We start from the raw sequence: 57,341 nt of genomic DNA on the forward strand, positions 1-57,341 counted from the left end.
ACCAGATCGGTCCGACGAGCCGGGTCGCCGTGAACCTCCGCGGTGTGGATGCTGACCGGGTGGGACGCGGCGACGCACTGCTCACCCCGGGCGCGTTCCACCGCAGCGATCTGCTGGATGTGCGGGCCATGACCGGCGCTGATTTCGCCGACGCCCCCGAGGAGATCGTCGTGCATGTCGGAACCGCGGCGGTGCCGGCGCGGGTGCGTCCGCTCGGTGCCGCGCATGCCCGGCTCAGCCTCGCCCGACCGCTGCCGCTCATGGTGGGGGACCGGGTCGTGCTGCGCGGCAGCGGCGAGCATCCGGTGCGCACGGGGGCGCTCGTGCTCGATGTGGATCCGCCGCGGCTGGACCGTCGCGGTGACGGGGCACGTCGCGCGGAGACGCTCACGCAGATGGGGCCGACGGGCGATGTCACCCTCGAGGTCGCCCGACGCCGCGCCGTGCGCGCCGCCGACCTGGCACGTTTCGGGATCGTGATCCCTGAGCCGCCGCCGGCACAGGTGCGCCGTGTCGGGGAGTGGCTCGTTGATGGGGCGGCGCTCGACGGCTGGACATCGGCTCTGCGCGACACGGTCGCAGCGCATGCGCGGCAACATCCGCTCGCCCCGGGCCTCCCCGCGAAGGCAGCCCAGGATGCGCTCGCCCTGCCCGATCCGATCCTGCTCGATGCGGTCGTGCGCGCGAGCGGTCTGGAGCAGCGGGATGGCCGGATCCGGGATCCGAAGACCGTGCAGGGCATGGGCGCCGCGGAGAGCGCTATCGCGACGCTCGAGAAGCGGCTGCGCGCCGAGCCGTTCGCCGCCCCGGAAGCGGATGATCTCGCCGCGCTGAAGCTCGGGCCGAAGGAGATCGCGGCCGCTGCGCGGCAGGGGCGCCTGCTGCGCCTCGACGACGGGGTCGTGCTCCTCCCGACCGCCCCGGCGCTCGCGATGCGGGAGCTCGCGGCGCTGCCCCAGCCGTTCACGACCAGCCAGGCGCGTCAGGCGCTCGGCACGACGCGACGCGTCGCGATCCCGCTGCTCGAGCATCTCGATGGACGGGGCTGGACCCGCCGGCTCGACGGGACGACGCGCGAAGTCGTGCGCTGAGCGTGGCCGCTGCTGCCGGACGCCGGGCACGTCCGCGAGGTCCACTGAAGGACACGCGCGGTAACGGCGGCGCGTGCGCGTGGTCAGGCGCGCTGGCCGAGAACCTGCTGGTGCGCCTGCACGAGCGTCGCGTACGCGCGACTGTGATCCGACATGCCGAGCACCGCGGACACTGACGTCGGCGATTCCCAGAGCGCCCGGACCTCGCGGACGGAACCGTCGGCGAGAACCGCGATCGCCGCGATCCGCGAGTCGCTCCCGGCAGGCGCCGGAAGAATGCGCTGCACCTGCGACCAGATGAGCTGCTGCGGCGCGCTGAGGAGGCCGCACCAGGCGAACCCCCTGCTCAGCGATCTCCAGGCGAGCGCGCCGCGCCATCCACAGGATGAAAAGGCCACCGCCGAGCGCGACCAGCGTCGGGACCAGCCCACACTATGCGAGGCGCCGACCGGCCCGTACCGCTGTGGGGCGGGATCGACGTGCGGCGGGATGGAGCGGCCGCGTGGCGCTCCGACACAGCCGTCACCCGGATCGCGTGCACATCCCGCGTCGGGCATGGGGAGTAGTCCCCATGGAGCGCATGCAGGGATCTCCGTAGCGTCTATGTCATTGATGGCAGGTCATGAAACGGGGGATGCGCGATGTCGGGGTTCTTGGGCGGCGATACAGATCAGATGCGTCAGCACGGTGCCGCCTGCGCCCAGGGGGCGCAGTGCATCGTCGACACGACCGAGGCCGTGTCCGCCTTCGTCGACTCGGTGCCGTGGCTCGGACCTGACGCGATCGCCTTCCGCGCCCTGTGGCACGGCACGATCAAGCCGGGGATGCTCGCGAAGGCCGACGACATCCGCGCCAAGGGCGACGAGATCACGCAGCACGCCGACGAGCAGGACCAGACCTCGAGCTCGTCGGACGGCTCCGTCCTCGACCAGATCCGCGACTTCATCGACCGGTACTTCGGCCCCGGACTGTCGCCGTTCCCACCCGGCGGTGTCGGTTCGCCGCTGACCCCGGGCGTCATCGATGCGCTCCGGCAGGGGCTGGGCGACTGGTTCACCGGTGGGGGTGAGAAGGGGCCGCAAGAGTTCTACGGCGATTCGGGCTTCGGGTCGAAGGGCCAGATGTACGGGCAGGATCGGCCAGTTGGCGATCAGCTGCATGGCCGCGGTGACCTGCTCCCCGGGCGCGAGATCGATGAGGACTTCGGCTTCCTGGACGTCCACGCGGGAGCGAACGGCAGCGCTGGCGCCTCCGCCACCACCGACCCCTACGGCAATATGACGGGAACGGTGGGCGCGCGCGGCAGCGTCGAAGTCGGCCTCGATGAGCGCTTGAACGGGCCCTTCGGGATGGGCGTGGACGCGAGCGGACGCCTTGGCGCCGAAGGGTACGCCGAGGCGGGAGGCACCATCGGGCCCGACGGGTTCAGCGCGGGGGGACGAGCAGGCATCGGCGCGTACGGAGAGACCAGCGTAAAAGGGGACGGCCTGCTCGGCTCGTCCAGTGCCGTGACGGTTACCGGTTACGCCGGCGCGGAAGCGCATGCCAATGGGTACAGTCACGCCACGCGCAACGACGACGGCCAGATCAACGGCTGGAGCACGGGCTTCGACGCCGGTGCGTTCGCCGGCGCCCAGGTCACGGAGAAGTTCGAAGCGACCAGCCCGGGCGGCTGGTTCTCCGGATCCACGTCGATCAGCGAGAAGGCGGGCGCCGGGGCGAGCATCGCTGCGGGCCAGACCATCTCGACCGACGAGATCTCCATCTCCGTGGGCGGCAGCCTGGCTGCGGAGCTCGGTCTCGGCGGTTCGACGGAGATCGCGCTCCACCCGAACGCCATCGTCGACACGTTCACGCCGGGCGACTACAACCTGGACGATGCGATCTGCGACGGCGGCTCGGCGCTGCACAGCGCAGGTGATTGGGTGAACGACCGGATGCCCTGGAACTGGTGAGCTGACGTCGACAGCGGGTCGGCTTCCCCCGGACTGCGGCGGGGGACCAGCCCGCTGCTTGCTATCCGCGCGGGTTCGCCGCCCACCACGCGGCATGCGCCTCCTGGAGAGCACGCATCGCCCGGTTCAGCGACGGATCGTGGACGGTGCCCTCGTCAGGGGCGCGGCGCAGCGCTGTCAGTGCGACCACGTTCCCGTCGCGCAGATGGAGCAGCGCAGTCGCGGGGCCGCGACCATGGATATCCGGCGGCTGGATCGCCTGGATCGCCACGAACGAGACCGACTGCTCCGGCCCGAACATGCCGCGCCACGCGACTCCGTCGGGACGCAGCACCATCCGGGACCGCAGACCGAGCAGCAGCATCCCCAGGCCGGTAAGGCCGAACACCGGCAGCCCTACCAGGAAAGCGAACAGCGTGCTGTCGCCCGTGACGAGCGGTGCGATCACGCCGACCACGCTGAACAGCAGTCCCACGGCCAGCAGCAAGGGCCCGATGATCATGAACAGCATCGCCGGACCGGCGCGGAACGTGCGGGTCATGCTGTCAGTCCTCCTGGGATCGCTCGAAAGGCGGAATCTTGCGCCCGTGCCTCAGTTCCGTGCGGGCTTCGGCGGCGCCTCGCCGAGCTCGACGTCGCTCACCGTGATCTCCTCGCCGCCGCACGCGAGCGTCATCGACTCGATCCGGCCGAGCGCCTCGAGATCACCGCGGGCCGCCTCGATGTGGTCGACCGCGCCCTGCGGCAGCGTGAGCGTGAACGACAGGATCGGGGTCTTCTGCGACACCTTCGCATCCGACTTGATGCGCCGCACCGCGATCGCCGCCTGCGACACCGCACCCAGCAGCGCCGCATCCGCGCCCTCCGCGGCCGCGCGCAGCGGGGCCGCTTCCGGCCAGGGCTGCGTGTGCACGCTGCCGTCCCGCCACCAGGACCACACCTCTTCAGTGGCGAACACGATCACCGGGGCGAACAGCCGCAGCAGCACGTCCAGCACGATCGCGAGGGCCGCCCGTGCGGAGGCGGTTGCCGGATCGTCGGCGTCCCCGTGTGCACGAGCCTTCACGAGCTCGATGTAGTCATCGCAGAACGTCCAGAAGAACGGCTCGACCACCTCGAGGGCTCGCGCATAGTCCAGATCCTCCAGTGCGGCGGTGGCCTGGTCGACCACCTGCGCGAGCGCCGCCAGCAGCGATCGGTCCAGCGGCGCGGTGACAGCCGACGGGTCTGCCGCGAGCTGCCCGGAAGGATCCGTCGGCGCCTCACCGAAGCCGAGCGCGAACTTCGAGGCATTGAGGATCTTGATCGCGAGGCGCCGGCCGATCTTCATCTGGCCTTCGTCGAAAGCGGTGTCCACGCCCTGCCGGGCGCGACCAGCCCAATACCGCACCCCGTCAGAACCGTGCTGGTGCAGCAGACCGATGGGGGTGACCACGTTGCCCTTGGACTTCGACATCTTCTTGCGGTCCGGATCTAGGATCCAGCCGTTGATCGACGCGTGCTTCCACGGCAGTTCATCCAGTTGCAGGTGTGAACGCACGATTGTGGAGAACAACCAGGTGCGGATGATGTCGTGGCCCTGCGGGCGTAGATCCATCGGGTACACGAGCTCGAACAGCTCCGGGTCGTGCAGCCAGCCGCCGGCAAGCTGCGGGGTGAGCGAGCTCGTCGCCCACGTGTCGAGGATGTCAGGGTCGGCGACGAAGCCACCCGGTTCACCGCGCTGCGACTCCTCGAAGCCTTCCGGGACGTCGATCGTCGGGTCGATCGGCAGCTGATCGTGCGAGGGGGTGAGCACGCGGTCGTAGTCGACGTTTCCGTCGGCGTCCACGCGGTACCAGATCGGGAACGGCACGCCGAAGAAACGCTGCCGGGAGATCAGCCAGTCACCGCTGAGCCCCTCCACCCAGTTGCGGTAGCGCGCCTCCATATGGGCGGGATGCCACGTGAGCTCCTGACCGCGAGCGATGAGCTGGGAGCGCAGGCCATCCTCGCCGTGATCGCGGCCACCGTTGGTGAGGTACCACTGGCGGCTGGTCACGTATTCCAGTGGCTTGTCGCCGTTCTCGTAGAACTTCACCGGGTGAGTGATTCGGCGCGGCTCGCCCACCAGGTCGCCGGTCTCCGTGACCATCTCGACCACACGCTTCTGAGCGCTGAACACCGTCAGACCAACGAGCTCGGCGTAGCGAGTCTGCCCCTGCTCGGAGGTGATCCACGGGGCGTCGGCGATGAAGCGGCCATCGCGTCCGATCACGCAGCGCGTGGGCAGCTCCAGTTCGCGCCACCAGATCACGTCAGTGGCGTCGCCGAACGTGCAGATCATGGCGATGCCGGCGCCCTTGTCTGCCTGCGCGAGGCGGTGCGGATGCACCGGAACCTCAACGTCGAACAGGGGAGAGCGCACGGTGGTGCCGAACAGGTCCTGGTAGCGCTCGTCATCGGGGTGCGCCACGAGGGCTACGCAGGCCGGCAACAGCTCGGGGCGGGTGGTCTCGATGAAGACCTTCTCGCCGGAGCCGTCAGTCTTCGTGAAGCCGATGCGGTGATAGGCACCGTCCCGCTCGCGATCCTCCTGCTCGGCCTGTGCCACAGCCGTGCGGTAGGTGACGTCCCACATGGTGGGTGCCTCGGACTGGTACGCCTGCCCTGCTGCGAGATTCTCGAGGAATGCCTTCTGCGACACGGCACGCGAGCGGGCGTCGATCGTCTGGTAGCTGTGGTTCCAGTCCACGGACAGGCCGAGCGTACGGAAGACCTCCTCGAAGGACTTCTCATCGATGCGGGTGAGTCGCTCGCACAGCTCAATAAAGTTACGCCGTGATATCGGCAGCTGGTTTGCCGCCTTGGAGGACTTGTTATCCCCGCCCTCCTGCGGCGGCGTGAAGTCCGGGTCGTACGGCAACGATGGGTCGCAGCGCACGCCGTAGTAGTTCTGCACGCGGCGTTCCGTGGGCAGGCCGTTGTCGTCCCAGCCCAGCGGGTAGAACACGTTCTTGCCGCGCATCCGCTGATAACGGGCGATCATGTCGGCCTGCGAGTAGCCGAACACGTGGCCGATGTGCAGGGAGCCGGAGGCAGTGGGTGGCGGAGTGTCGATGCTGAACACCTGCTCGCGCGTGGTCTCGCGATCGAAGGCATGGATCTGCGAGTCGCTCCATACCCTGTCCCACTTCTCCTCGAGCCCATCCAGGCTCGGGCGGTCAGGAACGGTGCGGGTCGGGCGCGATGCGGTGTCGGTCATGGGTGCCATTGTTCCAGGTGCCGCGGTGTGCGCAACGCACCTGTTCCGGGTGGCGTGTGTGCCACGAACCAACCGGTGCCCTGCGGCAGGGGAGGTACGCAGGGAACGGCGAGCAGACAGAGAAGCCACGCCGGTGCCGCGCGGGTGGGGAGGTTCGGCGCGGTGGAGCGCACGGGATCCATGTCGTTGTCGTGCTCCGCCGCGCGGGATGCGCTGATCTGCATCGGCCGCAGCGACCCGGTGAGGGCTCTCTGGCCGCAGCTCCCCGGTGGTGACTCGAGAGTCACGAGGGCGCGAGGCGCACTGGGACAAAAGTGCCAGAGAGGAACCTCGCCTGAGCGGCTTCTTGTCTGACTAACGTGGCGCTCGAATCAGGGGTAGATGAACAAAAGGCCAGGCTATCGACCAGAAGGATGAAATTGAATGTCGAACGTACTGACTTTCGCGAGGCGGCTGGCGGCGGCGAATAGCAGAGGCTTACTGTCCGGTAGCAGAGGGGCTCATTTGACGCTCCGATCATCGACAGGAGGAGAACCATGTCCCTGACTGGACGACTCACCGCGGCACTCGGCGGAGCGGCCCTCGCGGCAGCACTGATGACCGTGCCGGCATTCGCCGAGACCAGCGAGGAGACTGGCCCGGAGACTCCGGAGAACAACGCCGAGCTGCCGATCGTGCAGACCAGCCGCGGATCCGCCCACCTCAAGGCCAACACGCTGAACCCCCGCCCCGTATGCAACGCCTGGGAAGACACCCGTACCGTCATCTACGAGGTCCGCGACAACTTCACTCCCGTCGGCACCGTCTCAGCCACCAACAGGACCGACCACACGATCCCGCTGACCCAGGAGACCTCCAAGTCACAGACGATCTCCGTGACGGTCAACGGATCGCGCACTGAACAGACCGACGTCAACATCGGTGGCGGCGCCGATAAGAAGGGCGAGAACTCGAGCGCCTCAGGCCAGTGGGGCATTGCCTACTCCCTGACCCAACAGCTCGGGGCTGAGGCCTCCTACCAGCTGTCCTGGACGGTCGGGCAGACCGTCGGCCCATACGACGTGCCTGCAGGGCACACCGGTGAAGCCACCTACGGCTTCCGCACCATCGCGATGACCGGCACCCAGCAGTACTGCACGCTCGACGGCACTTGGTCCACGCCCACCGCATGGCGCGCCAATGTGCCGATCAAGAACGAAGTCCAGGTCAAGCTCTACGACAACCCCGTCGGCTCCCGCCCGTGACAGCACAGGAGAACACCCCCATGAACACTCATCACATCTCCCGCCGCGGCTTCGCCACTGCCATCGCCGCCACCGCCCTGGGTGGGGCCGGCGTGCTAGCCGCCGTACCGGCGCAGGCTGCCACGCCGCGCTCCCAGGCCACAGCCGCACTCGACCTCGAGCCGTTCCTCACCGTGTCCGGCGCGAAGGCCACAGGCTTTGCTGGCGTTGTCGCCCTGCATCTGCGTAACGCAGGCCGCGATCGCTACTGGGGCGAGTTCCCCGCCGTCACCTTCACCGTCGAGGTGCACACCGAGGACGGGCCGCAGGGTGTGGACCGCCTGATCACCGCTGGCGGCTTCAACGGCGCCTACGTGCGCGACCTCGGATTCGACGCCGCAGAGTCCGTGCGCACCTTCTCCGTCACCCTGTCCAATCCGGTTCCGGCGGGAGAGGAGCAGCTCGTGGCCAGCCTTCGCTTCGGCGATGGGAACACGAAGGAGGGACGACTGATCAACCGCATCGTGATCACCCAGACGGCGCGGCTTTCGGGCGATGAATCCACCGGGAATGACCAGAGCGTCGACTCCCGCACCGCCACGGTCCTCGATACCGGCGGTGAACACAGCGGGCTGTTCTGACGCCACGCACCCGGTGATGCCGCACGGGATCAGGCGGCCTCCCGGAACGCCGTGACGCGCCCATCACACAGCGGGCTCGGCAGCGCATCTGCTGTCGGGCCCGCTGTTCGCCACGCGCAGCCATGGATGCAGGCTCCCTGTGACTGCCGTGGCCATGGGCCCCGTGGCAGGGCGCACTGTTCGGGGCGGCAGGGGAACCCAGCGACAACATCAGCCCAGCGACAATGTCAGCCCAGCGACGACGCCACAGGCTGACGCGCCGTATCTGCTCACGGCACGCGGCGGGTCCACTCCTCGGTGTCGAACTTCGTGCACACCAGCTCCGTGGCAGTCGCCAGCTCTTCTGGCGTGTACGCCGAATCCCGGCAGTCGTAGCGCGAACGGAAAGCGTCCAGGAACCCCGCAATGATCTGGTCCCGCGGCAGGCCTGTCTGCGAACGCATCGGGTCCACGCGCTTGTTCGCGCTCCGAGTGCCTTTATCCGAGATCTTCTCCCGGCCGATCCGCAGCACCTGCATCATCGTGTCCGCGTCAATGTCGTACGCCATCGTCACGTGATGCAGCAGCACGCCATCCGCGAAGCGGCGCTGCGCAGCGCCACCGATCTTCCCCTGCTCCGAGGCGATGTCATTGAGTGGCACATAGTGGGCTCTCACCCCGATCTCGGCGAGCGCACCCATCACCCAATCGTCAAGGTATGCGTAGGCCTGCTCGAAGCTGAGCCCTTCCACCAGCGAGGTCGGCACCACCAGGGAATAGGTGATGCAGTTGCCAGGCTCCATGAACATCGCACCGCCGCCGGTGATGCGGCGCACCACTCCGATGCCATGGCGCGCAGCCCCGTCGGCGTCGATCTCATTGCGCAACGACTGGTAGGAACCGATCACCACGAGCGGCGAGTCCCAGTCCCAGATGCGGAAGACCGGATTGCGCCTGCCCGCAGCCACCTCATGAGGCAGCACCTCATCAAGCGCCACATGCATCACCGGTGGCAGCACCTCCGGGCCGATCACGTCGAACGTGATGTCTTCCCACGAGCTCGCATGTCCCAGGGCGCGACGCACCGCGATCGCCACGGCGTCCTCGTCGAAGCCGATCATCTGCACCGGCGTCGGCTGGTCGGCGAGCCGGGCTCGGATCGCGTCAGCGAGCATCGCGGCTGTGGCGTCAGTGGGCAGGCCGACGAGGGCAGCGCCGATCTCCTCGAGCGCCTCATCCGGTTCGAGAAAGAAGTCGCCGAACACGTGCACGCTGCTGATACGGCCGTCTGACGTGGTGACGTCGGCGCTGACCAGTTTGCCTCCGCGCACTTTGTACTGACCGCTGGTGGTCGATGCCCCGGCGCTGGTGGTCTCGGACTGAGCAGTGGAATCCATGGGGTCATTCTCCCGTGCGGCTCTGGGTATGTCCCTGGTCGGTTGTTCGTGCGGCTGCACGCTCGGCTCGGTGAAGGCGCCGCACGGGCACCGTGAGTGAGTACAGCGCGCGATGGACCTCCCAGACGAACTCGGAGGAGGACCAGCCGCGACGCGGTGCCACCGCATACTCCTCCGCAGGCAGCAGCGCGCTCGCCTCTCGCTGTACGCGCGGCACCAATGAGCTCCACTCCCGCTGTCCGCCGACGGTGATGGTGTATGTGATGCCGTCGGGATCCTCGGGTCGTTCGAGCCGAAGGGCAAGAGTGCTGGCGGTGAGCAGCGGCTGGTGCTTCGCGGGGGCGAGCACGAAGCCGTGCTCGGCGAGGAGCACCGGATTCATCACCGACCACAGCAGGCGACGCACCGGTTCGATCTCCGGGTTCGCCGGCACACCGATCATCGGCCGATGCTTGGGCGGCGTCCCCGTGCGGTTTCCGCGCTGAGCTCGCAGGTCAGCGCGCACCTTCTCCCACGCCGCATGATCCTGCGCATCGTCGGGCAGGGCGACCCCCAGCGGATGCAGCACGCGCCCGTTGCGCACCACGATCGTCGGGGAGCCGTTGAACACTTCGGCGAAACGCAGCCCCCAGCGGCCGCGTGAGTCGCCAGCCTGCAGCAGTGGGTACGGCTGGTCGGCACGAGTGGAGAAGCGGGGTGTCACCCCGAGCGCAGCCCGGCAGGCGGCGTGGAAGACGTCCAGGTGCGCCCGGAACTCCATGGCGATCTCTGGGGAGTTCAAGAGCGTGAACGGGTGCACGGGCAGCTGCACCACCGGCAGCCCGGCCGTCAGTCCGATATCACCGATGGTTCGCCACAGATCCGCATGCGCGGAGTCTTCCTTCGCGAGCTTCCCGCGCACCTTCTCCCAGGTGGAGGAGCTCACGCGGCGGTCGGCCACAGCGTCGGAGTCGTCGCGTGCAGGCGAATCGACCTTGCGCTGGATCAGCAGCAGACGCGAGCGAGACGAGTCACCCAGGCGCTGCACGAGTCGTTCGACCCGAGCGGTGGGGACCGGTCCGCCGATTCCAAGAGCGATGAGCAGGCGTGCACCGTCGTCGTCGGCGCCGTCGGGCGGGAGGATGCGTGCCGACAGATCTGGCCGACGTTCGCTCGCGGATGCCGAGGCCACCACATTGCCCAGATCCAGTGACCCGCCGAGGAGCACCTGCACGAACGCGTCGCGGCTGCGAGGCGACATCATCATGTATTCCACCAGGGAACCCGTCAGTGCACGGAATCTCCGGTTCTGCGGCACGGTCGCCCCGGTCGCTCGTGACCGGGCCACCTGCTCATAGGCGTACGTGATCATCTGACCGACAGTGGCGTATGAACGAGCCACGAGTCCTCCTTCGGCGCTGGCGGTTCTCCACGATCTGACCGGGCGGGATCCATTGTCGCGCAGCGGCCGGGGCGGTGCCGGGAAATGCTCCGCTGCAGACCGGGTGGTTCCTCTGGATCCCTGTGACGGCACGGCATCGGGCTCGACGCCGTAGGCTCCGTCCATGACCACCGCCGCGCCGCTCACCGCCGTCGTCACCGGTGCCTCCTCGGGCATCGGCCGCGCCACCGCCGCTCGCCTCGCCGCCGACGGGTGGCGGGTCCTCGCTGTCGCCCGTCGCGGCGACCGCCTCGCCCATCTCGCCTCCCAGACCGGCTGCGAGGTGCTCGAGGTCGACGTCACCAGTGACGAGTCTGTCGCCGCGCTTCGTGCGAGGGTCGATGACCTTTTCGGCGGCCGCCTCAATGCGCTGGTGAACATCGCTGGCGGGGCGCTGGGCGTGGAGACCGTGGCCGAGGCCGATCTGGACAAATGGCAGGGCATGTACGACACGAACGTGCTCGGTGCCGTCCGCGTCACCCGCGAACTGCTGCCTGCCCTGCGGGCGAGCGAGCGCGGCGACATCGTGCTGCTCACCTCGACCGCGGCTCAGGCCGCCTACGAGGGCGGCGCCGGATACAACGCCGCCAAGGCCGGCGAGCACATGCTCGCCGACGCTCTGCGCCTGGAGCTCAACGGCGAGCCGATCCGGGTCATCGAAGTGGCCCCCGGCATGGTCCGCACCGAGGAGTTCTCCCTGGTGCGGCTCGGCGGGGACCGTGCCGCCGCCGACGCCGTCTACGACGGAGTGGACCGTCCTCTGACCGCTGAGGACTGCGCCGATGTCATCGCGTACGCCGTGAACGCTCCGCATCACGTGGTGCTGGACCTCGTGACCATCCGACCACTCGCCCAGGCTGCGAACCATAAGGTCGCGCGCCACCGCGGGCTGTGACGTCAGGCGGACTGCGGCGCGCTCGCGGTCGTGGGCAGCAGCTCAGCTCTCGGGAAGGGGCCGCAGACCGGTGCGTGCCGGGACGGCCCGGCATCGGCCCGTCGGACGACCCGGATGGTCGTGACCCCGACGAAAGTCAGGGATCCCTCCGTACCCGAGCCTGATGCCTGATCCGTGCCGCGTGCAGGAAAGTGGGCCTCGTCGATGCGGCCCAGCCGCATCGCACCGAGGGTTCGATGACGGGCCCGCAGCGCACGATGACGGCAGGAGGCCCGATGACCACCGGAGAGATCCCCCTCACCTCGCGCGGGCACCGCGTGGCGCGCGTAGCCACCGTGCCGACCTCCCGCACCGGCCGCACGGCCGAGGAGCGCGGGTACCGCGCATCGCGTACGAGCCCGTCGGCCGTCACCGGCCGCGACATGCTGTTCCCGGTGCTGCTGGTTCTCGCGACGATTCTGCTGCTGGTGCTGCTCGTCCTGGGGCCGTCGCTGCCCTGGCCGGTCACGCTCGGGGTCGGCATGCTGAACGTCCTCATCCTCGGGGTCGCCTGGGCCTTCACCGGGCCTGCTCTCGGAAGTGGTGAGCGGTGACGTTCCTGATCGACCTGCTGTTCGAGGTGCTGTGGTTCCTGCTGCCCGACCGGTTCCAGCGCCGTCGGCGACGGCGGGAGCGCTGACATGCACAGCGAGCTCGGAATGGCTGTGCCTGGCTCGCTGCTGAGCTGATAGGGCCGGCTCAGATATCGATCTCGATCTCGCCGACGCCGCGCGAGACGCACGTGGTCATCTGCGTGTCGTGCTCGTCCTCCATGAGGAACTCATCCATGTGCTCCACCTCGCCAGAGACCAGCGGCACAACGCACGTCCCGCACACGCCGCCCTCGCAGGAGTAATCCATCGAGATACCGGCATCGAGCAGTGCCTGCAGGAGCGACTGGCCTTCCGCCACCTCGACGGTGATCCCGGACTTCAGACACTTCGCGGTGAACGGCTCGCCGAACAGCGACATGATGACTCCTCCTGCAATGCGCGTCGGAACGGGGAACAGCATCGCACGACGGGCCCGCGTTCCAACAGGACCTGTGGGGGAGAGGACACCGGCTTCCCCTCGATCGGTGGGCAGGGGCTAGACTCGGCGCATCGGCATCGACCCGGCCATCACCGGTGAGCCGCGGGAAGAACAGCTCGAGGCGTGCGCGAGCGCGATCAAGGCCCAGTAGAACCCGCCGGGACCAGCCCGTCACAGCTGAGGAACAAGGGGACCCCTCCCCGTCGGCCCAGAGCCGACGACGGGGGAGTCAACCGAGGTGGTACCGCGCGCCAGCGCCGCCGATCGGCAGCGACCGCGTCCTCGGGCACGCAGCGCCCGCCCACCCTCGCCGGAGGTTCCCCGCTCATGGTCTACCCCGTCACTGGAGACCCGCTCGTCCCGTCCCCGAACCTGCCCCAGGTCGAAGAGAAGATCCTCGCCTTCTGGGAGAAGGACGACACCTTCCGCGCATCCATCGCCCAGCGCGAGGGCGCCGAAGAGTTCGTCTTCTATGACGGCCCTCCCTTCGCCAATGGCCTGCCGCACTACGGGCACCTGCTGACCGGGTACGTCAAGGATGTGGTCCCGCGCTTCCAGACCATGGACGGCAAGAAGGTCGACCGCCGCTTCGGCTGGGACACCCACGGCCTGCCGGCTGAGCTGGAGGCCATGCGCGAGCTCGGCATGAACGAGAAGTCCGAGATCGAGGCGATGGGCATCGGTGCCTTCAACGCCGCGGCGCAGAAGTCCGTGCTGAAGTACACGAAGGAGTGGGAGGATTACGTCACGCGCCAGGCTCGCTGGGTCGACTTCGAGAACGACTACAAGACTCTGGATCTGCCGTTCATGGAGTCTGTCCTGTGGGCATTCAAGACTCTGTACGACAAGGACCGTGCCTATGAGGGCCACTCGGTGCTGCCGTACTGCTGGAAGGATCAGACCCCGCTGAGCTCCCATGAGCTGCGCATGGATGACGACGTCTACCAGCAGCGCCAGGACCAGTCCGTCACCGTCACCTTCCCCTTCGTCGGCGAGAAAGCCCGCCAGCTCGGGCTCGAGGGTGTGAAGGCCCTGGCCTGGACCACCACCCCGTGGACTCTGCCGACGAACTTCTCGCTCGCCGTCGGCCCCGAGATCACCTACGTGACGCTGCCGGCCGGCCCTGCAGGTGCCGCCGACGGCACCGCGTCCGGGCAGGGCACCTACCTGCTCGCCGCCGAGCTCGTCGGCGCCTACGCCAAGGAGCTCGGCTACGAGGACGGTGAGCAGGCGCTCGCCGCGGCGGGGGAGCGCACCTACGCCGGCGCCGAGCTCGAGCATATGGAGTACACGCCGCTGTGGGACGTCTACTCCGCCGATCGGGAGAAGTGGGGCACCCAGAACGCCTGGATCGTCACCGTCGCCGACTACGTCTCCACCGAGGACGGCTCCGGCGTGGTCCACCAGGCCACCGCCTACGGTGAGGAGGACCAGAAGGTCAACGCCAGCTATGGCATCCCCGTCATCGTCTCCGTCGATGAGGGCGCCCAGTTCCTGGACTACTTCGCGGACACGGCTCTCGCCGACATCGCCGGGATGCAGGTCTTCGAGGCGAACCGGCCGATCATCAACCACCTCAAGGCCGACGGCCGCCTCATGAAGGAGGCCTCCTACGAGCATTCCTACCCGCACTGCTGGCGCTGCCGTACGCCCCTGATCTATAAGGCCGTCGGCTCCTGGTTCGTGAAGGTCGCCGACCAGCGCGAGCGGATGCTCGAGCTCAACGAGCAGATCACCTGGGTGCCGGAGAACGTCAAGCACGGCCAGTTCGGCAAATGGCTGGAGGGCGCTCGTGACTGGGCGATCTCGCGAAACCGCTACTGGGGCACCCCGATCCCGGTGTGGAAGAGCGATGACCCGAACCATCCGCGCATCGAGGTGTACGGCTCCCTCGCGGAACTCGAGGAAGCCTTCGGCACCCTGCCGCGCGACGAGAAGGGCGAGGTGAACCTGCACCGCCCCTACATCGACGAGCTGACCCGCCCGAACCCGGACGACCCGTCCGGGCAGTCCACCATGCGCCGCGTCACCGACGTCATGGACTGCTGGTTCGAGTCCGGCTCGATGCCGTACGCCCAGGTGCACTACCCGTTCGAGAACGTCGAGTGGTTCGAATCGCACTACCCTTCGGACTTCATCGTCGAGTACATCGGGCAGACCCGTGGCTGGTTCTACACCATGCATGTGCTGGCCACCGCACTGTTCGACCGTCCCGCGTTCTCGAACGTGATCTGCCACGGCATCGTGCTGGGTGAGGACGGCAACAAGATGAGCAAGTCGCTGCGCAACTACCCGGATGTGCGTGACATGTTCCGCGCTTACGGCGCTGATGCCATGCGCTGGTTCCTGATGAGCTCGCCGATCCTGCGCGGCGGCAACCTCATCGTGGACGAGCCGAAGATCCGCGACGCCGTGCGCACCACTGTGCTGCCGCTGTGGAACGTGTGGAGCTTCCTGGCGATGTACGCCAACGCCGCCGGCGAGAAGGACGCTGAGAGGCGCCCGCTCGGCTACCAGGGGCAGACCCGCTACGAGGCCGACGACGTGATGGACCGGTACCTGCTGGCCCGCACCCGCATGCTCATCGAGGAGGCGCACGCCGCCTACACCGAGCTGCGGATCGCCGACGCCGCCCAGACCATCCAGGTGCATCTGGAGATGCTCACCAACTGGTACGTGCGGCGTTCCCGCGACCGCTTCTGGGCCGGCGACGAGCAGGCGATCGACACGCTCGCCACGGCGCTCGAGGCGCTGCTGCGGGTGGCGGCCCCGCTGCTGCCGATGGTGACCGAGGAGATCTGGAAGCAGCTGACCGGCGGACGCTCCGTGCATCTGACCGATTGGCCCGATGCTGCGCAGTTCCCAGCCGACGAGCAGCTCGTCGCTGCGATGGAACAGGTCCGGATGGTGGCCTCGGCCGGCAACGCGTTGCGCAAGAAGGAGGGTCTGCGCGCCCGACTGCCGCTCGCGGAGCTGACCGTGGTCCACCACGAGCCGGCGTTGCTGGAGCCCTTCGCAGCGATCATCGCCGATGAGCTGAATGTGAAGGCCGTGCGTCTGCTGGATGTGGCCGGGGAGGAGGCTCAGCACATGGGTGTCGAGCAGCGACTGGTGGTCAACGCCCGTGCCGCCGGGCCCCGTCTGGGCAAGCAGGTGCAGCAGGTCATCAAGGGCTCGAAGACCGGCGACTGGTCAGTGGCTGAGGACGGCACCGTCACCGCCGGCGGGATTGAGCTCGTGGAGGGCGAGTACACGCTCGACCTGGTGGCCGGCTCCGGTGCCGACACCGAGGGACGTGCCATCGGTGTGCTGCGCGGCGGCGACTTCATCGTGCTCGACACGCAGGTGACGCCCGAGCTGGAGGCTGAGGGCACCGCCCGCGATGTGGTCCGCGCGATCCAGTCGGCCCGTCGTGATGCTGGCCTGGATGTCTCCGACCGCATCCGCCTGACCGTGGACGGCGACGAGTCCGTTGTCGCTGCGGTCGCCGCTCACCAGGAGCTGGTGGCTGGCGAGGTGCTTGCCGTGGACGTCCAGGTGCCCGCGGCACCGGCGGATGGTGCACATGCGGCGACCGAGAAGGTCACGGGCGGTGCGGTGACGGTGTCGGTCGCCAAGGCCTGACGCTCGACGGCGTTCGGTCGGGATCAGCCGACACCGTCGTGCCATTGTCGGCCCCTGTCGTGTCACCCTCTGTACGAGGGTAGGCGATCCGGAACCGCGCGGATGCGACAGCGCAGCCACGTGTTCTGTGGACAGAGCCACCGTGGGTGTGACGTGTGACATGCTGAGCTCGCGTGAGCGGCAGAGCCGCCAGCACGAGCAAGCGAGGTGGCGTATGGCGCAGAGCAGACGCAGCAGGGACGGCGGGTGACGATGATCGGCAGATCCGGGACCTGTGAGACGGCGACCGCGCGACGAACAACTCTGAGGTGGACAGCAGTGGGGATTCTTGGGTTTCTCGCCGGGTGCAGCCGCGGAGACGGACGTCAGCAGATGATCAAGGACGTTGAAGCGATCGATGGCGTGACCTCATGCGATGTATCCCTCGGGGGCGGCGGGGGGCTGCGCCGCACCCTTGGGGGCTCGATCTCATGTGACGTGGGTCGTGACGAGCTTGAGAAGACGTTCGACGAGGCGTTCCGCATCGTCATCACCTATGTGCATGATCTTGATGAGGGGGACGGCGCCCGCGAGGTCACGGGCATGTCAGCGAAGGGCGAGGACGGCTCCACCTTCACGCCGCGCGAGTGGATCGGTGCGGATCAGAACACCCCGATCTCCGTGGGCATGTTCTACGACCGATACGGCCTGAACTGACAATCCCTGCTCACTGTGGATGCCCGTTACTTTCGCCAGGCATCCACCACGACATCGTCGACGATCTGGACCCCGGGCCCGATGTAGCGTCCGTCGACCCGGTCGTGCTGGGCACGCAGCGCGGGGTGGTCGCCGTTGTTCGCCACCGTGCCGTAGTAGCCGGAATGGGGATCGATCGTGGCAAGGTTGTTCGGGTCGCGCTGAACGGATTCGTGCGCAGCATGCATATCCGAATCCACCGGATACGCGGGCGTCGGGGTGCCGAACTCGATGTCGTGAACATTCGGCCGCGGATGTCCGCCGGGATTCGCAAATGAACGACCGCCCCCATCGAGGGCCGGGACGAAGTCACCTCCGTGCTCGGCCCCCTTCGTGTGCGAGATGTTGAGGACCTGGGTCGAGTCCTGCGCAGGTCGATTCGTCTGCACAGGCGAGCCCACGGAGAAGGAATCGGTCACGTTGTACGAACCTGGCTCCCCGGAGCTGTTGTTGAATGAGGGGTCGCCAGCGAGCTGCGAGGCCACCAGACCACCCTGCGAATGACCGACGAACATGACGTCCGCCCCGGCCGGGACCCCGGCTGCCTCCATCGCTTCCTTGACTGCGTTGGCCCCCGAGTTCTCCCGACCCGCCATCGCGTAGATGTTGTTGGGCCAGCCGAAGGGCTGCCCCTGGGAGTCGTACTGCTGCAGCCTGTCCCAGGCATCGCCTGGACCGCTCGGGAGATCGGCGCCTTGGGTAGGCGGTACGTGCACGATGTACCGCTCCACGCCGTCCTCACCACGGATCGTCTGGACCCGCACCTGAGCCTCAGCAGAGTCGTTGTATTCGTGCGGCGGTTCGGTGGCGATGGTTCGGCGAGTCTCGTCATTGTTGAGAATCAGATCCTCAAGGGACTGCGGTGCCTGCTGGTCAGTGACCTGCCGGGGATCACCGACCTCGACCTCGGGCTGCTGACTGATGATCGCCCAATCCTGGCCGAACAGATCCCCTGCACCGCGCACTACGGCATCGGCGCCTTCGAGGACGGGGAGCGCAATCTCATCGGTGAGGATCTCCATCCACGGCCGGTCCAGATTCAGCGGGTCACTGGCCCACCAATCCTTCGCCTCGCCGATACGATCCGATGCCCAGTCGATCGCATCGTCGATGCGGTCCGACGCCCAGCCGATGCCGTCGCTGATCAGTCCGCCGACGAAATCTGTCGCTGCGTCCCACGCATCGCGAACGCCGTTGCCGATCTGGTCGATTGCCTCGGTCAGACGCTCACGCCACCGGTCCAGAGCCTCTGCAACCGCTTCGACGAGCTGGTTGAACCAGCCGCCTCCCTCTGCCGAAACGTCGTCCTGTTCATCGGCTTCGATACGCAGGCGGTCTGCCCTGGCCTGTAGATCTGTAACGGCAGCCGCAAGGATGCCGGTAGAGATCTCGTCCCATCGGGCAACGAACTCATCGTGGTCCGGTCCCGTCCAGGAGACAGAACGCACGATCCCCTCGAGCGTGCCGCGCATCGTGTCGAGCCGGTCAATCCCGTATGTGCAGGTATCAGCGTGCTCGCGGACCTGCTCCGGGTTCATTCCCCAGAACGCACTCATGCCGCTGCCCTCCCCGCGCCGATTCGAGTCGCTTCTGCAGCGATCGGAATGAGCGTGCCGAGCACGTCGCCGTCAGGAACGGGATGCACACCGTCCACGAGGCGGGCGCTATCACTGCGGTACAGGCTCAGATTCCCTGCGTTCCAGCGCCGCACCATCGCCATGCGCGCCGCGTCTCCAGGGCTCGGCGTCGTGTTGATCATGCTCACGGCAAGAATCGCGCGGTCTGCGGTGCTGAGCATCGCGTCCCTCAGACGGGGATCGACCTCGTCCAGTGCATCCAGCGCATCAGTGACGGTGGCGCCGGCACGCAGGCTGCGTGCGATCGACTGTTGCTGGGCAGCAGTGAAAGCGAGCGCTTGGTCGTCAGCGACGGTCGTCATCTCGGCCGCAGCCGCCAATCGTCCGCCGCTGGGCAGCAGCGCCGACAGGCACGCCATCACCTCCTGCGCAGGGATGAGCTCCCAGCGCGCACCAGCATTGGGTGGACCTGCGATGCTCACGGCTGCGTCTTCGCTGCACGCGATCCGGATCTCCTGCGTGCTTCCCGCACTGGTCACGCTGAATGCGAGCACGGCCGGGGCGGTCAGTGCCTGGATCACGAGGTGAACGTCCGCGAAGGTGGCTGCCGGGGGAGCGGGGGTTGGATGAGCCCGCTCGGGAAGATACGGGCCCCATATGGGGTTCAGGTCAGCGGGATCCGCACCCGCGTCGCGCGCGAGTAGCACGGCATCGCGCAGAGACAGATGATTGATCATCGAGAGGTTCCCCCAGATCTCAGGTCGGCCGATCGCAGCGCTGCGACCGTGTCGGCGGATGACAACGAGCGTAGTGACATTGATGCTGATCACCCATGGGCAGTACTCCCCATGCTGATGTGCTTGAGACAGCCGGATGCCGCGGCAGCATCCCGATCAGATCGACGCGAATGCGCCTGCACCGAGCGCGCTGTCTTTGCCCCCATCGGGCGACTGTGTGAGGCATGTCGTCCGTCCGTTCTCCCACCGTCTGTTCGTTGCGACGACGCTATACAGGCCTCAGGGCGCGTGCAGCGACTGCCCGATGGGCGTGGACGAGTCGCATTGGGGAGGAAGACGACGGTAGGTGCACGATGACGGGGCGGACGCGCGCGTGCCCACACGAGGATCCGGCATCCTGTGCAGGCTTCATGATCGCTACCATCGTTGTGTCCCATCACTGTGACCAGGAGTGTCGATGCCTCGATCTGCACCGTCGATGTCCCCGCGGATGCGCGAGGTCTACGCTGCGCTGCTGGAGCGCGCCCCGGAGAACCGGATCGAGCCGGACCTCTCCCGAATCCGGCGGGTCATGGAGCTGATGGGCGACCCGCAACACTCCTACCGCTCCATCCGCATCGCGGGAACCAACGGCAAAACCACCGTCGCCCGCATGATTGAGCGCATCCTGCGGGAAGCCGGACTGCGCACCGGCCGCACCACGAGCCCGCACCTGCATTCGCCCGTCGAACGAATCGCTGTGGATGGCGTGCCCGTGGACGAGGACGCCTTCATTCAGGCCTACGAGGACGTCAAACCCTTCGCCGAGGTTGTTGATCGTGAGCAGCTCGAGCGCGGCGGTGTTCGCCTGACCTTCTTCGAGTACCTCACCGCCATGGCCTTCCAGGCCTTCGCCAGCGCACCGGTCGATGTCGCCGTGATCGAGACCGGCCTGGGCGGCACCTGGGATGCCACCGGCGTGGCTGATCCCGACGTCGCCGTCATCACCCCGATCGGAATGGACCATCAGGACTTCCTGGGCGACACGATCGCGCAGATCGCCGGGGAGAAAGCCGGGATCCTCACCGAGCGGGCGATCGCTGTCCTCGCTGCGCAGCCTTTCGCTGACGCCGATGACGTGCTGTATGAGCGCGTTCGCGCACTCGGCTGTGAGGTTGCGCAGGAGGATGAGCAGATCGGCGTGCTCTCGCGCACCCCGGGCGTCGGCGGGCAGATGCTCACTGTGCAGGGGATCGCCGGCCGCTACGAGAACGTGTTCCTCTCGCTGCTGGGCGAGCATCAGGCGCACAACGCACTTCTGGCCATCGCCGCCTGCGAAGCGTTCCTTGGCGGCGGGCAGGACCCGCTCGATGGCGACATGCTCGGCGCAGCCCTCGCATCTGTCACGTCGCCGGGGCGCGCCGAGGTTGTGCGCCAGGCCCCCACCATCCTTGTGGACGCCGCCCACAACCCCGCCGGAGCCGAGTCGCTTGTGGCCACCGTGCGGGAGAACTTCCGCTTCACCCGCACCATCGGCCTTATCGGTGTGCTGCAGGAGAAGGATGCCGAGCAGATCCTCGCGATTCTCGAACCGCTCCTGGACCGCGTCGTGATCACGAACTCCTCCTCACCGCGTGCGATCCCCGCCGATGAGCTTGCGGACCTCGCCCGCGACGTCTTCGGCGACGAGGACCGGGTCACAGAGACAGCGAGCCTGCCCGACGCGATCCAGGCCGCCGTGGATCTGGCTGAGGCGGATGGTGACCAGTTCGGCGGCGTGGTCGCCGCCGGATCTGTGACCCTCGCCGCCGACGTGCGTGACCTGCTGGGCCTGGAGGTTGACGGATGAGCGCCCGACGCACCACCCCCACGCAGCCCCGCCCGCACGGCATCGGGCGGATCCTGCACCCCTCCTCACGCAAAGCCGCCGCGCAACGAATGTTCTCTGCGACCACGCTCGTGGTCGAAGCCTTCGTGGTGTTCTTCGCCGTTCTGGTCGCCCACCAGCTCAGCGCGGACAGCCGCGCGACCACGTGGGTTATCGGCATGGGGATCGCGATCGCCCTGGTGGGGGCTGCGAGCATGCTGCGGCGCACCCCCTGGGCGTACATCGCGGGGATGGTGCTGCAGATCCCGCTGGTCCTCATGGGGCTGATCGTGCCGATGATGTGGTGGCTTGGCCTCGCTTTCGCTGCCCTGTACATCTACGGGGTGTACAAGGGGCACACGCTCGACGCGGAAAAGGACGCGATCGACGCACGCTGGTACGCCGAGCACGGCGAGGGGAGCTGAACGAGCAGCCCGCGCGCTTTCGAGCCGCTGCGGGCTCTCGCCCTGGTTCGCTGAGAACGAACGCAGACCGTTCCTCCGCTTCCGTCTACCCTGGCTCCATGACGACTGAACGCACTCTGGTCCTGCTCAAGCCCGACGCCGTCGAGCGTGCCCTGCGCGGCGAGATCATCCGCCGCATCGAAGCCAAGGGGTACAGCATCATCGCCCTGTCCCAGCGCACCGCCACCGCCGACGAGCTCGCTGCACACTACGCCGAGCATGAGGGCAAGCCTTTCTACCCCGGTCTGGTCGAGTACATGGGCTCGGGTCCGCTGGTGTCCCTGGTCCTTGAGGGCCAGAGCGTGATCGCGGGCTTCCGCTCCCTGGCCGGCGCCACGAATCCGACGCAGGCGGCTCCGGGAACGATCCGTGGTGACCTGGCTCGCGAGTGGGATCTGCCGGTGATCCAGAACCTCGTGCACGGCTCGGACTCGCAGGAGTCGGCCGCCCGCGAGATCGGCATCTGGTTCCCCGAACTCGGCTGAGGCCACTCGCCCGCACAGGACCGTTCACCGCACCTGCCCCTGGGCGACATCCCGCCCTTCGCCTCTTACTCCCTCATGTGTGCCCGGACGCGCCGTCGCCTGGGCGGCACCTGACAGTGGATGACGGGATGCGGTGCACAATGGAGTCATGGGGACAGGCATCTTCGTGATCACAGGGCTCTTCCTGGTGCTCGCACTCGCCGTGGCACTGGGGCTGCTCCTGCTGGTCGCCCTGCCTCATCTGCGGCGGGCGCGCGAGGAAGACGACGCCCACCTCCGTCCCGACTCGCGCCACAGCTCGCGCACCAGGAACTGAACCGCACCGCCCGTCGGCCCGTCCTGCGGCCGTTACTGCCCGGCGGTGACCGCCCTGGCCTGTCTGCCTAGACTGGCCTGTGGCCCTGCCGCATCGTCGGCTCCTGCGACCCCGGAGGTGACCCGTGGATCCGAATGAACTCCTTGCCCTGATCGCCGGAGCCGGAGGCGGCGTCGCGATCCTGGGCGCGGGCGCCTGGGCCTATGTGCGCGGGCGCTCCAAGCGGTCCGATGGTGACCGCAGCTCCACGACTTCGCAGACCACCGAACAGACCGGCCAGGCCAGCACATCCGGGCAGCAGCGCTCGACCGGGACAGCGGTTGCTGAGCGGCCAGCCGCCCCGACCTGGTCCGACACCCTGTCGGCGCCCTCGCGCCCCACGGCGCAGCCCGACGCCGATGCGGCCCTCACCGCGCCCGAGACGTCCGCGTCGTCGGCTCCGTCGGCGGAATCGACGGTGCGGGAGCAACCGGACGACCAGGCGCAGACCGGTGACGCCGCGGCGCCTGTGCCCGCGCAGACGGGGACAGATGCGCAGACGGCCACCCCTGAGGCCCCGTCGGCGCAGGAACCGGCGGCCCGCGAGGCAACGACGACGGAACCGACAGCCGCAGAACAAGCGGCTGAGGCTGACCCCGCACAGCCCGCAGACGCGCTGCTGGAGAAGCCCGAGCCCGCCACCGACCGCATGCTGCGTCTGCGCGAGCGGCTCTCCCGCTCAGGCGCCCTGGGCCGTGGCCTGCTCACCCTGCTCACCTCCGGGAGCGTTGACGAGGGCACGTGGGACGAGATCGAGGAAACGCTCCTGCTGGCTGACCTCGGCCCCGATGCCACCGACGAACTGATGGAGAACCTGCGGCGCCGCGTGAAGGTGCTCGACACCTCCGACCCGGCCGCCGTGCGCGAGGTGCTGCGCGAAGAGCTGGTGCGCATCGTCGACCCGGAGCTGGATCGGCGTCTGGCGGCCAGCCGACGCACCGCCCCGGACGGTACTGAGGTGCCGTCGGTGATCCTCATGGTCGGCGTCAACGGCACCGGCAAGACCACCACAGTGGGCAAGCTCGCCCGCGTGCTCGTCGCCGAAGAGCGCAGCTGCGTGCTCGGCGCTGCCGACACCTTCCGTGCCGCGGCCGCCGACCAGCTCGCCACATGGGGGTCTCGGGTGGGCGTGGACACCGTCCGCTCCGATCGTGATGGCGCAGATCCAGCATCCGTCGCGTTCGATGCCGTCCAGGAGGGCATTGAGCAGGAGGTCGACGTGGTGATCATCGACACGGCTGGCCGTTTGCAGAACAAGAAGGGCCTGATGGATCAGCTGGGCAAGGTGCGGCGCGTTGCAGAGAAGGGTCTGCATGGCGACCAGGTCGCTGAGGTGCTGCTCGTGCTCGACGCCACCACTGGCCAGAACGGTATGCAGCAGGCTCGTGTCTTCCGCGAGGCCGTGGATATCACCGGCATTGTGCTCACCAAGCTGGACGGCACCGCCAAGGGCGGCATTGTGGTGAACGTGCAGCGTGAACTCGGAGTGCCCGTGAAAATGGTGGGCTTGGGCGAGGGCATGGATGACCTCGCGCCCTTCGACGCCTACGGCTTCGTGGACGCCCTGCTCGACGCGTGAGGCGACCTGCACCTGCAGCACAGATGCGCTGTCGCTGACAGGAACCGAGTTCAGCCAGGCCCTACACTGGAGCTCAATATTTCAACCACAGGTGGGCTGCCAGCTCGCCGATATCGCCGTGCCCGGAGGACTCATGAAGATCGGCATTGTTGAAGGATCCGTGCGCGAGGGGCGCCTGGCCACCACCGTGGCGCGCTGGGTGGCCGATGCCGCAGCACGCCGCGCCGACGTCGACCACGAGGTGCTTGCGCTCGCGGACTTCGACCTGCCGTTCGTTGACACACCCACGCCCCCTGCCGCGCTCGGCGCACAGTACCCGTACGAGTCCGTGCAGCGGTGGTCGACCGCGATCGATGCCTGTGATGCGCTGATCCTGGTGACTCCTGAGTACAACCACGGTGTGCCCGGTGCCCTGAAGAACGCGATCGACTGGCTGAGCGGTGAGCTGCAGAACAAACCGGCTGCGCTGGTGTCGTACGGGGCCGACGGCGGCGTGCGGGCCGTCGAACAGTGGCGCCAGATCCTGGCGAACTTCAACATGCACGTGGTGCGCAGCCAGGTCGCGCTGAATCTGTTCACAGAGTTCGACGACGGCGCCATCGCCCCCACTGAGCGCAGCAGCGGTGCCCTTGACACCCTGCTGGAACAGCTCATCGCCTCAGCATCTCTGCGCGCAGGGAAGTGAGCAGAGGCTGAGAGGTGGGCCTCCCCGCCTCTCAGGAGCGACGCCTCATCGATACACTGGCCGCCGCCGAGGACTGCCGTCACGCCTCCGGACCGACCTGAAGGACTCACACTCCGTGTTCAACAACCTCTCCGACCGCATCACAGCGTCCCTGAAAGGGCTGCGCGGTCACGGCCGCCTCACGGAGGCGGACGTCGACAAGACCATCCGCGAGATCCGCCGCGCCCTCCTGGACGCTGACGTCGCCGTCTCCGTGGTGCGCGAGTTCACCGGTCGCGTGCGGGAACGCGCGCTCGGTGAGGAGGTCTCCAAGGCACTCAACCCAGCCCAGCAGGTGGTCAAGATCGTCCACGCTGAGCTGGTCGAGGTGCTGGGTGGCGCCACCGGTGAACTGCACTGGTCCAAGAACCCGCCCACCGTGATCATGCTGGCCGGTCTGCAGGGCGCGGGTAAGACCACGCTCGCGGGCAAGCTCGCCCGCTGGATGCGCGAGGAAGGCCACACCCCACTGCTGGTCGCGGCCGATCTGCAGCGTCCGAACGCCGTCAACCAGCTGCAGATCGTCGGCGAACGCGCCGGTGTTCCGGTGTTCGCCCCCGAGCCAGGTAACGGCGTGGGGGACCCGGTGCTGGTGGCCATGAATGGCGTATCCACCGCCCAGTTCCAACAGCACGACGTGGTGATCGTCGATACCGCCGGCCGCCTGGGCGTCGACGAAGAGATGATGCAGCAGGCGCGGGATATCCGCGACGCCGTCGGTCCTCACGAGATCCTGTTCGTGGTCGACGCGATGATCGGTCAGGACGCCGCCCGCGTGGCGGAGGCCTTCCGCGACGGCGTGGGCTTCACCGGCGTGGTCCTGTCCAAGCTCGACGGCGATGCACGCGGCGGTGCGGCGCTGTCGATCACCGGCGTCACCCAGCGGCCGATCCTCTTCGCCTCCACCGGTGAGCAGCTCGGCGACTTCGAGCGCTTCCACCCGGACCGCATGGCCAACCGCATCCTCGATATGGGTGACGTGCTCACCCTCATCGAGCAGGCGGAGAAGACCTTCGATGAGAAGGAAGCGCAGAAGGCCGCGCAGAAGCTGGCCTCCGGTGAGGATTTCACGCTCGATGACTTCCTCGCTCAGATGCAGCAGCTCAAGAAGATGGGCTCGCTCAAGAAGATGCTCGGCATGCTGCCGAACATGGGCCAGTACCGCGAGGCCATCGAGAACTTCGATGAGTCCGAGCTGGGGCGCGTCGAGGCGATCATCCGCTCGATGACTCCGGCCGAACGCAATGACCCGAAGATCATCAATGGTTCCCGTCGTGCCCGTATTGCGAAGGGCTCCGGCACCACCGTGCAGGCCGTGAATCAGCTGCTGGATCGCTTCAAGCAGGCGCAGCAGATGATGAAGCAGATGGGCCGCGGCATGGCAGGTGGGCCGGGTGGCATGCCCGGGATGCCCGGCGGGCCCGGCATGGGCTTCGGCAAGAAGTCCCGCGGCCGCCAGCAGGCGCCCTCCGGTGGGAAGAAGAAAGCGAAGTCGAAGAACCCCGCGAAGGCCGCACGCGAACTCGCTGAAGCGCAGAAGAAAGCAAAGGAATCCCAGAGCTCTGCCTTCGGTGCGGGCGCCGGTGCAGGCGGCATGGGGGATCTGTCCGATCTCGATCTCTCGCAGCTGCCGCCGGAGATGCGCAAGATGCTCGGCAAGTGAGTGTGACGGGCTGTGGAACGGGCCGACGGGGCCTTTGAGAGGATGGTCCCATGAGCGACGCCGCCCCGCCTGTTCTGCATCTGACCGGCCCGATCCTGGTCGACGAAACCCACGAACTGTCCGAGGCCTGGGTTCACGACGGCCGTATCCATCATGAGCGGCCCGACCTGCCGGCCAGTACCGAGGTGCGTCGGATCGACGGTGCAGTGGTCCCCGGGCTCGCGGACCTGCACTGCCACCTGGGCATCGGCGATGGCGGCGGTGGGATCAGCCTGGCGGAAGCCCGCGCCCAGGCGCTCACCGACCGCGACACCGGGGTGCTGCTGATCCGCGACGCCGGCTCGATCATCGACAACTCCCCGCTGCAGCAGCAGGACGACCTGCCCCGTCTGATCCGCTGTGGACGTCACCTGGCCCGCACGCGCCGCTACCTCATCGGGTACGCCGATGAGGTTGAGCCAGAGGATCTGCCCCGTGCTGTCGCCCGGGAAGCTGGGCGCTCAGATGGCTGGGTGAAGCTCGTGGGGGACTGGATCGACCGCCCCGTCGGCGACCTTTCCCCATGCTGGGACGCGGACACATTCACTGCTGCAGCCCAGGCCGCCCATGACCACGGCGCCCGCATCACCGCGCACACGTTCGCTGAGCAGACCCTGCCGCTGCTGCTCGACGCGGGCTTTGACTGCCTTGAACATGCGACCGGGCTGACAGCAGACACCATTGCTCGCGCCGCCGATGCCGACGTACCGGTGGTGACCACGCTGGTGAACGTTGACGCTTTCGAGACCTACGCCCGGCAGGGCGAGAAGAAGTTCCCCACCTACTCGGCGCATATGCGACGTCTGCGCGAGCAGCGGTTCGAACGCACCCGCGATGCCCTGGACGCGGGCGTGAAACTCCTGACCGGCACCGACGCTGGGGGAGTGCTCAGCCACGGCATCATCCACGACGAACTCGACGAGCTGGCGACAGCGGGCCTCACGGCCACTGAGATCCTCACCGCTGCCGCCTGGGAGCCACGCCGCTTCCTGAACGTGCCCGGCCTGGAGGACGGCGCCCCAGCAGACCTGCTCGTGGTCCCGCGTGACCCGCGCGAGGATCACCGTGCCCTGCGGGATCTCACGCACGTTGTGTTGCGCGGGAGCGTCGTGGTCGGCTGATGCCGTGACGGCACGGCGCTGCGCCAGCATGTGCCCCGCCGCACACGGCCGACGGGTTGGTCAGCACCCCGCGGCCCTGGCATAATCGACCGCTGTATGTGCCCCGGCCGGCCCTCTACCCGCCGGAGTGCGACACCGCGAGCAACGCCAGCGCCCGCATCACCCCACAGGCAGCGGCGGAGCTCACCCGAACGTTCCTGAAGGAGAGTCCACACCCGTGGCCGTCAAGATCCGCCTGAAGCGCATGGGCAAGATCCGTGCACCGTTCTACCGCGTCGTCGTCGCCGATTCGCGCAAGAAGCGCGACGGCGCCGTGATCGAGGAGATCGGCAAGTACCACCCCACCGAGAACCCCTCCGTGATCGACATCAACTCCGAGCGTGCGCAGTACTGGCTCGGCGTCGGCGCGCAGCCCACCGAGCAGGTCGCCGCGCTGCTGAAGGTCACCGGTGACTGGCAGAAGTTCACCGGCGAGGGCGACGCCTCCGGCTCCCTGAAGACCGCCGAGGCCAAGGAGTCCGCTGAGGACCGCATCGCTGCTGCCGACAAGGCCGCTGCCGAGTCCCGCGAGGCTGCTGCCAAGGCGAAGGCTGAGGCCGAGGCGGAGAAGAACGCTGAGGACGAGTCCGCCGAGGAGTCCGCTGAGGCTGAGGCTCCGGCCGAGGGTGGCGACGCCGAGTCCACCGACGAGGCCTGAGATGAGCGCACGCGCCGAAGCTCTGGATCACCTGGTGCGCGGCATCGTCGATGACCCCGACGCCGTACGCGTGACGGAGAAGTCGACCCGTCGTGGCCCGCTGCTCGAGGTGCGGGTCAGCCCCGCAGACCTCGGGCGCGTGATCGGTCGCTCGGGTCGCACTGCACGCGCTCTGCGCACCGTGACCTCCGCCCTGTCCGACGACGACGTCCGCGTGGACATCGTGGACACGGATCGGCGCTGAGGTGCGCATCACCCTGTCCGCATCCGCGAGCGGCGCTGCCCGGCAGCGCCGCTCGCGGCATGTCGCCCCACGCACCGGTGCTGCTGGTCATCGCACCCGCGCTGGGCTCGCGACGCTCGCTGCCACCCTCCTGATCGCTGGCTGCGGCCCAGGCGCCCCCGCGTCGGGAGGTTCGGACGGCGGTTCGGATGATGGAAGCGCTGAGGCGTCGCCGAGCGTAACCACGGATCCTGCCCTTGAGGCGGCCTGTGCAGACTTCTGGGGCGATCCCGCCTACCGCACCCCGCTCTCACGGGATGTTCTCGACCGCGCCGCCACAGCGCCCGAGGTCGGCGCGGAGGACCCGTTCTTCTACGCCATCACGGGTGATGACATAGAGGACGCGTTCGCCGACGTGACCGGCAAGGGCGCCGAGGCAGCGGCGAAACTCGCCGACTGGTTCCGCACCGAGCCCGAGAAGGGCAAGGACGCCGACCGTGAGGCGTTCCGTGCTGCCTGGGACGGCGTGGCCGCAGCCTGCAGCTCGACCTCTGTCGCTGCGGCGTGGGCCCATGAACCCGGTGAGGATGGCACGAAGCCTGCCGCACTGGTCTGCGCCGACATCATTGACACTCCCGGCACCCTGACGCACTTCGCCAATGCGAACGTGCTGACCTCCAACATGTTCAAACTCGTCGGCCGCAGCCCGAAGTCTGTGCCCTCCGACAGGATGGACGATGTGCGCGCAACCGATGAGCTGCTCGCACGCGAGGCCGCCGCTGTCGATGACTCCGCGGTGGCTGACGCCATTGGATCCATCCGCAAGCCGTTCCAGGACGCGATCGGCGGCGACATGTACTCCGATGGACTGCAGGGCCCCCTCGATGAACTGGCCGTCGCCTGTGGCGCAGCGGGCTACGAGGTCGAGCCGAGCACCCAGGACGATGAGGATGGGGGGCTTGTGTGAGCACGCTCGAGGTCGTGGTGGCCACGATCGGTAAGGCTCATGGTCTGCGTGGCGAGGTCTCCCTCATCCTGCGCACTGATCAGCCGGAGGAGCGCCTCGCGGCCGGGAGAACCTTCTCGGCGCCCGGCGCACCCGGTGGCGAGCTCACCGTGTCGGGGACCCGCGTGCAGCAGGGCCGCTGGTACGCGCGTTTCGCCCAGATCACCGATCGCACCGCCGCTGAGCAGTTGCGCGGCACTGATCTGGAGCTCGCCGTGGACCGTGATCAGGAGCAGGAGGATGACCCTGATGCCTGGTATCCCTCCGAGTTGATCGGCCTGGCTGTGCACGACGCCGGTGGTGGGCGCTTGGGTACGGTGGTGGACCTCGAGCACTATCCTGCGCAGGATCTGCTGATCGTCCGCACGCGCGCCGGGCGACGCGTCATGTTGCCGTTCGTGGAGCAGCTTGTGCCCGAGATCGACTGTGAAGCCGGGATCATCCATGCGAATCCACCCGGCGGCCTGTTCGACGATGTGGCAGGCGAAGCAGCCGATGCTGTGGCCGATCGTGACATCGCATCCCGTGCCGTGGATGCGGACGACGCCGCTGGGCGGGCGTGACTGTGCGTCTCGACGTCATCACCGTCTTCCCCGAGTACCTCGCGCCGCTGGAACTGTCGCTGATCGGGAAGGCTCGTCGCGACGGCCTGCTCGCCGTGCACGTGCATGACCTGCGTGACTACACGCATGACCGGCACCGCACTGTGGATGACACGCCTCTGGGTGGCGGCGCCGGCATGGTGATGAAGCCTGAACCGTGGGCGGAAGCCTTCGCCGCCGTGATCGCCGACGGGCAGTGCGCGCTCGATGCGGATGCAGAACCGCTGATCGTGTTCCCGAACCCCGCCGGGGAGCCGTTCTCCCAGCCCACCGCGCAGGCATGGTCGCATGAGCCGTGGATCATCTTCGCCTGCGGCCGATATGAGGGCATTGACGAACGGGTCTATGAGCACCTGGCCGACGCGGGGCGCCGCGTGGCGCTTACCTCCTTGGGTGACTATGTGCTGAACGGCGGTGAGGTTGCCGTGCTCGCCATCACCGAGGCCGTGGTGCGGCTTGTGCCCGGTGTTGTGGGCAATCCGCAGAGCCTGGTTGAAGAGTCCCACAGCGACGGGATGCTCGAATATCCGCTGTACACGCGGCCCGCGCGCTGGACCGATCCCGCCGGCACGGTACGCGAAGCGCCCGAGGTGCTGCTGTCCGGCAATCACGCCCGTATCGACGCTTGGCGAGCCGAGCAGTCACAGCAGCGCACGGCCGAGCGCCGGCCGGATCTGCTCGAGCGCTGACGCTCACGCAACGTTCGGCATATGTCCGATGCATCGCATGGACGGCGGTCGGCTCGTACGTTCTGGTAAGCGTCTCCCTCGAAAGTGCTGGTACCGCTGGTGAAGTTCCGCCCTTTGAGGGTAGCCGTGGTGTGTGTGTGGATATCCTGGTCATCCCTGCAAGTACGAAAAGGAGGAGATGTCAATGTCGATGTCCCGCAAGATTCTCATCACTGTGCTGCTCGGCGCTGCACTGAGTGCTGCGCCTGCCCACGCATACGTCACGTCCACCTCATGGCAGGGAGGTGACTATACGCGTGTACCCAGCACAGTGCGATCGATCACCGTGTATGACGGTGAGAATGATAAGCGTCCAGTCCGTGGTGAGTGGCGGCAAAGCGGTGATAGTGCCGTCAAGAAGCTCGTGAACGGAAAGGGATGGGATACATCCGTATCCACGTCGACATCCGCGACGATCAGGTCGCATCGAGTAGTCGAAGAGATCGCGGTGCGTCCCGATGCCTATGGGCCGTGGATCAACACGAAAACAGGTAAGGCGATCTGAGCCCTGTGACAGCGCGAGTCTCGGTGGAGCCCCTCGTCATCGAGGGGCTCCACCATGCATACATCGGGCGAGGGTCAGAAGGAGTGAGCCTGACGATTCGGTCGGGTGAGATCTGCGCACTGATGGGCCCCTCAGGGTCGGGCAAGTCCACGCTCCTGTCAGTTATCCTGGGCATCAGTGATCCGACGGCAGGGTCTGTGTCTGTCGGCGGCAGCCTTGTGAACTCGCTGACGGTCCGTGAACGAGCGGCACTGCGGTGGAAATCCATCGGAAGCGTTCAGCAGCAGCCCGACCTGCTCCCTGAACTCACCGTCCTCGAGAATGTCGAGCTCCCTCTCGTCTTCGACCGTGCCCTTGCCAGCACGGCGACTCAACGCGCGCGAGAGCTGCTCAGCGCGGTCGGGCTCGACGGCCACGAGGATCAGCGCGTGGACTCGCTCTCCGGGGGTGAGGCACAGCGCGTCTCGATCGCGCGGGCACTCAGCAGGCCCGGGTTGATACTCCTCCTCGCCGACGAGCCGACGGCGGCGCTCGATCGCCGTTCGGCGCAGAGAGTGTTCGATGTCCTCCGTGAGCTCAGCGCCTCGCAAGGAGTCGGATGCCTCCTCGCCACCCACGATCCCTTCATCGCCGACCAGTGCGACGAGATTCAGCGGCTGGGCGACGCATGACCACATCGCTTCGCCCGTACCGATTCGCGTGGAGATTCGCGCTATCGCAGTACCCGGGAACGAGATGGCGCCGATGGTCCATCATCCTGACAACTGTCCTCTCGACACTCACAGTCCTGTATGCCGCCGGGCTCTGGCATGGGGCCTCGGCCGCTGAGCAGCGCAAGAGCGACCGCATGCCCGAGTGGGCGGCTGAAGCTGCCGACGCGCAGCTGTTTATCTCGGAGAGCTTCGGCGAGATCGACGCGCAGCAGTTCCCGATCCTGTGGGTCGAGAAGTCCTCAGCGCAGGCCGACCCCGGAGTGCCCCCGGGCTTCGACTCCTTCCCGAAGCCAGGTGAGGCCGCTGTCTCGCCGGCTCTCGCTGATAGAGGGATGACGGCCCAGTCGCTGGGGTTCGTCCCAAGCACGGCAACGTCAGGGAGACCGGGCATCATCGGGGCCGATGGCCTCGGCGGGCCCGATGAGCTCTTCGCTTACATCGTTGTAGGCTCTGAGCACTCTCTGGGTGACAGGGCACAGCTGCTCCCCTTCGCGGGTTATGCACCAGGAACCGCCGATCCTGATAGCGCTGCGTATTTCGATCTGGACGCGCCGCTGCCTGCGCCGCGAGAGCTGCTCCCGCTCCTCCTGATCATGCTGGTGGTCCCGGCATCGATCGTGCAGATCAGCGCCCTGAGCATGCATTCGACCCACCGCCAGGAACGGATGCGTATCCTGCAAGGGCTCGGCATCCCGCGAGCCGCGGTTCGACGTCTCCGAGCTGCGGAGGACCTCTGCCTGACGGTGCCCAGCGCGCTTGCCGCGAGTCTCCTCTGGCAGCTGGGGGCGAGCGCCATCTCGGAGCTTCCGGGGGCGCCGGCAGCCGTGGCCATCGGTGAGCTGACTGCATCATGGGTGGTGGTGCTCGGCTGGATCGTCGGCGTCGCGCTGCTCTCGATCACCGGATCCGCGATTGAGACCGCACGGAGCAGGCGCCGGCGGAACCCGGCGAGCCCGGAGCGTAGTCGGCCCTACGGTGCGGCGGTGCTCGCCGTCGTGATCTGCCTCCTGGGGCTACTCGAGTCTCCGTGGAACGACGGCATGGATGCCGCGGTGCGGGCGAATATCTTCCTCTTTTGCGTCGGTGTGGGAATGCTGTCTCTCCCGTGGGGACTTCCGTGGCTCGTGCGCGCTGTGCTTCTCCGTGTGCCCCGGCCGCGCTGGCCCGAGCTGCGCATCGCGCTGGCCCGCGCGACGTTCGCACCGATGACGGCAGCTCGGGTGGGGGCTCTGCTCGCGGCGATGATCGTGCTGGGAACGTTCGCACTTGCGCTGATCGCATCTCGTCAAGCGAGTCAGGAGGAATCACCGGATCGCACAGCTGCGATAAGCGTGGTCTGGCTCGAGGAGGGGGCCGCTCCCGCGCGAGCCGTCGCTGCGCGCGCTGACGCCGCCGGCTTAGAGCTCCTCCAGCTGGGAATGGATGACCAGAGCAGGGAAGTCGTCGCGGCCGAGGGCTGCCGCGACGACGTTATCGCCGCGCTTCAGCTCGATGCCCGCGTCTGCCTGTCGGCACTTGAGGACCCGAGAAATCTGCCGGAGGACTACACAGGGCCGATCCCGGTTCGCGAGGTTACCCGCCCCATGTCCTCGGCGCTGGTCATCGCGCCGACGGGGACTCGATCCATGGATGTGTTCCGAGCACTGGCCCCGGCAGGGGCGGGCCTGTCGGTCGCGGCGCCCTTCAGGGGCCCGGTCCACAACTACCTCACGGAATGGTACGGCCACCTGCTTGGCATTGGCGCGCTGGTGCTGGCGGCGGCGTTCTTCCGCGATGTGGCGGATCGCTCGCTGCGCGCTGTCGACGAACGGGCGGTCCTCTTCCGCATCGGGCTGCCCGAGCATGTGGCGTGGAAGGTGATCCGGTGGGAGCTCGCGATTCCCGCGATCATCGGGTTCGTGCTCGCTGTTGCGCTCGGCATCGCGGCTGGAGGCTTCGGTCAGGGAATCGGTCTGACACTTCTGAGAGCCGGTGACGTACTCCTCGTCGCCCTGTCCGTGTCGGCTTTCGCCATCCTCGTCGCACTCGGCTGCACTGCGGTGGTGCGTCGGCGTGCCCGGGTAGAAGCGCGGCGGGGCAGCTTCCGCAGCGGCTCAGAACGGTCCGAACGGTGATGTCAGGCACGACCACGCCTGTCACGAGGGTTGGATGTGGCGCGACGTGAGCGCGCACGGCATACTTGATCGCTGTGCATGCCGCGCGTGGCTCTGCCTCAGGGGAGTCGCGCACAACGCGGCCGGGCAGGTCCGTGGCGATCGGAGTCGCCGCCAGAGGCCCAGCACACCGGCATCATCGGGCGCGCCGCCGATGCCGGCCACGTGACGTTCACCGAGGGCCCCGGCCCGCTGAACACGCTGTCCGACCTGAGGCGGAGAGCAGGAGAAGCATCATGCAGAAGCTCGACGAGCTCGACAAGGCATCGCTGCGCGAGGACATCCCCGACTTCCGCGCTGGCGACAACGTCAAGGTCCACGTGAAGGTCATCGAGGGCAACCGCTCCCGAATCCAGGTCTTCCAGGGCTACGTCCTCGGCCGCCAGGGGCACGGCGTGGGGGAGACCTTCCGCGTGCGCAAGGTGTCCTTCGGCGTCGGTGTGGAGCGTGTGTTCCCCGTCCACGCCCCGACCATCGACAAGATCGAGGTCGTCACCCGCGGTGACGTGCGCCGCGCCAAGCTGTACTACCTGCGCGGCCTCACCGGCAAGAAGGCTCGCATCAAGGAGAAGCGCACGCACTCCTGAGAGGCCCGAGCCTCTGACACCGGGCGCCCATGACGTCCCGATCAGATTCCGCACGGCGGCGATCCACCCGATGGGTGATCGCCGCCGTCTGCGTGCTCGCACTCCTGCTCGGCGCGGTCGCAGTGCGACAGTTCGTCGTCCGCCCGTTCACCGTTCCCTCAGAGTCGATGGCCCCGCTGCTGCGCAGCGGCGACGTGATCCTGGCCGACCGCAGCACCCGCGGCACCGCCCGCCGCGGCGACGTCGTCGTCTTCGACGGCTCCGGGTATTTCGGTTCCGCCGAGGACGGCTCCCGCTACTGGGTCAAACGCGTCATCGCCGTCGGCGGCGACTCGATCCGCTGCTGCGACGACGACGGCAACCTGATCCTCAACGACGAGCCGCTTGCCGAGCCATACCTCGCACCCGGTACCGAACCGAGCCGGATCCGATTCGACCTGCGTGTGCCCGAGGGTTCACTGTTCCTGCTGGGTGACAATCGTGCCGACTCCACCGATTCTCGCTTCCTGCTGGGCGCTCCCGGCGGTGGCATGGTGCCCGAGGGACGCGTCGTTGGCCAACTTGCCGGTGTGATCTGGCCGCTCCCGCGCGCCGGTTCCCGGTGACACCGTCAGCTCGGGGATAGGATTCCCGCGATGAACGAGCAGACGGAGACCGCACCGCGCCCTGAGAGGCGTGCAGGTGGACGAAGGGCGCACCGCGGCAAGCGGCAGATGCCCATCTGGCTCGACACCGTGGTGACCATGGTCGTGGCGATCATCGTCGCCGTGCTGATCAAAACCTTCCTGGTGCAGCCGTTCTACATCCCGTCGGCCTCCATGAACCCCACCCTGCTGCAGGACGACAAGATCGTCGTCTCCAAGCTCAGCCCCGGTGTGATCGACCTGAAGCGCGGCGACATCATCGTGTTCGAAGACCCCGCTGACTGGATCCCGGGCTCTGCCACCGATAATCCCTCGCTGCGGGTGCGTGTAATGATGGTGCTCTCCACGGTGGGCATCGTGCCGGACCCCTCCCAGGACCACCTGGTCAAACGCCTTATCGGTCTGCCCGGTGACCACGTGGTGTGCGCGGAGGAAGGTGCGCAGCTCGAAGTCAACGGTGTGCCGGTCGACGAGCCGTATATCAATCCCGACACCCCCGCCTGCCAGGTCGCCTTCGACGTCACCGTGCCCAAGGGCAAACTCTGGGTCATGGGCGACAACCGCTTCGCCTCTGCCGACTCCGCCTACCACGAGGCACAGGGCCAGGAAGCGTTCGTGCCCATCGACAACGTCACCGGTAAGGCCGTGGCCGTGTTCTGGCCCGCCAATCGCTGGCAGGGCCTCGGCGGTAGCCACGAGGCCTTCGCCGACGTGCCCGACCACCCGTGACATCGCCCAGCCCCCGTCGCCTCGCCCCCACGTTGGACGTCGAGCGTGACATTGCTGCCCGCCTCGGTGCGGGACCCCGAATCATCGTGGGACTCGACGAAGTCGGGCGCGGCGCACTCGCCGGGCCCGTCGTGATGGGCGCCTGCGCTGTTCAGCTGGGCGCCGGTGACAGGCACGAGACAACCCTGCCGGACGGGGTGCGCGACTCCAAACTGCTCACGCCCCGTCGGCGCGAGGCACTGATTGCGCCGATCCGAGCTGCCGCGCTCGCCACCGCCGTCGGTGCCGCCGAGCCGGAGGAGATTGATCAGGTGGGCATCGTGGATGCCCTTACCCGGGCGGCGGTCCGTGCACTGGATGGTCTCGGCCTGGTGGTCGACGCCGTGCTGCTGGACGGCAGCGCCGACGTGCTGAGTGCTGCGCTCGCTGACCGGCCCGCCGCGCCGCGGGTGATCACACGGGTGAAGGCGGACCGTGACTGCGCGAGCGTGGCTGCCGCGAGTGTGCTCGCCAAGGTGCACCGCGATGGCGTGATGACGGCACTGCACGAGCAGGCGCCCGAGTACGCGTGGGCAGCCAACAAAGGGTACGGCTCCGCTGCTCACCGGGAAGCCATCGCGCGCTTCGGCGTGCATCCGCAGCACCGCCGTAGCTGGAATCTCGGTGGCGGGCGCACCGGCGGCAACACCCAATCATCCGCTGCCGCCACTGGCGTACTGTGGGAGGGCCCCTGGCCGCCCGAGTCGCACAAGGAGCCCCGGTGAGCACGCAGGACCTCGAGAACTACGAGTCTGACTTGGAGCTGCAGCTCTTTCGCGAGTACCGCGACGTGGTGGGCCTGTTCACCTACGTGGTGGAGACCGACCGTCGCTTCTACCTCGCCAACCAGGTGGACCTTCAGCCTCGTGCCGCTGGTGGTGAGGTGTTCTACGAGCTGAACCTCGCCGACGTGTGGGTGTGGGACATCTACCGTGCGAACCGGTTCGTGCGCTCGGTGCGTGTGGTCACGTTCAAAGATGTGAACATCGAGGAGCTGAACAAGCCCGATATCTCACTGCCCTGAGGTCAGGCCCCACTGGCCTGGGTGGCGGGGCTCCTTGGTGGGGTCCAGCGCGGTGCCCTTCCTCCCCAGTGAGGGTCGTGCACAGATTGTGTTGTTGCTGCCGCTGAGACGACGCGGACCGCCAGGGTGGTGGGCATGGACACCACCACAGCATCTCTCGAGCAGCCCGCGGTCTGCATCGATGCGCGCGGCATCCTCGCTGAGGCCGGCACCGATATCCGCTCCCTCTCCACTGCTGCGCTCGGCCGTCTCGGGGAGGACATTGCTGCCCGCTATCTGCGCGGCCGCGGCATCCGGGTGATCGACCGCAACGTCCGTCTGCGACGTGGCGAGATCGATCTGGTCGCCCTCGATGGCGACACGCTCGTCATCATCGAAGTGAAGACGCGTCGCACCCTCATCACCGGTGTTCCGCAGGCCGCCGTCACAGCACAGAAGCTGCGGCGTCTGCGGAAACTGACCGGTTTGTACCTCGCTGAACACTCACCGCCTCACCGGGACGTGCGCATCGACGTGGTGGCGGTGCTCGCTCACGCCGACGGCACACTGCAGCTGGAGCATCTTCAAGGAGTCGGCGCATGACCCACGCCCGCACACTTGCGATCTCCCTCAGCGGCCTCGAAGGCACGATGGTCGAGGTCGAGGCCGACGTCACCGCGGGACTGCCCGCATTCACCGTCGTCGGCCTGCCGGACTCCTCGACCCTGCAGTCTCGCGATCGCGTGCGCTCCGCAGCCGCCGGACTCGGCATGAGCCTCGTGCAGCGACGCATCACCGTGAACCTCCAGCCAGCGTGGCGACACAAGCACGGAACCGGCTTCGACCTGCCCATTGCCGTTGCTGTGCTCGCCGCTCAGGGCGGCATCGCCCCGGACGGGCCCGCCACCGTGCTCCACCTGGGGGAACTGGGGCTCGACGGCAGGCTCCGGCCCATCCCCGGCGTTCTGCCCGCCCTCGTAGCCGCACGCGAGCATGGCGTGGACCGTGCTGTGGTCCCGATCGAGAACATGGACGAGGCCCGGCTGGTCGATGGCATCGACGTGATGGGCGCGGCGAACCTCGCCGAGGTGCTCGTGCAGTGGGGCGCCGATGTCTCACTACCGCATGACGCAATGCAGCCGATGATCCCTCCACCGGGCAACGAGCCGGAGCACTCACCTCCAGCTGAGCGGATTGATTTCGCCGACGTGCTCGGGCAGCGCGATGCCCGACACGCCGCGGAGATCGCCGCCGCTGGGGGCCACCACCTGCTCATGACCGGCCCGCCCGGAGCAGGAAAATCCCTCATCGCCTCCCGCCTGCCCACGATCCTGCCGCCACTGAACGAGCACGAGGCGCTCGAGGTCTCCGCTATCGCGTCGCTCACCGGTCGCTTCCGCGCCGACGACGGTCTGATCCGCACTCCACCATTCGAACGGCCCCACCACACCGCCTCAACCGCCGCGATCGTGGGCGGCGGAGCGGGCACGGCTCGGCCCGGGGCGATCTCCCGCGCCCATGCCGGCGTGCTGTTCCTCGACGAAGCTCCCGAGTTCGCCCCCGGTGTGCTCGATGCGCTGCGCGAGCCCCTGGAGACCGGCGATGTGACGCTGCACCGTATCCGCGGTGCGGTCCGTTACCCCGCCCGGTTCCAGCTGGTCATGGCAGCGAACCCGTGCCCCTGCGGCCACGCCTGGGGCACCGGCGAGCGATGCACCTGCACCCCGCTTCAGCGTCGCCGGTACATGGCGCGCCTCTCTGGTCCGATTCTCGACCGCATCGACATGCGCATCACGGTGGGGCCCGTCGACCTGCGTTCTGCAGACCCCGAGGACAGCGAGCCGAGCGCACTCATCGCCGAGCGCGTGCGGGCCGCGCGCGCACGCCAGGCTGAGCGCTATGCAGGACGCTCCTTCACGACGAATGCCCATATCCCCGCACCGTTGCTGCGGGGCGAGCTCGCACCGCGGCCGCACGACCGTCGACTGCTCGAGCATGCGATCGCCACCGGCCGCCTGACGCTGCGCGGACATGACCGCGTGCTGCGCACCGCCTGGACGCTCGCAGATCTCGACGGCACCGATCACCCCGACGCCAGCCACATCGGACGCGCCCTGGCCCTGCGAGGAGGAGACCTCTGATGGCCACTGTTTCCCACAGCTCCACGGCGCAACCCGCATGCTCAGAGAGCGCGCCGCGACCGCAGCGACTCGCCCGCCTGCACTGGAGCCTCATCGCCGAACCCACCGATCCCGTGGCGCAGCTCGCGCGGGCGGTGCTCGGCCCCGAGGTGGCGCTCGACCTCGCCCAGGATGGCAGTGCACGGGACCTTCTCGAGCATCTGGGGGAGCGGCTACCCGCCGAGCCGAGTGACCCGTCCGGTGAGCAGCCGATGGACAGGGCGCAACGGGCGCTCGAGCGGTGGCGTCGTCGCCTGGAGAGCCTGCATATCGGCACTGTGCTGTCGCAGTTGGAGGAGCACCGGATCCGCGTGATTGTGCCAGCGGATCCGGACTGGCCCGGCACGCTGCACGACCTCGGCCCCGGCACGCCACCGTGCCTGTATCTGCGGGGCGGTCACGCTGACGATCTGCGATCCCTGCTCCAGCGCCCTGCGCTCGCCGTGGTCGGGTCACGTGCCTCGACCACCGCGGGCGAGGACATCGCCGCATCCCTCAGCGCAGGGGTCGCGGCCCGCGGACACGCGGTGATCTCCGGCGGTGCCTACGGGATTGATTCCGCTGCGCATCGCGGTGCGCTTGCGAACGGGCAGGGGCGCACCGCTGCCGTGCTCGCCTGCGGTCTGGACCGGCTGTACCCCACCGGCAATGCACGGCTGCTCGAACGTCTCACCCAGGAGTCTGTGGTGATCTCCGAATCGCCGCCGGGCACCGCGCCCACACGATGGCGGTTCCTTGCCCGCAACCGGCTGATCGCTGCCCTTGCCGGTGCCGCCGTGGTGGTCGAGGCCGCGCACCGTTCGGGTGCACTGTCCACCGCACGGTGGGCAGATGATCTGTCCCGCCCGGTCGGCGCGGTGCCAGGACCGGTCACGTCCGCTGCGAGCGCTGGCTGCCACCGGCTGATCCGAGAGCGGGGCGCCGTTCTGATCACCGATGCGGATCAGGCGCTCGAGCTCCTCCCTGGCGGGACCCCCGTGGCCGATGGCAAGGTCCAGGACGAGCTGGACCTGCTCGAGCCCGCTGACCGACGGGTGCTGGATGCCGTACCACCGCGATCCCGCCGCAGTATCGACGAGCTCGCCCTCGATATCGGTGCGAGCGCCGCCGACGTGCAGTCAGCGCTGGGCAGACTCCACCTGCTGGGCATGGTGGAGGTGTCACAGGGGCGGGCCCGACGCACGCGCTGATCGGTTGAGCTCCCGGGGACTGCGACAATGACCGCATGGCTGAGGAAGAGAGCCCGCAGCACGCGGGCAGTGGTGACGCCACTCGCCACGCGGCGGGCGGCACCGAATCGATTGCGTCCGAGCAGGGGCGCGACGCCATCCTCGATGCCTTCGTCAGCCACCTGCGGTGGGAGCGCAGCCGAAGCGAGCACACCATCACCGCGTATCGCCGCGAGGCCGACACGTTGCTGCGCCACTGCCACGACGTCGAGCGGATCGAGATGAGCGAACTCGACGTCGTGGCGCTGCGCTCCTGGCTCGCCGCACGCGCGGAGACCGGCGCGGCCGCGAGCACTCTTGCCCGCTCCGCCGCCGCTGCACGCACCCTGACCCGATGGCTCGCCTCCACCGGACGCATCCCGCACGATGTCGGCGCACGCCTGCGGGCTCCGCGGCGCGGCCGCCACCTGCCTACCGTGCTCTCCACCGGCCAAGCCGTCGATCTCCTGAGTGCCGCCCGCATAGGCGGTCCGACACAGCAGGACCGACGCCCGGATGCGGACCCCTCCGCTGCGCGGCGTGACCGGACGTCAACCGACGCCAGCAGCGGCACAACAGCGCAGGGCGGTGATGGAGGCCCCAGCGACCCGGTCACAGAGGCGGTCGCCCTGCGCGATGCTGCCGTGCTCGAACTGCTGTACTCCTCGGGCCTGCGCGTCAGCGAACTCGTGGCACTCGATCTGAACAGTATCGACCGTGCTGAACGCACCGTGCGCGTGCATGGCAAGGGCGACAAGGAACGGATCGTGCCCGTCGGCCTGCCCGCCCTCGACGCGATCGACGCCTGGATCGCGAAGGGACGAGACCTCCTGCACAAGCAGGGAAGGGGGCGTGCGGGGACCGCGCTGTTCCTGGGTGTACGTGGCGGACGCCTCGGCGACCGCGCAGTGCGCACCCTGCTGGATCGCCACGCTCGGGAAGCAGGCATCCCCGCGCACCTCAGCCCCCACACCTTGCGCCATACCGCCGCGACGCATCTGATCGACGGTGGCGCAGACCTGCGCAGCGTCCAGGACTTCCTGGGTCACTCCTCCCTCGCCACCACGCAGATCTATACGCACGTCAGCGCAGAACGCCTGCGCCGAACCGTGGAGCAGGCACACCCACGGGCCTGATCACCCGCGGCCGTTCCGCACGCCGCGGCCCGGCCCGATGCGCTGGAGGTTGGCCTGCACGGCTCGTCGGAGACTGGCCTGAGCGGCTTGTCGGCGGCTTCTCGCCATGCCGTGGAACCTTCCCACCCTGCGGGGGAGGCGGCTCAGCGTGCCCCGCGGGCACCCCGGAATCCGTCGGCGCCGCGGACAATCCCGGCGTATCAGACGAGGCAGACGTAACGGGCGCCGCAGACATGCCGGGGGCGGAGGCGCCCTCATCCGGCAACAGCACACTGGGGCCCAGCTCGCCGAGCAGCAGCAGCGGATCGGTGTAGTGCGTCCCCCGACGCGCCCCCAAATGCAGGCACGGCCCTGCATCACAGTGCGGGCCGCCATGCGCAGCCACCCCAAGATTCCCTATGACGTCGCCGGCAGCCACAGCGTCGCCCGCCGCCACCACCGCGATGACCGGCTCATACGTCGAGAGCAGACCATCCGCATGCATCACCGACACCACTGGCCGGCCCGCGACCTCGCCGGCAAAGTGCACTGTTCCATCCTCAACAGCCTGGACAGCAGCGCCGTCGGCGGCGGCGATGTCAATACCTCGGTGCCCCGGCCCGTACTGATGCGCCGGCGCCTCGAAGACACGCACCACCGGATGCGGGGGAGGGAGCGGCCACTGCCAGCGCGCATCCGGTGCCCCCACCGAGGAGGGAGTCGGCACCGCGAGCAGCGTGAGCACGGCAAGTACCGTCACGAGCAGCACACGGATTCCGAGGCTCGTGCGCCGTGGCGGTCGAGCGGAGTTCTGGCCCAGAGCAGTCATAGCTCCACCGTGCGCGGAGACTGCGCACCGCACCAGCGCACCATCACAGCCGTGGACAACCCACGATGGGGAGGACGCGGGGCGGGCGCGCCAGCCCAGCGCGGCACGCCCGTGTGTCACGTCCGATGCACAGAACCGCCTCCAGACGCGATGGCCCACCCGGGCATGCCCCAACGTGATGCACGCCAACACACCGCAGCCCGCGCTGTCAGCTAGACTGCCCACAGCATCCGGCATGCCCGGATGACTTCGCGTGCCCACCAGGGCCCGCAGATCATCGGTCCTGCGTCGGCGCTCCGAACACCATCGGAGACGCACCACCCAGGCGGTCTGCAACCCGGGCACCAGGCCCGCACCGACCGGTGGCGGGGAACAACCGAGAAAGCAGGTCCTGCGCGAGGACCGCGGACGCCCCGACCAGGGGTGCGCCGCGCGAGCCCAGGGCCGTGGAAAGAGGACACCAGATGGCAGTCGTCACCATGCGCCAGCTCCTGGAGAGCGGCGTCCACTTCGGGCACCAGACCCGTCGCTGGAACCCCAAGATGCGCCGCTTCATCTTCACCGAGCGCAACGGCATCTACATCGTCGACCTCATGCAGACCCTGTCGTACATCGACAAGGCCTTCGACTTCGTCAAGCAGACCGTCGCCCACGGCGGCACCATCCTGTTCGTCGGCACCAAGAAGCAGGCGCAGGAGTCCATTCAGGAGCAGGCCACCCGCGTGGGCATGCCCTACGTGAACCAGCGCTGGCTCGGCGGCATGCTGACCAACCTGCAGACCGTCTCCGCGCGCGTGGACCGCCTCAAGGAGCTCGAGCAGATCGACTTCGACGACGTGGCCGGCTCCGGTCGCACGAAGAAGGAACTGCTCATGATGCGCCGCGAGAAGGAGAAGCTCGAGAAGACCCTCGGCGGCATCCGCGACATGGGCAAGGCCCCGAGCGCCGTGTGGGTGGTCGACACCAACAAGGAGCACCTGGCCGTCGACGAGGCGCAGAAGCTCAACATCCCGGTCGTCGCGATCCTGGACACCAACTGCGATCCTGACGAGGTTGCATACCCCATCCCGGGCAACGATGACGCGATCCGTTCGGTCACCCTGCTGACCCGCGTGATCGCCGACGCCGTGGCCGCTGGCCTGCAGGCCCGCCACGAGAAGTCCACCGGCGGCGAGAAGAACGTCTCCGCTGTGGACGCCGAGCCGCTGGCGGAGTGGGAGCAGGAGCTGCTCAAGCAGTCCGAGGTTCAGCAGCAGAACGCCCCCGCCGAGGAGTCCGTCGCGGCCGAGAAGTCCGGCGATGCCGAGAAGTCCGGCGATGCCGAGAAGAAGGCCGAGCAGCCCGCTGCCGACGAGCCGGCGGCCGAGGCGACGACCAAGCCCGAGGCAGAGGCGCAGGCTGACACGAAGGCCGACTCCGCCGAGTGACCTGGAGCGTCCGGGAGCGATAACCTCGCTTCCGGACGCCCCACCCGGGCGCTCCGCTCGGCTTTCGCATCCGCGACAACAGGATCAACAGGACCATAAGGACCAAGGGGACAAACGCACATGGCGAACTACACCGCTGCTGACATCAAGGAGATCCGCGAGTCCACCGGCGCCGGCATGCTCGACGTCAAGAAGGCGCTCGACGAGGCCGACGGCGACAAGGCCAAGGCCATCGAGCTGATTCGCGTGAAGGGCCTGAAGGGCATCGCCAAGCGCGAGGGCCGCACCGCCTCCGAAGGCCTCATCGCCGTCGACGTGCGCGACAGCGAACAGGGCCAGACCGGCACCCTGGTCGAGCTCAACTCCGAGACCGACTTCGTGGCCAAGAACGACAAGTTCGTGGCCCTGGGCGATGAGGCCGTCGCGGCCGCCGTCGAGTCCGGTGCCTCCGAGCCGGCCGAGCTGGCCGACACCCCCTTCGGCGAGGCGCTCACCAACGCCGGCGCGACCATGGGCGAGAAGATCCTGGTGCGCCGCATCGGCCGCGTCTCCGGCGAGGTCGTCTCCAGCTACATGCACCGCACCAACAAGGACCTGCCCCCGCAGGTCGGCGTGCTGGTGGCCAGCGACAAGGCGGGCGCCGAGGTCGCGAAGGACGTGGCGATGCACATCGCCGCCTTCTCCCCGACCTACCTCAATCGCGATGAGGTCCCCGCCGACATCGTCGAGAACGAGCGCCGCATCGCCGAGGAGACCGCGAAGAACGAAGGCAAGCCCGAGAAGGCCCTGCCGAAGATCGTCGAGGGCCGCCTGAACGGCTTCTTCAAGGAGAACTGCCTGCTGGACCAGCCCTTCGCGAAGGACCCGAAGGTCACCGTCGGCCAGCTGGTCGCTGACGCGGGCGGCACCGTCACCGGTTTCGTCCGCTTCCGCGTCGGCAACTGATCCGACCCCGGAGCGCCCGTGACCACCACCACGGGCCCGCGGCCCCGCACCACAGGGTGCGGGGCCGCGCCGGTATCATCAGCCAGGACCACGCGAGCGTCGGAAGGACCGTCATGACCCAGACCATCACGTCCCCCATCCCGGTGCTGCCCAAGCGGGAGAACGGCCGACGCGTACTGCTCAAGCTGTCGGGCGAGGCCTTCGGCGGCGGAGCCGTCGGCGTCGACCCCGACGTCGTCTCGCGGATCGCCGGCGAGATCGCCGAGGGCATCTCCGCCGGCGTCGAGTGCGCGATCGTCGTGGGCGGCGGCAACTTCTTCCGCGGCGCCGAACTCTCGCAGCGCGGCATGGATCGTCGACGTGCCGACTACATGGGCATGCTCGGCACCGTCATGAACTGCCTCGCACTGCAGGACTTCCTCGAGCAGCGCTCTGTCTCCACGCGCGTACAGACCGCTATCGCCATGGGACAGGTGGCTGAGCCGTACCTGCCGCTGCGCGCCGTGCGGCATCTGGAGAAAGGCCGCGTGGTGATCTTCGGCGCCGGCGCCGGCATGCCCTACTTCTCCACCGACACCGTCGCTGTGCAGCGCGCCCTCGAGATCGGCTGCCATGAAGTGCTCATGGCGAAGAACGGCGTCGACGGCGTCTACACCGCAGACCCGCGCAAGGACCCCGCAGCCGAAAAGCTCGGGCACATCACCTACCAGGAGGCCCTGCAGAAGGGGCTCAAGGTGGTCGACGCGACCGCGTTCAGCCTCTGCATGGACAACGGCCAGCCGATGATGGTGTTCGGCCTGGACGAACCTGGATCGATCACCCGCGCCATCCACGGCGACCGCATCGGCACGATCGTCACCCGCGACTGATCCGCACACCGTTCCGCCCTGCACCGGACCGCAGTGCGGGAGAATGACCCGCACACCCACGATTGAACGAGGAGACACCCCGTGAGCGACGACATCCCCAGCATCCTCAAAGAAGCCGAAGCCAAGATGGCAAAGTCCATCGAGGTGACCAAGGAGGAGTTCTCCTCCATCCGCACCGGCCGCGCCAGCGCCGCCATGTTCCAGGGCATCACGGTCGAGTACTACGGCACCCCGACGCCGCTGAACCAGATCGCCTCCCTGCAGTTCCCCGAGGCCCGCACCGTCATCGTCACCCCGTACGACAAGACCGCGATGGCCGACGTCGAGACCGCCCTGCGTGATTCTGACCTGGGCGTGAACCCCACCAACAACGGTGACAACCTGCGTGTCGTCCTGCCCGCCCTCACCGAGGAACGCCGCAAGGACTACATCAAGCTGGCCCGCACCAAGGCAGAGGACGGTCGTATCGCCGTGCGCGGCAGCCGCGCTCACGCCAAGAAGGCCATCGAGAAGCTGGTCAAGGACAAGGAGATCGGCGAGGACGAGGGCACACGCGCCGAAAAGGACCTCGAGGCAACCACGAAGAAGCACATCGAACTGGTTGATGCCGCGCTCGAGGCCAAGGAAACGGAGCTCGCGACGGTCTGACCTCGCAGCCACTCCGCTTCCCCGAGACCCGGCACCGGGTGACTAGCCCCGCCACCGCCACCGCCGCCCCGACCGCAGCCGTCGGGGCGGCGAAGGGCGAGCCCGCACCAGCCCGGCATCGCGGCCCCGGACGCAACCTCCCGGCGGCCACCGGCGTGGGGCTCGCCCTCGGGGCGATTCTGCTCGGCTCACTGTTCTGGCTGCCCCGGGTCTTCCCCGTCGTGGTCGTGCTCGTGCTGGTCGCGGGCGTGCTGGAGCTGACCCGTGCACTCGGCCGCGGTGGCCTGCGGGTGCCGGCCACGCCGGTGCTCATCGGCGTGATCGGGATGGTGATCTCCACCGTCGTGTACTCCACGCTCGGACTGGTGACGGCCACAGCCGTCGCCGTCTGCGTGGTGATCCTGTGGCGCGTGAGCGAATCCCTGGGCCTTACAGCCCTGCGTGATGTCGCCGCGGGCGTGTTCACCATCGCCTGGGTGCCGTTCCTGGGCTGCTTCACCTTGCTGCTGCTGCAGCACGAACACGGCCAGATGCTGGTGCTCCTCGCGGTCATGGTGCCGGTGGCGAACGACGTCGGCGGCTACACCACCGGCGTGCTGTTCGGATCCCACCCCATGGCTCCGAGCATCAGCCCGAAGAAGAGCTGGGAAGGCTTCATCGGCTCACTCGTGGCCGGCACCGCTGCCGCGACCGCTCTCATGGTGATCGCCCTGGACGAGCCCTGGTGGGTGGGTGTCGTGCTGGGCGTGGTGCTCGTTGTGGTCTCCACATGTGGTGACCTGGCCGAATCCCTGCTCAAGCGCGACCTGGGCCTGAAAGACATGGGGCACCTGCTGCCCGGTCACGGCGGCATGCTCGACCGCATCGACTCGATTCTGCTGGCCGCCCCCACCACCTACATCCTGCTGGAGATTCTGCTGCCATGACCGACCCGACCGCGCACGATCCATCGCGCCGTACGACCCGGCCCGGTGTGGAACCCACGGCCGAGACGTCTGCGACCCCTCGTCGCGCCACCGGCAATCCTGATCTCTCCCGCGAGGCGATCCCGGGGCAGGCCGTCGCTCTCGCCCCCGGCCAGCTGCAGCTGCGCCCCACTCGCCGCGGCAAGCCACCGGTGCATCTCGCAGATCTGACCCTCGCCGAGCGCACCGCCGCTGTGCAGGAGATGCGGCTGCCCGGCTTCCGCGCCAAGCAGCTGTCCGTGCACTACTTCGATCACTCCACCACCGATCCCGCGGCCATGACCGACCTGCCACAGGACCGCCGCGACGAGCTCGTCGAGAAATTCTTCCCGCCACTGCTGACGCTCGTCTCGATGCAGTCAGCCGATCACGGCGCCACCCAGAAGATGCTGTGGAAACTGTTCGACGGCTCCCTCGTGGAGTCGGTGCTGATGCGGTATGCCGACAGGATCACTCTGTGCATCTCCTCGGAGGCCGGGTGCGGCATGAACTGCCCGTTCTGCGCCACCGGCCAGATGGGGCTGACCCGCAACCTCTCCGCCGCGGAGATCCTCGAGCAGGTGCGCATCGCCAACCAGAAGCTCGCCTCCGGCGCGGTGCCCGGCGGCACGGGCCGCGTCAGCAACATCGTGTTCATGGGCATGGGGGAGCCGCTCGCGAATTACCGCGCCGTCGCAACCGTGTGCCGTCGGCTGAACGCACCCTCCCCGGAGGGCTTCGGCATCGGCGCCCGCCACATCACCGTCTCCACCGTCGGCCTCGCCCCCGCCGTGCGGCGCCTGATCGCCGAGGAGATCCCGCTCACCCTCGCCGTCTCCCTGCATGCGCCCGACGACGAGCTGCGCGACGAACTCGTGCCGATCAACACCCGGTTCGACATCGACGAGATCCTGTCGGCCGCCCACGAATACTTCGAGGCCACAGGCCGAAGGGTCAGCATCGAGTACGCGCTGATCCGCGACATCAACGATCAGGCGCATCGCGCCCAGCTGCTGGCTGACCGGCTCATCGCCACGGGCGGCACCGGGTGGGTGCACATCAACCCGATCCCGCTCAACCCGGTGAAGGGCTCCAAGTGGACCGCATCCGACCCGCGCGTGGAGAAGCGGTTCATCGAGATCCTGCGCGAGAACGGCCTGTCCGCGACGATCCGCGACACACGCGGCTCCGATATCGATGGTGCCTGCGGGCAGCTCGCCGCTGAGGTCATCGAATCCGATCGACACCGGGAGGACCGTGAGGCGCGGGTGGCGCGCGTCGAAGCGATTGCGGGCGGCGCAGAACCCACGCGCTGAGCCTCCAGCGCTGCGCAAGCACCCGCCGTTACAGTGGTGAACGTCGGTCACGGAAGGAACCTCAGGTGAGCACATCATTCCAGCGAGTCGGCCGCTTCAGCATCGGGTATAACCCACGGGAAGTGGACGAGTTCCTCGCCCGCGCCCGCACGGCATACGAAGGCCGCGACCCCGGATTCAGCGGCGCCGACATCACCTCCGCGAGCTTCGGCACCGAGCGCGGCGGCTACGACATGCGCGTGGTCGACGAAGCACTCGACCGCCTCTCCGATGCCTTCGCCCTGCAGGCACGCGACGACGCCATCGCCGAACACGGTGAGCAGGCCTGGATCGCTGAACTCACCGAACGCGCCGAGGTGCTCAAGGAGCGTCTCGAGCGTCCCGCCGGTCAACGCTTCGCCCCCGGCGCCGCCGGAGAGCCGTCCTACGACAAGGGCGACGTCGACGCCCTGTGCGACCAGCTCGTCGCCTACTTCACCGAAGGCCTGCCGATGAGCGTCGACGATGTGCGCCGCGCCGCGTTCCGCCGCCGCAAGGGGGAGGACGGTTACCGCGAGGCCGTGGTGGACGTCTACCTCGACCACGTCGCGGACGTGATGGCTTCCGTGCCGTGACCGTCGGCCTCGACCGTCGCCTCGTGCTGCTGGGATCGACGGGCTCCATCGGTACCCAGACCCTCAGCGTCCTCGAACGGTTCCCCAACCTGGCCCGCCTGCACGGCCTGGCTGCCGGTGGATCACGGCCCCAGATCGTCGCTGAGCAGGTCGTGCACCACCGGCCTGAACGGGTGGCGATCTTCAATGAGCAGGCTGCGGACACGGTGGACCAGGCCATCACCCAGGCATGCCGCGCCGCAGGCATCCCCGCCCCGCAGCTGAGCGCCGGAGGGGACGCCGTCGTGGAACTCGCCGGCAGCCTCGGTCCCGGCGATGCGGTGCTCAACGGCATCACCGGATCCGTCGGCCTGCTGCCCACCCTCGCAGCACTTGCCTCCGGGGCGCGGCTGGCACTGGCCAATAAGGAATCCCTTGTCGTCGGCGGCCAGCTGGTGACCGACGCCGCGCACGATGGCCAGATCCTTCCCGTGGACTCCGAGCACACGGCGATCGCGCAAGCCCTCGCGGGCGTCAGGCACGATCAGATCGACCACCTCGTGATCACCGCGTCCGGCGGACCGTTCCGCGGCCGCAGCCGCGCCGAGCTCGCCGAGGTCGATCCCCAGCAGGCGCTCGCCCACCCCACCTGGGCCATGGGCCCCGTGATCACCACGAACTCCGCGACGCTGGTGAACAAGGCACTCGAGGTGATCGAAGCCTGCTTCCTGTTCGACCTGCCCGAGGACCGGGTGCAGGTGGTCGTGCACCCGCAGTCGATCGTCCACTCCATGGCCACCCTGGTGGACGGCTCCACGATCGCCCAGGCGAGCCCGCCCGACATGGGGCATGCCATCGGATGGGCACTCGCCCACCCCGAGAAACTGCCCGGCCTCGCCCGTGCCCTCGACTTCACCACCGCCCAGTCCTGGACCTTCGAGCCCGTGGATGAGGACACCTTCCCGGCGATCCGCACCGCCCGTGCCGCACACCGCGAAGGAGGCGGCGCCATGGCCGTGCTGAACGCCGCCAATGAGGAAGCTGTCACCGCCTTCCTCGGCGACCGGCTGCCGTTCCTCGGCATCCACGACGTCATCGCTTCTGTGCTCGGGCGACCAGACAGGCCGCGCGTGCACAGCACCCAGGGCGTGCAGGCTCTGCTGGACCTCGAGACCTGGGCACGCCGCGCCGCAGCAGAACTGATCGACGCCACAGCAGACCCGAAGGGGGAGCAGCCGTGACGGTGCTCGCGTTCGTCCTGGGCGTGCTGATCCTCGCGCTTGGCCTGGGCATCTCGATCGCCCTGCACGAGATCGGGCACCTCGTGCCCGCCAAACTGTTCGGGGTGCGGGTCACCCAGTACATGATCGGCTTCGGGCCGACGATCCTCTCCCGCACCCGCGGCGAGACCGAATACGGCCTCAAGGCGATCCCGCTGGGCGGATACATCCGCATGATCGGGATGTTCCCGCCGCACAAGGGGGATCCCGAGGGAACCGTCCGCGAGGACTCCACCGGCTTCCTGCAGCAGATGTCGAACGACGCCAAGGAATGGGAAGCCACCCAGTACGGGCCCGACGAGCTGCACCGCACCTTCAGCGCCCTGTCCGTTCCCAAGAAGCTCGTGGTCATGCTCGGGGGCCCGACCATGAACCTGCTCATCTCCATCGTGCTGATGGCGATCATGGTCACCGGCGTCGGCCTGCCTGCAGTCACACCGAAGGTCGCCTCGGTCTCCGAGTGCGTGGTGCCGGCCGACGCCCCGCCGGACACATCCTGCGAGGGCCGACCGGAAGCGCCCGCGCTCGCCGCCGGGATCCGGCCCGACGATCTGCTCGTCTCGATCGACGGACACGACATCCGCACCTGGGCCGACGTCACCACCGCGGTGCGTGCTGCCGGTGACCGTGAGGTACCCGTCGTGGTCGAACGCGACGGGAAGCAGATCACGCTGCGTGCTACTCCGATCGTCGATGCCCGTCCCGTGCTCGATGACCAGGGCAACGTGGTGCGCGACGCGGATGGGACGATCCGCACCGAGCAGGTGGGCTTCTTGGGTGTGGCCGGCACGCCCGATCTTGTTCCCGCTTCACCCGCCGTTGTGCCGCAGATGGCGTGGGATGCCTTCGTCGGCACCGCCCGGATCATCGTGACGCTGCCGATGCGGCTCATCGACGTGGCCAAGGCGGCGTTCGGACCGGGCGAGCGCGACCCGAATGGGCCGATCGGTGTGGTCGGGGTCAGCCGCCTCGCCGGCGAGATCGCCTCCGCCGAGGAACCCGGCTTCGAGCTGAAACAGAAGACCGGCACCATGCTGTCGGTGCTGGCCTCGCTGAACATGGCGCTGTTCGTGTTCAACCTCGTGCCTCTCATGCCGCTGGATGGCGGGCACGTGGCAGGCGCCCTCGTCGAAGGAGCGAGGCGGTTCCTCGCCCGCCTGCGCGGACGGCCCGACCCAGGCCCGGTGGACATGTCGAAGCTGCTGCCGCTCACGAACGCCGTGGCGGTGCTGCTGCTCGTGATGACGGTGCTGCTGGTGTACGCCGACATCGTCAAGCCGGTGACGCTGTTCGGCGGGTGATCCAGGTCGGTGGCTGCGCTGCCCGCGTCAGGCTGGTGACGCTGTTCGGCGGGTGAGCCGGGTCGGTTCCTGCGCTGCTCGCGTCAAGCCGGTGGCGCTGTTCGGCGGGTGAGCCGGGCAACGGCCGACACCGATGACACCGGCTTCCGATGCCGCTCGGCCAGCAGAACCAGACGTCGGCCCGTGCAGATCCGGTGCAGGTGCCATGTCCCACAGCGACCAGCCGGGCTCGGCGTCCATAATGGGACGGTGACTTCAGTGAGCCTCGGCATCCCCCGCATCAAGGAACCGCCCCCGGTCCTCGCGCCCCGTCGGAAGACCCGCAAGGTCAAACTCGGCGACATCGCCGTCGGCGGCGACGCACCGATCACCGTGCAGTCGATGACCATCACGCCCACCCACGACGTGAACGCGACGCTCCAGCAGATCGCGGAGCTGACCGCCGCCGGCTGCGACATCGTGCGCGTGGCCTGCCCCCGCAGCGAGGACGCGGAGGCGCTGCCCGCCATCGCGAAGAAGTCGCCGATCCCCGTGATCGCCGACATCCACTTCCAGCCGAAGTACGTCTTCGCCGCGATCGAAGCCGGCTGCGCTGGCGTGCGCGTGAACCCCGGCAACATCCGCCGCTTCGACGACCAGGTCAAGGACATCGCCCAGGCCGCCAAGGACCACGGCACTGCGCTGCGCATCGGCGTGAACGCCGGCTCCATCGACCAGCGCATGATGAAAGCTGATCGCGTCACCCCGGAGGCGCTCGTAGCCTCCGCGGTGTGGGAGGCGAGCCTGTTCGAGGAGCATGACTTCCACGACTTCGGCATCTCCGTCAAGCACAACGACCCGATCATCATGGTCGAGGCCTATCGCCAGCTCTCCGAGAAGGGTGACTGGCCCCTCCACCTGGGCGTCACCGAGGCGGGGCCTGCTTTCCAGGGAACCATCAAGAGCTCTGTCGCGTTCGGCATCCTGCTGGGCGAGGGCATCGGCGACACCATCCGCGTGTCCCTGTCCGCCCCGCCGGTCGAAGAGGTGAAGGTGGGCAACCAGATCCTCCAGTCCCTGAACCTCAAACCGCGCAAGCTCGACATCGTCTCCTGCCCCTCGTGCGGACGCGCACAGGTGGACGTGTACACGCTCGCCGAGAAGGTCACGGAGGGCCTGAAGCACCTTGAGGTGCCGCTACGTGTTGCCGTCATGGGCTGCGTCGTCAACGGCCCGGGCGAGGCCCGCGAGGCCGATCTCGGCGTCGCCTCCGGCAACGGTAAGGGGCAGATCTTCGTTAAGGGTGAGGTCATCAAGACCGTGCCCGAAGCCGAGATCGTCGAGACTCTGCTGGCCGAGGCGACACGCATCGCTGCCGAGATGGACGCTCAGGGCGAACCCTCTGGGGCTCCAACTGTGTCGGTGAGCTGACCTCATGTTCCGTCGAGCGCCGCGGGTGCGCCCGCTGCGCCCGGCGAGCACAGGCGCGGCCCTCGAGCTCGCCCTGCGTGATCCCGTCGTCAATGCCCTGGGCGGTGCTCGCCTGCGAGACCTCTCGGGCGCGCTGAGCATCGGTCGCGAGTTCTCCTTCTTCGGCCCCGACGCGGAGCCTGAAGGCGTGCTGTGGAATGGCGTGAACATCTCCGCGATGCAGGCGAGCCCACGTGCGCTCGCCGCCTTCGGCGCGCATCTTGCCGAGCGTGGCCGTCGCGCCAGCTCGATCGTGGGAGAGCGCGCCGCGGTTGAAACACTGTGGGATGTGCTGGGCCCGATCTGGGACAGCCAGGTGCGCGAATACCGCTGGTCGCAGCCGCTTCTGCTCGCGCAGCCCGAGGCGACGACGGGCGCAGATGGGGCCGCGGTGTCATCGCGCGGGCCTTCGACACCGAGTCGCTGCGTCGGCCTTCGCGCGGCGCACCCTGATGAGGTGGACGCGGTGCCATCGCGCGGGCTCTCGACGCCGAGTCGCTGCGGTGGCCTTCGCGCGGCGCACCCTGATGAGGTGGACGCGGTGCCATCGCGCGGGCTCTCGACGCCGAGTCGCTGCGGTGGCCTTCGCGCGGCGCACCCCGACGAGGTCGACGCGGTGTTTCCCGCGGCGGTGGCCATGTTTCGTGAAGAGGTCGGTCTCGACCCGACTCTTGGGGACCATGGCCGGGCTTATCGAGCCCGCGTGGTTGAGCTGCTGCGCGGCGGCCGCACCTACGTGGTGACCGATACGGACGGTGCTGTGGTGTTCAAAGCCGACGTCGGTGCCCTTTTCGGACCGGTCGCGCAGATCCACGGCGTGTGGACCCGCCCGGACATGCGCGGCCGTGGCATCGGCCGACGGGCCATGTCTGACCTGGTCACTCAGGTTCGGCGCGACCATGCGCCGCAGGTGTCCCTCTACGTAAACGACTTCAACGCCCCAGCGCGCCGTGCATATGCCGCTGCAGGCTTCCGCCAGGTTGGCGAGCTCAGCACGATCTTGTTCTAACGGCGTGGGTGCCCCGCTCGGCGGCTCACTCTCGCTCCCGTAGGCGCTCCGCGTACCGGCTCACTCTCGCTGCCGTGGGCACTCCGCGTACCGGCTCACTCTCGGTGCCACCCGGGTGCCCCGCTTGCCGGCTCACCTTCGGTGCCGCCCGGGTGCCCCGCTTGCGTGCTCACTCTCGGTGCTGCCCGGGTACTCCGCTTGCCGGCTCACTCTCGGGGCCGCCCGGGTGCGCTCGGCATGAGATGCGCGGTGTCAATCCGTGGCGGTATTCGTGGAACCGCGACGATATTGCCGCGGCTCCACGAATACCGCCACGGCTGAACAGATCGTGCCTCCCGATAACCGCAGGAGGCAGTGCGATCCGTTGGGGGAGGGCAGGCAAGCCTGAACCCGGTCGAGCGCAGCGCAGCGGATCCGGTCGAGCGGAGCGGATCTGGCGGAGATGAGCAGGTCTGGCTCAGAAGATTGGATCCGGTCGAGCGCAGCGGATCCGGTGGAGATGAGCAGGTCTGGCTCAGAAGATTGGATCTGGCCGAGAACCGAGAACCGAGGAGCGGTAGCCCCCGGCGGCAACCGCCATATCGGTCAGCCTCACCTCGTCGCTGCGACCGGGCCGGGTAGCACCCGGCGGCAACCGCCACATCCCGTCAGCCGCGCCGAGGTCGCCGGTGGTCACGACGGCGGATGACATGCTGAAGCATCCGTCGGGTTTCGCCCCAGCGGAGGAAGACCTGCTCCCAGGTCAGGCGGGTGACCACGTATCCGAGTGCGCGCAGCGCAAGGTCGCGTTCGCGGTCGCGGTGATAGTGCTCATCGGCAGTATGAAAACTGCGGGAGTCGCACTCGATCACCCAGCTCTCGCCGACGAGCAGATCCACTCGGCCGACACCGGGAATCGTGACCTGAGGCTCGACTCGAACACCCTGCGATTCGAGCCACCATCTGACCGCGGTCTCAGTTCCGGATTCGGCTCGCCCATCGACTCGGCTCAAGGCGGTACGTCGATCGAACGGCAACTGGGCAAGGAGACGGGACAGCTCGTCGTAGCCCAGCTTCCCCTGGTGCAGAGCTGATTCGAAGAGAATCGCTGCGTTGGTTGTGCTCAGGCACCTCGCTGCATGGTTGAGCACAAGGGGAAGCGCGGGGACCGGGTCGTGATCGGGCCACGCCAGAAGAACCGGGGCATGCAGGACTGGCCGAGACGGGGTGACTCTTTCAGCGCGGGCCGCTATCGGGGCGATCCGGGCTTCGGCGAATCGGTCGCTGCGTCTGCTGCAGCGTGGATGAAACACATGTGGGCGGTAGTTCGCGGGTACCCACAGTCCGTGTAAAGCTGCGGCATCCGTGCAGGTCGGTCTCAGCCCGTGTGCCAGGAACGGGAGGATCCGTTCGTCTGCATGCGCAGTGTGGAGGAAGTCGCCGACGCGGTGGAGGGCGCCAGAGGCGAGCAGGCGCCGCACATCGCGGCGATCCAAGCCGATCTGCGCGGTCTTGAGATGGTGAATGATGCCGGGGAGCTGCATGGCATGAGCACAGCTCATCGGCGGCCATCGGGAAGGGCAGGTGCCCAAATCCGGGATGACTGCGGCTGGGGAGGGAACGCGGGACGTCGGCCCGTTCCTTGAGTGCTGGCCTGCGGGAGGACTGCGGGGAGGGAGCGCGGGACGTCGGCCCGTTCTACGAGTGCTGGCCTGCGGGTGGGCTGCGGGGAGGAAACGCTGCACGTCGGCCCATTCGTTGAGTGCTGGCCTGCGGGAGGACTACGGGGAGGGGCGTGGCCCTTCGCGTCGTCGATGCGGCGCCGCCCATCACCTCCGCGACACCGTCGCACATGCCACGTGATGCTGGACTGCTGTTCTTCAGGACGGTGTACGTCCGGATCAAGCGTCGGCTGTGGCGCTATTCGTGGAGCCGCGACGATATTGCCGCGGCTTCACGAATAACGCCACGCGTGACCGGTGTTCCTGGTTGCCGGTAGCGCTGGGCCTGCTGTCGTGCTGGGCAGCGGTTGCTGTGTGGTGACTGCTGCCAGTCGGGCTTGCCGCTATTCCAGGTGAGCGGTTGCTGTGTGGTGACTGTTGCCAGCCGGGCTTGCCGCCGTGCCGGGCTGCTGTTGCCTCGCGAGCCTGCCGCCGTGCCGGGCGGTCCGTTCCCCGCGGCGGCTGTTTCCGCCTGCCGGGTTGCTGTTAGCGCGCCCGCCGTGCCGCTGCCCGGTCGCGCGAACGACACCCCGTCGCTCCGCCGCACGCACGCATCACCGGGATCAGCGTGAGGCAAGAGCAGATCGCGTATGCAGTCGCGCGTACGACCCACAACACCTCCACATCTCCTCCTTGCACACCACACCGTTAGCTATTGATAAACGATAGATATTGGGCGATCATCGATGCATGATGAATCGACTTCTGCACGACGCGCTGCGCGCCCTGCTGGGCCTTGCCGTCGTTCTCATCCTGCTCATGCAGGTCGTTGCGCTGCCGTGGCTCTCGGGGGAGTTGGCGCGAGAGTTCCCCGAGGTTGCGCACATGCGTTGGCCGATCCTCGCCCTCGCGATTCTGGGGCTTCTCGCGGTGCAGGCGAGCCTCATATGCACGATCCGCCTGCTCGGTTTCACTCGACGCGATGACGTGTTCACAGCCCGAGCACTGCCCTGGGTGGACGGCATCACGGGCGCCTTCCTCGCGGGCGGCCTCGTGTGCCTGGTGACCTTCGTCTACCAGCTCACGCAGGAGAT

Annotated in this window: 55 protein-coding genes (2 of these 55 cut by a window edge); 45 read left to right on the top strand and 10 right to left on the bottom strand. The window is 68.1% G+C overall.

Translation table 11 applies throughout. The features are described 5' to 3' along the window. Nucleotides 1-1,091, top strand: the 3' portion of a protein-coding gene (gene selB, locus C8271_RS04215; protein WP_106506237.1) for a selenocysteine-specific translation elongation factor. It extends 697 nt beyond the left edge of the window; 1,091 of the gene's 1,788 nt are visible here — the last part of the coding sequence; its start codon lies off the left edge, out of view; the stop codon is at nt 1,089-1,091. Nucleotides 1,092-1,174: 83 nt separating this feature from the next. Here the strand turns inward: selB and C8271_RS13690 are convergent, their stop codons facing one another. Further along, entirely contained in the window at nt 1,175-1,378 is a 204-nt protein-coding gene (locus tag C8271_RS13690) for a hypothetical protein (protein ID WP_138774519.1), read from the bottom strand. A 354-nt stretch (nt 1,379-1,732) separates the two neighbouring features. Here C8271_RS13690 and C8271_RS04225 point away from each other — a divergent pair, with 354 nt between their 5' ends. Beyond that, nucleotides 1,733-3,046: a hypothetical protein gene (locus C8271_RS04225; protein ID WP_106506239.1), complete on the top strand. Its 1,314-nt coding sequence runs from the start codon at nt 1,733-1,735 to the stop codon at nt 3,044-3,046. Between the two features lie 61 nt (nt 3,047-3,107). Here C8271_RS04225 and C8271_RS04230 read toward each other — a convergent pair whose 3' ends face one another. Both C8271_RS04230 and valS read right to left on the bottom strand, forming a co-directional pair. Next, nucleotides 3,108-3,587, bottom strand: a complete 480-nt coding sequence (locus C8271_RS04230) for a hypothetical protein (protein WP_106506240.1) — start codon at nt 3,585-3,587, stop codon at nt 3,108-3,110. Nucleotides 3,588-3,638: 51 nt separating this feature from the next. Next, nucleotides 3,639-6,290: a valine--tRNA ligase gene (gene valS, locus C8271_RS04235; protein WP_106506241.1), complete on the bottom strand. Its 2,652-nt coding sequence runs from the start codon at nt 6,288-6,290 to the stop codon at nt 3,639-3,641. Between the two features lie 536 nt (nt 6,291-6,826). On the opposite strand from valS, the gene C8271_RS04240 reads away from it, so the two are divergent. Both C8271_RS04240 and C8271_RS04245 read left to right on the top strand, forming a co-directional pair. Further along, nucleotides 6,827-7,534, top strand: a complete 708-nt coding sequence (locus C8271_RS04240) for a hypothetical protein (protein ID WP_106506242.1) — start codon at nt 6,827-6,829, stop codon at nt 7,532-7,534. 20 nt (nt 7,535-7,554) lie between these two features. After that, nucleotides 7,555-8,154, top strand: a complete 600-nt coding sequence (locus tag C8271_RS04245) for a hypothetical protein (protein WP_106506243.1) — start codon at nt 7,555-7,557, stop codon at nt 8,152-8,154. A 269-nt stretch (nt 8,155-8,423) separates the two neighbouring features. Here C8271_RS04245 and lplAB read toward each other — a convergent pair whose 3' ends face one another. Both lplAB and C8271_RS04255 read right to left on the bottom strand, forming a co-directional pair. Continuing rightward, entirely contained in the window at nt 8,424-9,530 is a 1,107-nt protein-coding gene (gene lplAB / locus C8271_RS04250; RefSeq protein WP_106506244.1) for a lipoate-protein ligase LplAB, read from the bottom strand. 4 nt (nt 9,531-9,534) lie between these two features. Then, the gene (locus tag C8271_RS04255; RefSeq protein ID WP_106506245.1) at nt 9,535-10,911 is read right to left on the bottom strand and encodes a hypothetical protein; all 1,377 of its coding nucleotides are present in this window, start codon (nt 10,909-10,911) and stop codon (nt 9,535-9,537) included. A gap of 163 nt (nt 10,912-11,074) precedes the next feature. Between C8271_RS04255 and C8271_RS04260 the strand changes: the two genes are divergently transcribed. Beyond that, the gene (locus C8271_RS04260) at nt 11,075-11,845 is read left to right on the top strand and encodes an SDR family oxidoreductase (RefSeq protein WP_106506246.1); all 771 of its coding nucleotides are present in this window, start codon (nt 11,075-11,077) and stop codon (nt 11,843-11,845) included. Nucleotides 11,846-12,120: 275 nt separating this feature from the next. Continuing rightward, nucleotides 12,121-12,438 (top strand): hypothetical protein, encoded by a 318-nt coding sequence (locus C8271_RS04270; RefSeq protein WP_106506248.1) that lies wholly within the window; start codon nt 12,121-12,123, stop codon nt 12,436-12,438. 145 nt (nt 12,439-12,583) lie between these two features. On the opposite strand, the gene C8271_RS04275 is transcribed toward C8271_RS04270, so the two are convergent. Continuing rightward, nucleotides 12,584-12,856 (bottom strand): 2Fe-2S iron-sulfur cluster-binding protein, encoded by a 273-nt coding sequence (locus C8271_RS04275; RefSeq protein WP_106506249.1) that lies wholly within the window; start codon nt 12,854-12,856, stop codon nt 12,584-12,586. Between the two features lie 387 nt (nt 12,857-13,243). Between C8271_RS04275 and ileS the strand changes: the two genes are divergently transcribed. Both ileS and C8271_RS04285 read left to right on the top strand, forming a co-directional pair. Further along, on the top strand, nt 13,244-16,540 hold the full coding sequence (gene ileS, locus C8271_RS04280; protein WP_106506250.1) for an isoleucine--tRNA ligase: 3,297 nt from the start codon (nt 13,244-13,246) through the stop codon (nt 16,538-16,540). 372 nt (nt 16,541-16,912) lie between these two features. Next, nucleotides 16,913-17,236 (top strand): hypothetical protein, encoded by a 324-nt coding sequence (locus C8271_RS04285; protein WP_106506251.1) that lies wholly within the window; start codon nt 16,913-16,915, stop codon nt 17,234-17,236. 26 nt (nt 17,237-17,262) lie between these two features. Here the strand turns inward: C8271_RS04285 and C8271_RS04290 are convergent, their stop codons facing one another. Both C8271_RS04290 and C8271_RS04295 read right to left on the bottom strand, forming a co-directional pair. After that, nucleotides 17,263-18,831 (bottom strand): WXG100 family type VII secretion target, encoded by a 1,569-nt coding sequence (locus C8271_RS04290; RefSeq protein WP_138774520.1) that lies wholly within the window; start codon nt 18,829-18,831, stop codon nt 17,263-17,265. Further along, nucleotides 18,828-19,682, bottom strand: coding sequence for a hypothetical protein (locus C8271_RS04295; RefSeq protein WP_106506253.1), 855 nt, complete (start codon nt 19,680-19,682; stop codon nt 18,828-18,830). Before C8271_RS04295 ends, C8271_RS04290 begins: the two co-directional genes overlap by 4 nt. A gap of 364 nt (nt 19,683-20,046) precedes the next feature. Between C8271_RS04295 and C8271_RS04300 the strand changes: the two genes are divergently transcribed. The 25 genes from C8271_RS04300 (at nt 20,047) to C8271_RS04415 (ending at nt 42,018) form a co-directional block, all read left to right on the top strand. Then, nucleotides 20,047-21,417 (top strand): bifunctional folylpolyglutamate synthase/dihydrofolate synthase, encoded by a 1,371-nt coding sequence (locus C8271_RS04300; RefSeq protein ID WP_106506254.1) that lies wholly within the window; start codon nt 20,047-20,049, stop codon nt 21,415-21,417. Next, nucleotides 21,414-21,860: a DUF4233 domain-containing protein gene (locus tag C8271_RS04305; protein ID WP_106506255.1), complete on the top strand. Its 447-nt coding sequence runs from the start codon at nt 21,414-21,416 to the stop codon at nt 21,858-21,860. Before C8271_RS04300 ends, C8271_RS04305 begins: the two co-directional genes overlap by 4 nt. Before the next feature lie 98 nt (nt 21,861-21,958). Then, nucleotides 21,959-22,384 carry a nucleoside-diphosphate kinase gene (gene ndk, locus C8271_RS04310; RefSeq protein ID WP_106506256.1) on the top strand — a complete coding sequence of 142 codons (426 nt, stop codon included), beginning with the start codon at nt 21,959-21,961 and terminating at the stop codon, nt 22,382-22,384. A gap of 148 nt (nt 22,385-22,532) precedes the next feature. After that, a complete protein-coding gene (locus C8271_RS13835) occupies nt 22,533-22,700 on the top strand; it encodes a hypothetical protein (RefSeq protein ID WP_170957801.1) in 168 nt (55 codons plus the stop codon). Between the two features lie 124 nt (nt 22,701-22,824). Then, the gene (gene ftsY / locus C8271_RS04315; RefSeq protein ID WP_106506257.1) at nt 22,825-24,318 is read left to right on the top strand and encodes a signal recognition particle-docking protein FtsY; all 1,494 of its coding nucleotides are present in this window, start codon (nt 22,825-22,827) and stop codon (nt 24,316-24,318) included. A 133-nt stretch (nt 24,319-24,451) separates the two neighbouring features. Further along, nucleotides 24,452-25,003 carry an NADPH-dependent FMN reductase gene (locus tag C8271_RS04320; protein ID WP_106507877.1) on the top strand — a complete coding sequence of 184 codons (552 nt, stop codon included), beginning with the start codon at nt 24,452-24,454 and terminating at the stop codon, nt 25,001-25,003. A 115-nt stretch (nt 25,004-25,118) separates the two neighbouring features. Further along, nucleotides 25,119-26,705 (top strand): signal recognition particle protein, encoded by a 1,587-nt coding sequence (gene ffh / locus C8271_RS04325; RefSeq protein ID WP_106506258.1) that lies wholly within the window; start codon nt 25,119-25,121, stop codon nt 26,703-26,705. Nucleotides 26,706-26,755: 50 nt separating this feature from the next. Beyond that, nucleotides 26,756-27,865, top strand: a complete 1,110-nt coding sequence (locus tag C8271_RS04330; RefSeq protein ID WP_106506259.1) for an amidohydrolase family protein — start codon at nt 26,756-26,758, stop codon at nt 27,863-27,865. Between the two features lie 217 nt (nt 27,866-28,082). Continuing rightward, nucleotides 28,083-28,562, top strand: coding sequence for a 30S ribosomal protein S16 (gene rpsP / locus C8271_RS04335; RefSeq protein ID WP_106506260.1), 480 nt, complete (start codon nt 28,083-28,085; stop codon nt 28,560-28,562). Nucleotide 28,563: 1 nt separating this feature from the next. Continuing rightward, the gene (locus C8271_RS04340) at nt 28,564-28,806 is read left to right on the top strand and encodes an RNA-binding protein (RefSeq protein WP_106506261.1); all 243 of its coding nucleotides are present in this window, start codon (nt 28,564-28,566) and stop codon (nt 28,804-28,806) included. 1 nt (nt 28,807) lies between these two features. Continuing rightward, a complete protein-coding gene (locus C8271_RS04345; RefSeq protein WP_106506262.1) occupies nt 28,808-29,752 on the top strand; it encodes a hypothetical protein in 945 nt (314 codons plus the stop codon). After that, nucleotides 29,749-30,354, top strand: a complete 606-nt coding sequence (gene rimM, locus C8271_RS04350) for a ribosome maturation factor RimM (RefSeq protein ID WP_106506263.1) — start codon at nt 29,749-29,751, stop codon at nt 30,352-30,354. Before C8271_RS04345 ends, rimM begins: the two co-directional genes overlap by 4 nt. Further along, nucleotides 30,351-31,082 carry a tRNA (guanosine(37)-N1)-methyltransferase TrmD gene (trmD, locus tag C8271_RS04355; RefSeq protein WP_245920881.1) on the top strand — a complete coding sequence of 244 codons (732 nt, stop codon included), beginning with the start codon at nt 30,351-30,353 and terminating at the stop codon, nt 31,080-31,082. The genes rimM and trmD overlap by 4 nt, the downstream gene beginning before the upstream one ends. A 190-nt stretch (nt 31,083-31,272) precedes the next feature. After that, nucleotides 31,273-31,626 (top strand): hypothetical protein, encoded by a 354-nt coding sequence (locus C8271_RS04360; RefSeq protein ID WP_138774521.1) that lies wholly within the window; start codon nt 31,273-31,275, stop codon nt 31,624-31,626. 83 nt (nt 31,627-31,709) lie between these two features. After that, entirely contained in the window at nt 31,710-32,297 is a 588-nt protein-coding gene (locus C8271_RS04365; protein ID WP_138774522.1) for an ABC transporter ATP-binding protein, read from the top strand. Next, nucleotides 32,294-34,453 (top strand): hypothetical protein, encoded by a 2,160-nt coding sequence (locus C8271_RS04370; protein ID WP_106506266.1) that lies wholly within the window; start codon nt 32,294-32,296, stop codon nt 34,451-34,453. Before C8271_RS04365 ends, C8271_RS04370 begins: the two co-directional genes overlap by 4 nt. A gap of 275 nt (nt 34,454-34,728) precedes the next feature. After that, nucleotides 34,729-35,079 (top strand): 50S ribosomal protein L19, encoded by a 351-nt coding sequence (gene rplS, locus C8271_RS04375; protein ID WP_106506267.1) that lies wholly within the window; start codon nt 34,729-34,731, stop codon nt 35,077-35,079. A gap of 29 nt (nt 35,080-35,108) precedes the next feature. Beyond that, complete coding sequence (gene lepB / locus C8271_RS04380) at nt 35,109-35,684, top strand: signal peptidase I (RefSeq protein ID WP_106506268.1); 576 nt, start codon at nt 35,109-35,111, stop codon at nt 35,682-35,684. 30 nt (nt 35,685-35,714) lie between these two features. Beyond that, nucleotides 35,715-36,452 carry a signal peptidase I gene (gene lepB, locus C8271_RS04385; RefSeq protein ID WP_106506269.1) on the top strand — a complete coding sequence of 246 codons (738 nt, stop codon included), beginning with the start codon at nt 35,715-35,717 and terminating at the stop codon, nt 36,450-36,452. Continuing rightward, nucleotides 36,449-37,216: a ribonuclease HII gene (locus tag C8271_RS04390; protein ID WP_106506270.1), complete on the top strand. Its 768-nt coding sequence runs from the start codon at nt 36,449-36,451 to the stop codon at nt 37,214-37,216. The genes lepB (C8271_RS04385) and C8271_RS04390 overlap by 4 nt, the downstream gene beginning before the upstream one ends. Beyond that, nucleotides 37,213-37,515 (top strand): DUF2469 domain-containing protein, encoded by a 303-nt coding sequence (locus C8271_RS04395; protein WP_106506271.1) that lies wholly within the window; start codon nt 37,213-37,215, stop codon nt 37,513-37,515. Before C8271_RS04390 ends, C8271_RS04395 begins: the two co-directional genes overlap by 4 nt. 135 nt (nt 37,516-37,650) lie before the next feature. Further along, nucleotides 37,651-38,097, top strand: coding sequence for a YraN family protein (locus tag C8271_RS04400; protein ID WP_106506272.1), 447 nt, complete (start codon nt 37,651-37,653; stop codon nt 38,095-38,097). Continuing rightward, nucleotides 38,094-39,635, top strand: coding sequence for a YifB family Mg chelatase-like AAA ATPase (locus tag C8271_RS04405; RefSeq protein WP_106506273.1), 1,542 nt, complete (start codon nt 38,094-38,096; stop codon nt 39,633-39,635). Before C8271_RS04400 ends, C8271_RS04405 begins: the two co-directional genes overlap by 4 nt. Next, nucleotides 39,635-40,864: a DNA-processing protein DprA gene (gene dprA / locus C8271_RS04410; RefSeq protein ID WP_106506274.1), complete on the top strand. Its 1,230-nt coding sequence runs from the start codon at nt 39,635-39,637 to the stop codon at nt 40,862-40,864. Before C8271_RS04405 ends, dprA begins: the two co-directional genes overlap by 1 nt. A 35-nt stretch (nt 40,865-40,899) precedes the next feature. Continuing rightward, entirely contained in the window at nt 40,900-42,018 is a 1,119-nt protein-coding gene (locus C8271_RS04415) for a tyrosine recombinase XerC (protein WP_106506275.1), read from the top strand. Here C8271_RS04415 and C8271_RS04420 read toward each other — a convergent pair. After that, a complete protein-coding gene (locus C8271_RS04420) occupies nt 41,966-42,826 on the bottom strand; it encodes a peptidoglycan DD-metalloendopeptidase family protein (RefSeq protein WP_106506276.1) in 861 nt (286 codons plus the stop codon). The two genes, C8271_RS04415 and C8271_RS04420, sit on opposite strands and share 53 nt — an antisense overlap. Before the next feature lie 464 nt (nt 42,827-43,290). Between C8271_RS04420 and rpsB the strand changes: the two genes are divergently transcribed. The 11 genes from rpsB to C8271_RS04475 all read left to right on the top strand — a co-directional run bounded on the left by rpsB (nt 43,291) and on the right by C8271_RS04475 (nt 54,607). Next, nucleotides 43,291-44,253 carry a 30S ribosomal protein S2 gene (gene rpsB, locus C8271_RS04425; protein WP_106506277.1) on the top strand — a complete coding sequence of 321 codons (963 nt, stop codon included), beginning with the start codon at nt 43,291-43,293 and terminating at the stop codon, nt 44,251-44,253. Nucleotides 44,254-44,373: 120 nt separating this feature from the next. Next, nucleotides 44,374-45,198 carry a translation elongation factor Ts gene (tsf, locus tag C8271_RS04430; RefSeq protein ID WP_106506278.1) on the top strand — a complete coding sequence of 275 codons (825 nt, stop codon included), beginning with the start codon at nt 44,374-44,376 and terminating at the stop codon, nt 45,196-45,198. A gap of 113 nt (nt 45,199-45,311) precedes the next feature. After that, nucleotides 45,312-46,067, top strand: a complete 756-nt coding sequence (gene pyrH, locus C8271_RS04435) for a UMP kinase (protein ID WP_106506279.1) — start codon at nt 45,312-45,314, stop codon at nt 46,065-46,067. An 81-nt stretch (nt 46,068-46,148) separates the two neighbouring features. Beyond that, nucleotides 46,149-46,715, top strand: coding sequence for a ribosome recycling factor (frr, locus tag C8271_RS04440; protein ID WP_106506280.1), 567 nt, complete (start codon nt 46,149-46,151; stop codon nt 46,713-46,715). Between the two features lie 38 nt (nt 46,716-46,753). After that, nucleotides 46,754-47,641: a phosphatidate cytidylyltransferase gene (locus C8271_RS04445; RefSeq protein WP_106506281.1), complete on the top strand. Its 888-nt coding sequence runs from the start codon at nt 46,754-46,756 to the stop codon at nt 47,639-47,641. Beyond that, nucleotides 47,638-48,975, top strand: coding sequence for a dual-specificity RNA methyltransferase RlmN (rlmN, locus tag C8271_RS04450; protein ID WP_106506282.1), 1,338 nt, complete (start codon nt 47,638-47,640; stop codon nt 48,973-48,975). Before C8271_RS04445 ends, rlmN begins: the two co-directional genes overlap by 4 nt. Before the next feature lie 65 nt (nt 48,976-49,040). Next, nucleotides 49,041-49,589 (top strand): DivIVA domain-containing protein, encoded by a 549-nt coding sequence (locus C8271_RS04455; protein ID WP_106506283.1) that lies wholly within the window; start codon nt 49,041-49,043, stop codon nt 49,587-49,589. Further along, nucleotides 49,586-50,809: a 1-deoxy-D-xylulose-5-phosphate reductoisomerase gene (gene dxr / locus C8271_RS04460; RefSeq protein WP_106506284.1), complete on the top strand. Its 1,224-nt coding sequence runs from the start codon at nt 49,586-49,588 to the stop codon at nt 50,807-50,809. Before C8271_RS04455 ends, dxr begins: the two co-directional genes overlap by 4 nt. A gap of 2 nt (nt 50,810-50,811) precedes the next feature. Further along, nucleotides 50,812-52,149, top strand: coding sequence for a M50 family metallopeptidase (locus tag C8271_RS04465; protein ID WP_106507879.1), 1,338 nt, complete (start codon nt 50,812-50,814; stop codon nt 52,147-52,149). Between the two features lie 249 nt (nt 52,150-52,398). After that, nucleotides 52,399-53,559, top strand: a complete 1,161-nt coding sequence (ispG, locus tag C8271_RS04470) for a flavodoxin-dependent (E)-4-hydroxy-3-methylbut-2-enyl-diphosphate synthase (RefSeq protein ID WP_106506285.1) — start codon at nt 52,399-52,401, stop codon at nt 53,557-53,559. 4 nt (nt 53,560-53,563) lie between these two features. After that, complete coding sequence (locus C8271_RS04475) at nt 53,564-54,607, top strand: DUF4081 domain-containing GNAT family N-acetyltransferase (RefSeq protein WP_106506286.1); 1,044 nt, start codon at nt 53,564-53,566, stop codon at nt 54,605-54,607. Between the two features lie 647 nt (nt 54,608-55,254). Here the strand turns inward: C8271_RS04475 and C8271_RS04480 are convergent. Continuing rightward, on the bottom strand, nt 55,255-56,130 hold the full coding sequence (locus tag C8271_RS04480; protein ID WP_212591323.1) for an endonuclease domain-containing protein: 876 nt from the start codon (nt 56,128-56,130) through the stop codon (nt 55,255-55,257). Between the two features lie 867 nt (nt 56,131-56,997). Here C8271_RS04480 and C8271_RS04485 point away from each other — a divergent pair. Next, nucleotides 56,998-57,341 carry the 5' portion of a DUF2975 domain-containing protein gene (locus C8271_RS04485; protein ID WP_106506287.1) on the top strand. The gene runs 136 nt beyond the window's last position, so only the first 344 of its 480 coding nucleotides appear in the window; the start codon lies at nt 56,998-57,000; its stop codon lies off the right edge, out of view.

Source organism: Brachybacterium timonense (assembly GCF_900258505.1).
GTDB classification, from domain to species: domain Bacteria; phylum Actinomycetota; class Actinomycetes; order Actinomycetales; family Dermabacteraceae; genus Brachybacterium; species Brachybacterium timonense.

What these genes read in the sequence shown, in the direction of transcription:
- rpsB (WP_106506277.1), top strand. Translation starts at nt 43,291, where the DNA reads ATGGCAGTCGTCACCATGCGCCAGCTCCTGGAGAGCGGCGTCCACTTC.
- C8271_RS04415 (WP_106506275.1), top strand. Translation starts at nt 40,900, where the DNA reads ATGGCTGAGGAAGAGAGCCCGCAGCACGCGGGCAGTGGTGACGCCACT.
- C8271_RS04330 (WP_106506259.1), top strand. Translation starts at nt 26,756, where the DNA reads ATGAGCGACGCCGCCCCGCCTGTTCTGCATCTGACCGGCCCGATCCTG.
- pyrH (WP_106506279.1), top strand. Translation starts at nt 45,312, where the DNA reads ATGACCCAGACCATCACGTCCCCCATCCCGGTGCTGCCCAAGCGGGAG.
- dprA (WP_106506274.1), top strand. Translation starts at nt 39,635, where the DNA reads ATGGCCACTGTTTCCCACAGCTCCACGGCGCAACCCGCATGCTCAGAG.
- C8271_RS04370 (WP_106506266.1), top strand. Translation starts at nt 32,294, where the DNA reads ATGACCACATCGCTTCGCCCGTACCGATTCGCGTGGAGATTCGCGCTA.
- C8271_RS04275 (WP_106506249.1), bottom strand. Translation starts at nt 12,856, where the DNA reads ATGTCGCTGTTCGGCGAGCCGTTCACCGCGAAGTGTCTGAAGTCCGGG.
- C8271_RS04245 (WP_106506243.1), top strand. Translation starts at nt 7,555, where the DNA reads ATGAACACTCATCACATCTCCCGCCGCGGCTTCGCCACTGCCATCGCC.
- C8271_RS04305 (WP_106506255.1), top strand. Translation starts at nt 21,414, where the DNA reads ATGAGCGCCCGACGCACCACCCCCACGCAGCCCCGCCCGCACGGCATC.
- C8271_RS04400 (WP_106506272.1), top strand. Translation starts at nt 37,651, where the DNA reads ATGGACACCACCACAGCATCTCTCGAGCAGCCCGCGGTCTGCATCGAT.
- C8271_RS04420 (WP_106506276.1), bottom strand. Translation starts at nt 42,826, where the DNA reads ATGACTGCTCTGGGCCAGAACTCCGCTCGACCGCCACGGCGCACGAGC.
- lepB (WP_106506268.1), top strand. Translation starts at nt 35,109, where the DNA reads ATGACGTCCCGATCAGATTCCGCACGGCGGCGATCCACCCGATGGGTG.
- C8271_RS04475 (WP_106506286.1), top strand. Translation starts at nt 53,564, where the DNA reads ATGTTCCGTCGAGCGCCGCGGGTGCGCCCGCTGCGCCCGGCGAGCACA.
- C8271_RS04290 (WP_138774520.1), bottom strand. Translation starts at nt 18,831, where the DNA reads ATGAGTGCGTTCTGGGGAATGAACCCGGAGCAGGTCCGCGAGCACGCT.
- C8271_RS04340 (WP_106506261.1), top strand. Translation starts at nt 28,564, where the DNA reads ATGAGCGCACGCGCCGAAGCTCTGGATCACCTGGTGCGCGGCATCGTC.
- C8271_RS04300 (WP_106506254.1), top strand. Translation starts at nt 20,047, where the DNA reads ATGCCTCGATCTGCACCGTCGATGTCCCCGCGGATGCGCGAGGTCTAC.
- C8271_RS04405 (WP_106506273.1), top strand. Translation starts at nt 38,094, where the DNA reads ATGACCCACGCCCGCACACTTGCGATCTCCCTCAGCGGCCTCGAAGGC.
- C8271_RS04360 (WP_138774521.1), top strand. Translation starts at nt 31,273, where the DNA reads ATGTCCCGCAAGATTCTCATCACTGTGCTGCTCGGCGCTGCACTGAGT.
- C8271_RS13835 (WP_170957801.1), top strand. Translation starts at nt 22,533, where the DNA reads ATGGGGACAGGCATCTTCGTGATCACAGGGCTCTTCCTGGTGCTCGCA.
- ileS (WP_106506250.1), top strand. Translation starts at nt 13,244, where the DNA reads ATGGTCTACCCCGTCACTGGAGACCCGCTCGTCCCGTCCCCGAACCTG.
- tsf (WP_106506278.1), top strand. Translation starts at nt 44,374, where the DNA reads ATGGCGAACTACACCGCTGCTGACATCAAGGAGATCCGCGAGTCCACC.
- C8271_RS04270 (WP_106506248.1), top strand. Translation starts at nt 12,121, where the DNA reads ATGACCACCGGAGAGATCCCCCTCACCTCGCGCGGGCACCGCGTGGCG.
- C8271_RS04225 (WP_106506239.1), top strand. Translation starts at nt 1,733, where the DNA reads ATGTCGGGGTTCTTGGGCGGCGATACAGATCAGATGCGTCAGCACGGT.
- lepB (WP_106506269.1), top strand. Translation starts at nt 35,715, where the DNA reads ATGAACGAGCAGACGGAGACCGCACCGCGCCCTGAGAGGCGTGCAGGT.
- C8271_RS04480 (WP_212591323.1), bottom strand. Translation starts at nt 56,130, where the DNA reads ATGCAGCTCCCCGGCATCATTCACCATCTCAAGACCGCGCAGATCGGC.
- C8271_RS04260 (WP_106506246.1), top strand. Translation starts at nt 11,075, where the DNA reads ATGACCACCGCCGCGCCGCTCACCGCCGTCGTCACCGGTGCCTCCTCG.
- lplAB (WP_106506244.1), bottom strand. Translation starts at nt 9,530, where the DNA reads ATGGATTCCACTGCTCAGTCCGAGACCACCAGCGCCGGGGCATCGACC.
- C8271_RS04320 (WP_106507877.1), top strand. Translation starts at nt 24,452, where the DNA reads ATGAAGATCGGCATTGTTGAAGGATCCGTGCGCGAGGGGCGCCTGGCC.
- C8271_RS04240 (WP_106506242.1), top strand. Translation starts at nt 6,827, where the DNA reads ATGTCCCTGACTGGACGACTCACCGCGGCACTCGGCGGAGCGGCCCTC.
- C8271_RS04230 (WP_106506240.1), bottom strand. Translation starts at nt 3,587, where the DNA reads ATGACCCGCACGTTCCGCGCCGGTCCGGCGATGCTGTTCATGATCATC.
- valS (WP_106506241.1), bottom strand. Translation starts at nt 6,290, where the DNA reads ATGACCGACACCGCATCGCGCCCGACCCGCACCGTTCCTGACCGCCCG.
- C8271_RS04285 (WP_106506251.1), top strand. Translation starts at nt 16,913, where the DNA reads ATGATCAAGGACGTTGAAGCGATCGATGGCGTGACCTCATGCGATGTA.
- rlmN (WP_106506282.1), top strand. Translation starts at nt 47,638, where the DNA reads ATGACCGACCCGACCGCGCACGATCCATCGCGCCGTACGACCCGGCCC.
- ndk (WP_106506256.1), top strand. Translation starts at nt 21,959, where the DNA reads ATGACGACTGAACGCACTCTGGTCCTGCTCAAGCCCGACGCCGTCGAG.
- rplS (WP_106506267.1), top strand. Translation starts at nt 34,729, where the DNA reads ATGCAGAAGCTCGACGAGCTCGACAAGGCATCGCTGCGCGAGGACATC.